The organism is Microbulbifer maximicatervae (SeqCode) (assembly GCF_056232625.1).
Map to the genome: position 1 here is coordinate 2,597,167 of NZ_CP174324.1, position 57,671 is coordinate 2,654,837.

Here is a 57,671-nt window from a genome sequence, read left to right on the forward strand (position 1 = left end):
ACAACGGACTTTCACCTCATTAGTCCGTACCCATACGGCAGTACCAAGACAGCATACTGTGTGCCCTCGGCCCCGGACAGCTTACGCTTTGCTACGGGTTACTCAGGCGTTAAATGCTAAGGAAACTATGAATATTACATTACGCTCAACCGGGTTATTTGGAATTCTATTTTTTGGAATTCTATTCTCTATTACATTCTTGTCGCCTGAGAGCATAGAAGAATCAGCAAAAGGATTTGTAAAATACCAAATAGAGAAGGAGGTTCGAGAAAAACAGCATCTTGTAAGCGAATCTACAGTTGCAAATCAAGCGCTGAGCATTGCCAATAGACTTGGACTGGAATCGGAAAAAATTAAAGAAGACTTAGATAACAATCTACCGCAAAAAATAGCAAGTGTAATTGCCTCTATGTGTGGTTATGACTGTGAAAGACAAAAGGCTTTGGCTCAGTCTATCACAGCAGGCTACCTCGATCGCCTTAAGAGCATTAAAGTTGCGCAACATACACTCGGCGATCTTATTAAGGGAAAGTACCTTGAGATAGTGGGAAATTTAAAACTTGACCTTCGTATATTCCTTGGGTCAAATTTTCTAATGTTTCTTATCCTCTTGGCCGTATCTTTCGCCAAACCAAAAGCAATAGCTCACTTGTTCTTACCTGCAGTGCTTTTGTTCGTTGCTACCATCATATCTTCCGCCATATACACATATGGTCAAGATTGGTTTTATACCATCTTATACAATGACTATATGGGTTTTGGATACCTGGCCTATATCTCAGTCATTTTTGGCTTGCTGGTTGACATCGCGCTTAATAAGGCACGAGTGACAACTGAGCTAATAAATGGTATAGCAAATGCCTTGGGTTCGGCGCTTTCGGTACTTCCGTGCTAAAAATGTATTGAAATCGGGCAGCCGGCAGTTTCTAGCTTCTGGCTACCCACTATCTATCGTTTGGTTCTATAGTGTGCGATTCTCTATCCACAAAACATTCCGACTCGCAGACAATTATCTGTTTTGGGATAAACAGGCATCCCCCCGAGTAAACCATGCATCCATGCGTTTATCCAAGCTATAACAGACTAAACGTTTGAAATAGCTTTCAGGATTTATGATTTAGGTAGAACTAGAGATTATATACCTAATCTACTTGAAGGCTTATAAAAGCCTGAAAAGCTTTTATATTACCGAGTGTTTAGGGGCCGCTCATGTACAAAGAATAGTAGTCAAGTCGCTGATAATTACACTTAACACCATCGTCACAAGTTAGATTTAACTTACTGATTTTTAATGGTTTTTTAGTGCTTTTATGATAGATTGATCCCTGAATAGTTTAAAGCGGTAGTAAAATATGAAAAGTAAATTTTTGCTTTGTGGTTTAGCTGTTTTAGCTTTGCCTTTTGTTTTTCATCAGAAAGTAATTGAATTTACCTTTGTAAACCCATATGCAGAGTGGGCTGAAGTAATTGATTCTGATGGCCTTCAAGTTGGTCACCCTCTAGATCAGAAGCACCTTGATATTGCGAAAGAGATAGGCATTAAGTACCCTGAAAAAATAAGACTGGTTTATGTGGATGAAGTGCCATTTCCACGTGAGAATTCACTTCTAAAGTTTATTGGTGAGACGGCCGGACTTATAGGCGACGGAGTTGTGAATAATGCACAAGTATTTGGTTATTCTATATACATAAGAAAGGGATTCCAGATGGATACTCCGAAGTTGGCACATGAGCTTGTTCATGTTTTACAAGTAGAGCGAGCTAGCTTTAAGGACGTCCTCTCTGGTCATTTGTTAGGTGTGTTAGAGCATGGGTATGAGGATTCCCCTATTGAAGCCGAAGCATTTAAAGCAAATGTTAAATACAGAGAATACTAGTAAGAAATTATAGCAAATGAATCCAGTGGATGCTTTGAGTCCACTATATTTTGGGCGGGAATTTCTAGCGTAGCCATAACTACGCTGCCGCCCAATGAGCCGCTTAGCAATGCATTTTACATATCAACAAGGAAGATAGTTATGGATGATTTAATTGGGGAGATAGGCAAGGGATTTCTCCGAGGTATAGGATATATCTTAGCGGAAATATTCTTCAGCACCATCTGCTACTGGATTGGCTGGCCCATCTGTAAACTAATCACTCTCGGCCGCTACCCTTCACCAAAACAAACTGTCTATCTAGATAGTTATAACGGCAATAGTCACGGTTTTTGGTGTAGTGCCACCGGCCTTGTTGCAATAGTTATAGCGGGCTTATTTGCTGCCAGACAGTTTTAATATGTACAGAATATATAACAAACAATAGCTCGTACACTCTGTAGAAACACTGAGTTGGACTGCCTACGTACTATTTCTCCCTGCTTTGGTCGCTGATATACTGGGCGTTAGCGGGCAAGGAAAAATCGAGAATGACCGAACCGTTATTCAGAAACACGCATAATCAAGATCAAGAAATGCTTAAGGAATCCGCTCAAGCATCGAACACTATTGGTGATTTCATCAATCTTGTGAAATCCGGCCCTAAAGCCATTTACGCAGCAAAGCTAAGGTTTAGAGATCCGGATTTATCTGAAAAGCTTGGAGAAGATCGGTTTCTATACCTCTGGTTGTCAGATGTATATTTCCATGTCGAAGAAAACTTCCTTTCAGGAGTATTCTTCGATGTCCCAGAAGAGCTTAGAAAGTGGCATCAAGTAGGTGAGCGACTTGGTTTCGATCCAGAGGATTTATTTGATTGGATGGTGATTGAAAACGGGCATGCAATAGGCGCTTACACCTTGCGGGTAACAAGAGAACAGCTTGGTTCGGAAAAAGAAAAACAGGAATATGACTCATATATTGGAATTTCATCATATGAGCCAATTTAGAAGGCAAGTGCCTAACTAGCGAATGCTGTTCGTTGCTATCGCGATCAGACAGGTTACGTCACACGCCAGCCACAGCAAATTCTAACTTCATTCGACCACCCAGCAGTGAATCGTTAAACAACTAACGATTTTCGCACACCTCCAAGCCATATTCGCTCAACGATTTCTAAGGACCTGATTTTTTTAGCTGGTGATCAATTTACACTGATATGGCAGAGTTGAGTTTGGTGTGTTTAAAGCTTCGTGCTGGCGCTGCAACATCCTTAGTGGGTACTCTCGGCACAGCAGCGAGAGGCGACCTTATACCCTTGATGGAGGCACTATGCGATGCTCCAGACTAAAGATTTCAGTCCAGTAAGCGCTTCCATCTAGTATCCTTCTTTCAAGGACAGCTGGTTGGTACGGATTCCCGTGATCTTCCTGCCCTAGATATTTGAAAGCTGACCAGTCTACAGTGGCCAGCTGCCGGTCTTTACTTTTGCCAAGTGTGTTGGTTTTTGTGCACTTTAGGTTTAAAAGTTTGGTGCCGTCAGCTCAAAATCATTTAAAAATCATAAGTACTTCAGTTGTTTTCATGTCGAACTGATTAAATTGCCCGCTGTTCATTTATTCGTTGATGTAAAAACAAGGGCAAGCTGTGAAGCATTTTTGTAGTTCTATCATACTCCTGATCTCTCTTCTTGCGGTGAGTAGCCACGGTTGTAGCCAAGAAGCACTTCCCCTGCTGGAAGGCCCCTACCTTGGGCAAACACCACCGGGACTAACACCCAAAATATTCGCGCCGGGCTATGTCGCAACCCGGCATCGTGACTATAGCGGCTCTTTCACACCAGATATGACCGAGTTTTACTTTAGCCGAATGGATGTCGACACTGAAAAGTGGTTGCTCATTCGTTTCAAGCAGATAGGTAACCAGTGGCACGAATCCGTTGTTGGCCCAAGGGTCGGCCGCCCTCTACTTGCCCCGGATGGCAAAACCATGCACTTGGGGAACAAGTACATGGTGCGTACCGAATCAGGCTGGTCAGATATTAAAAGTATGGGGACGATGTTCGACCGCAAAGATTGGGGCATCATGCGTCTGACGTCATCAGCTGATGGCACCATAGTGTTTGACGACTACAAAAGCAATGACGTGCTACGTATATCAACCGTTAGCAACGGCAAGCGGCGGCCACCTGTACTGCTGGGGCCGCATATCAACTCTGGCAAGTGGACAGCGCACCCCTTCATTGCCGCCGATGGCTCTTACCTTATCTGGGACAGCGAAAAAGACGACGGTTACGGCGATAAAGATCTCTACATCAGTTTCCGCCAACAAGATGGTTCCTGGGGTAAGGCAATAAACTTGGGAGATACCATAAACACCGCCGGCAATGAGGCCAGCGCGTATGTGTCACCAGACGGTAAGTATCTGTTCTTCAATCACAACCCCATTAAGAGAGAAGACGGTGTCGATCCTGAGGGTGATATCTATTGGGTAGATGCGCAAATCATCGAAAAACACAGACCCAAATTCTAATCCGCGCAATACAAAGATACAGCCAGCCTAAATCGGGTAGCCGATAGTTTCAAACTACCGGCTCCAACACTACTCTCTTATGAGTCAGCGGCCACACTGATAGCTTTATAGTAGCTCGCTATATAAGAATATGAACTTTCATAATACAACCTCCGCATTCACGATCATGTAGTTTTGGTGTCCCTGACGACCTCACCTACAGGTCAAGCCTTATATCGTTTTCTGTTCGTCAACTCGTTACTTTTGTAGGGCGTCTTTCCCCCAGAATCTCGCCGTCTTTTGGTTGCCATTCTTTAGTAGTTGGCATTTAATGGAAGTCATAAACGGCGGTCGTGCTAAAGGGGCTTTCATTCCCGTAATCCAAGCTCAGCCAGAGGAAATTCCACTTCTCTGCGGCCACTGCTGGCGGGTATTATTCCGTTCTGCGCAGTATCCGATTTTGAAGAGAAGATATTGCTTACTAGTTACCGTTGTATTGCTGATTACTGGTGTTAGATAGGCTTCTTTGGGGTGATGCCGAATGTGATGATCAAGAACCAAAGTGGAATATAGGTAGACTCGGCAGTTGTTCAGCTTCCAAGCAATAGACTTAGGTTTGGTGCTGTAGCACCAGATGAGTCCCGGACAATTTACCGGTCATTGAGCAAAATAATGGAAGCAACAAATACACAATTGCTTTGAACTCTGGTGTGGATTTGTCTAGGGAATTTGGTTACTTCACTGCGAGTGAGTTTTTTATCAACTTCGTAATTGTTGTTGGGGTGGCAAACGATGTGTCCTGTTCAAGCTGAGCGGCATTACAATCAAATGAACCAGGCATTCGTTGCTACGGTCCTTACGGTGGCAGGTGCGATAAAGCTCTGGAGCCGCTGCACTTGTCCATTATATAGACACTATGCTTCATCATAATTGGAACTAATTTTTATGCTCTTTAAGGGATCGTGTAAATGTAACCGTTGGCATATTGAAGTTCAGTTAGCAAAGCCGCTTGAAGCTTTGAATCCGCGCATTTGCGATTGCAGTTATTGCCAAGCCAATCCTTCCCCAATTATAAGTGACCCAACTATGTCTGCGGTTTTCATTGGCGATGGAATTTCAACTAATCAAAATGGAGATCAGCTTGCAGTTTTCTACCATTGCAAAGGTTGTAATCAACTGCTAGCCGTAGGCTGCAATATAAATAGCCAGCTTCGTGGAGCAGTAAATCTCAACTTAATGAAAGGTGTAGATCAACTTGGCGACCCTATTCAAGTTCAGCCGAGGCTATTGAGCGCTGATCAAAAACTAGAACGCTGGGGTAAGTTGTGGGGTTTCCTTAGTGGGCTATAAAAACATAACACGTCTAAGTTTTCAGACACTTCGTCCCGCAGCTCAAGACGTTAAGCGCTAAGGTGATCACTTGCTAGTAACCGTTGCTAGATTCTCATTTCCATATGAAGCGCAGATTGCAAAAGCACGACTTGAATCTGAAGGAATACACGCTTTCATTGCAGATGAGCACACAGTCAATATGCAGTGGCTATATTCTAATGCTATGGGTGGAGTAAGGCTTCAAGTGTCGGAAAGAGACCTTGATGAAGCCAATGAAATACTAAATCAAGACCGTTCCAATCTTGTAGACCAAGAATTAGGGCATGATGAAGAAAGAGTATGCGAGTCCTGCTCATCACGAAATGTCGAGCCGTTTACCAAGGGGAAAAAGCCCGCATTTTTGGTTTTCCTACTTTTAGGGATGCCTTTATTTTTCTATCAACATGGAGTTAAGTGCAAGGACTGCGGCCACTTCCAAAAGCTTGATAATTAGCGATCATAAAATATTGCCCCTTTAATGTTGAACATGGCGCCAATACCCCCACCCATACTCTTTGTTAAAAGCCTATTGATTTGAATATGAGTTTTAGACTAAACAAATAAGGTATATCCATTCACCAAGCTGCTGGATTAAACCTTAATTGCCTCATTTACAATCACCGCGAACAAGACAACGCCATTTTAAACACCCCAATCATCTTATATGGCCAATCATCTGAAAAAATAGGGTTCAAATGGATGTGATTTCCAGCCCTAACCGCAATGTCCAAAGTGAGTCGTAAAGTATGGCAAGGATACCGAGGGCTATGGAATTGAAAACCTATGACTGTCAGTTCTCGTTTACGGTAGATAGGCTTATTCGTGACGCGGACATCTGAAATCTAAGATGTCTTGAGTAAAAGGCAATTACTCTGGTATCAACGATTTAATAGCGCTCTATGATAAATGTGCTCATCGTAAATGACCGGTGAGTATCGCTAGGATTAATACCCCCCAATGTATTTAATTTAACGGACGTATTAAGACTGTTAAGCGTAAAAGCTAACCCCACACCCATGAGGCAAAACTGAGATCCACTTTGATTAATGGAATAGATAATGCAACCACCACAGTATCATTACACTGACTTGTTTAACCCCCTCGCATAGACTCTACTTATATAGGTATCGAGTTAAATAAGCAAGCTCAATATAGCTTTATCAGTCTTTTCAGCTTAACTCATAAGATGAATTGAAAACGTTGAAGTAGACCTAGTCATCACAGACTAATTCATAAGCTTAGTACAAAATAGCAAAATCAACTGATTTTCTACGCTAAGGATATTGTTATGTTGCATATCAAATTATATGGCTTTGGCTTAAGTTAGAATATCTTACATATAGAGAAAATCATTATGTGTTTTTCAGCCACGGCATCGTTCGGATCAGCAGCTCTGCTTATTGTCGGCGGTGCTTTGTGTACAACACATGCGATTAAAAATGACAAAACTTATTTATTACTCGCAATTACTCCTCTCCTTTTTGCGCTACAGCAAGCGATTGAAGGAGTAGTATGGATTGGATACAACGAAAATTATATTTCACTAACGACAAAAGCTTCTATTTTATATTTGTTTTTTGCCTTATTTTTCTGGCTCACTTGGATACCAATCGTTGCCTTTAGCCTTGAGACAAAAAAATGGAAAAGAATTTTCTTTATTATGTTAATAATCGTAGGTTTTACTTTTGGCTTATATCTTTGGATACCTATCCTGTTAGAAACAGGACCAAGACACTTGATAAAAACAAGCGTATGCGGTCATAGCTTATGCTATATCACATCCGATTACAGTTTATTCGCCATTACAACTGGACATATTATTTATTCTTTACTTGGATTTTTATTTTTATTGTCGAGCAATCGAATTTTTATAAAATTTTGGGCACTTGTTATGCTTCTAGGTGTTATCGTTTATTTCACTCAACGCGAAACATGGGTATCAACCTGGTGCTTCTTTGCTGCGATATCCACATTATGGATTTATTTTTTATTAAAAAATGATTATAAAGAAAAGATAAATAAATAGACTTTATAGTGGTAGCAACAAAGATAATTAGGACCTCAACATTAAGGACAATATTAAAAACAGTTATTTTATGAGCCAAGGTTCCTTAGAGAGTTACTCTTATCCAAGCTCAAACGAACCAACAATAAAAGACATGCTCAAACGTGACAGTAACTAGAGGCCTATGATCAGCTATAAGCCACCTAAACATCACTACTATTTTTGTATTTGGTATGGATTTTGATTTACCTAAATATCTGGTACCTACCCTGAATTAGTCCATCAACACTCAGCTGAAATTTGCCCTAGTTATGAAATAGACAGACCTAACTTCGTTTACCATAGTACCTTTAATCGGTTGTATCGAAATGGTTTCGTGTTTGAGGCCAGAACTAGCGGTGTAAACATTTATGGTATCGTCAAATAAAACTCAAAACATCTTTGGGAAAGTTGGCCTCAATTGGTAGAGACAGATTTGCCAGCTATATAATTTCAAAAGCTAAACAACAACTCCACCGGAAAAATCCAGCATTACCCTTTCCCATAAATTCCACCAAACAGTTTGTTCCATGATCCGGTCGGTGAACCTTATCCACAAACACTACTGTGAAAACCACTACTTCAATGAATTTTACGAGAGTACCGAGTACTTTTGTACGACCAATTCAAAATAAGCTCAAGTACACATTAGCTAGGAAGACATAAAAACATCCCTGTAACATATCTTCTACATCAACGAATATTCTAGATTTATCGTAAAATTCAAGCGATTTCCAGAGAAATAAGTAGTACAAATGATTGAAATACATATGTTTTAAAGGGGTAATTGAGCTATTTGCCCGCATAAGGCTTTGAATAGCATTAAAATATATGTATAAAATACAAGCAGGGCGTTATCCTTCAACAATATAAGAAGCAAAGAGTAAATAATAATGAAAAGAAGGAGCTTTCTTAACCTTTCATTTGGGCTGGCAGCATTACTGCAATCGAAGCTCACTGCAGCATTAGCTGAATCGCAAAGTTCGTTTAACTTTTTCAATTCACCGAATTTCGTAAATGTAAATGGAATTAAGTTGGCGTACTATGAGAAGGGAGAAGGGGTTCCTGTAGTATTTTGTCATGGATTTCCAGAGCTGGCTTTTACCTGGAGGCATCAAATTGAGACTCTCTCGATAAATGGATATAGATCAATTGCACCAGATTTGCGCGGATATGGCCTTACTCAAAGTCCTAACAATATTGAGGATTATACCGCACCTAAAATCTGTGATGATTTAGTTGGTCTCTTAGATCATTTAGATTTAGATAAGGCTATTTTTTGTGGTCATGATTGGGGTGGTTTTATTGTACAGTCAATGTCATTTTTGTATCCGGAGCGTTGTTTAGGAGTTATTAATATTGGTGCACCACATGCATTTCGTCCAGAATACGCAGACGAACTCCCTTCTGAAACTGTACCAGTAATAGATAAGGTGGCCTTCAATCAATTCTTGCAAACACCTTTAACTCCTGAAAAACTTCTAAATGAGAATGTTGAAAAATTGTTTACAACATTTATGCGAAGTAAATTCTTTCATGCTTCATATTTAAAGAGCTTTTCAACTAGCTCGGCTGAAAGAAAAATGGATTTACCTAAGATTCTCAAAAAAGAAACCCTCCCAGGCAAACTGTTTCTAAGCAATGAAGAGCTTGAATTCTATGTTCGCACCTTCCAAAAAAGTGGGTTCAATGGGAGTATCAACTGGTATAGAGCTATGGAGCTTTCATGGCACGAACTCAGCAAGAAAGGTGAATCCTATGAGGTTGAGTTCCCATATCTTTACCTGTGGCCAAATGAAGACCCAATTAATCAGCTAGGTCTCAGTGTTAACATGGAGTCATTCATACACAAATTAGAAAGTGTGGAACTTAAGGATTGCGGCCATTTCCCTTCGGAAGAAAACCCCGAAAAGTTAAGTGCTGAGATTTTAGTGTGGCTACAAAAAACCTTTCCATGATAAATATAACATTGCGCTGCAAGCTTACAGCTAGACTTTATGTACGGTTGCTGCGTTTCCATTATCGCGTATATAACATCAGATTCTCCCTCGGCTAAACATTACGGTAGTTGAAAATAGTGTATAGATTGATCGCATTAAGTAACTTATTTCTTGTAAATTTTGCATGGTCAGACTGGCCGTTTTTAGCTGAGGAAATTATCTCTATAGAGTTACATAAAAAACTAAATTCAGGGCAATATAATTTATTCGAATGTGACTCATCTAACTCCACCGGAAAATTAATTGTAAAAGCTAACAGCCACAGAAAACACTATTCATTCTGTATCGAAAGAAAACGTAAGGAAAGAAAGGCAACTCTATCCATAACAAAGGAGAGCTATGAAATCTGTTTATGGCAAGAAACTGGCCACTGTTTCCCTGATGGTATGTGTGAGAGCATTGCAATACTCAGTGACTGCGCCGTAGTTAGTCTATCTAAAGTCAATGAGCTTATAGCAAAAATCGACTAACAACTGACCATTGTTACTTGTTAATCTTTTAGTTTCATTTTATGGTCAACCTCCTTTTTTTGGGTATTTGGATCGGTCTTATATGGTTGTGTATCAATTTAACCATCCGCTAGAGGTGGTCCTTTGGCATTATACTGATATCGAAGCGCTAATTTATCAAAGTTATTAGCTTACAAATACCTTTATGATTTTCTAATCTAAACACCGATGGCTCCGGTTTGATATCCGACCAAGGCGAATGGTTTTAGTTGCATCTAGTTTGGCTGAGGTGCCCTGGGAATTCGGTGAGTCTTCTTACTTAGAATGGGCTGTAAGTAGTAATAAACTAACCACCCTTGTCTACACACAGATAAACTCTACTTCAAATATCCCTATAGATTCAATTAGTACACTTTTCAGGTAAAGAGGTCTTAGTTTTTTAATGAGCCGATAATACCACCCTCATCTACAGTACCACTTAGGAAATATTCTTCCGGCCTCACATAAATATCAACGAAGTTGCTGTTGTTATCCTTGCCGATATTGATCTTTCGAGGCTCTTTAAGATAGCCTACATACTCTGGTTCGTGGTCCACATAGATACACGATTTATGTCTATAGACAGCTTATTACGTTCGTACTTGTTAGAACTCTCTACAACTCGGTGTTGTAACAAGCTGCGGCAACCAAGGCCACAAGTAGCCACCGATAATGGACCTTTATTTATTAACAGAAAGGATTTCCAATATTAGAGGCAGACAAATATAACAATTGTAGTCTAGGGGGAAATTACCTGGACTCTTTCTGTAATATAAACTCTAAACTATTACTGTTGAATTAGGATGATTAGTATGCAGACATCAGAAGTAGCGTTACTATCTATAATATTGGTATTTCCTTTAGCAGATTTACTCTTAGAGAAATATAGATTTAAAAGTAAAAGTCAAGAATATGTAAAGACGGCAGTGATATTGTGGGCCATCACAGGCTTCTTGTGCTATTCCTTTTTTGGAGGCAAATTAAGCATTCAAGCTCCAGACGGTCTCCCTGTCTCTACTTGGAAGCTTTATTTTGCCATTTCTATTTTCATCGCATTCCTTGCATATTTTGTATATTTAATCTCCTCCATAAACAACAACGAACATATTAGACAACAGGTTCTAGGTCAACTACAAAATGGCAGCAATGCTCTTGTCGATCTACTGCCAAAATCACGGAAAGAGCTTTTACTATTCACTTTCCTGGTTTCGGTTACTGCCGGGGTATGTGAGGAGCTGATATTCCGCTGGTATTTGTACAGCTTTCTTGAGCAGCAAACCAATTGGATAGTTGCCATTTTAGGCAGCAGTGTGATTTTTGGGCTATGGCATTGCTATCTTGGCTGGAGACATGTTCTCAGAACTGCTATCATTGGCGTCGTCTTTTGCGGTGTATATCTGTACTTTGAGAGTATTGTGGTTGCAATCATTGCCCACATAATAATAGATGTTTATTCAGGAACGATCGCGTTCTATGTAAGAAATACCTCAAACCGTGTACCAACCAAGAGTTAAAAAACTACTGACTCCAAATTTCTATATATTCATAGGCGTCATTTTATATGTAAGTGTATTTACTAGTAACCGTCAACATATTGACACTTAGTTTAATACAAATTAAGTGCAACTTTGTTATCGATTTAAACTTCAATGCTTGCAACGGGAAGACAAACTGGAACGAATAGAATCAAACCCTCTAAAAGTCATGAACACTTGTGAGAATTAATGTATATTTAATATAAAATGAAGATTGTGAATTCTTAAGGAAGAAAATGAATATAAACATCAGTGTTTTGGGAACATTTTTTATGGTATGGATTCCCCTAGCCACCGCTCTTTCAATTTATCTATGCACGAGAAAGACAAGCACACCTATTATCGGCTCTATTTTAGGTTTTCTAACCTCATTTATCCCACCGCTTTCTTTGATATATCTAGCGGTGCTTGTATTGAAGAGTGACATAAATAAATCATCATAGCACCTAAAATTACACGCACGCTGCGTAGCCTGACATTTCTGATATGCCTGCGTGTAGATCGCGCGCTAGCAGTACTGAGACTTTACAGCAGCTGTGGTGAGATTGCCTCTACTTTTGTTGTGGTGTCGCATACTTTAAGTGTTGAAAATAGGATCAGTGTATTTCTATGAAACAGATATTGATTTCATTCTTAATATTACTGGCTATTTACATATTAGGATTCTTTACTCGGGCCCTTGTCTACTCCCAGCTTGGAATAAATCTAAACAAGTATCTATATGCACCCTGGATCAGGCATCTAGAATTAGATAACCCTATAAAAAAGTGTAGAGTTCTGGTGTTCTCATCTTGAGGGCTACAATTATATGGAGCCCAGCATTTAGCTCGCTACTATGGTATATTGCTGGTAATCCTATACAGGCCAACACCTACCAGTTATAATTTTATGAAACTCGAATTTATTTTACCGAACATGAGGAGTTTATTTTTCATACTGTCCGTTTTATTTATTTCCGGGTGTGCCTCAACCCCAAACATATATGAAAGAAACGCGAAAGCTAACGAACTTGAAGCTCAAGCAGAGGAAGCTAGGGCCCGCAATAAATATTCTATGGCTACACAACTAGACAGAAAGGCCGAGAACCTAAGAGAAAAAGATATTATCAACAAAGAGGATATCGTTGCAGATATTTTCTCCGGGCTTTTTCGGCGATTGCTGGGAGGAGGTTCCAAGAATGACAAAAATGCTTGGTAGTAAAGCAACGCACTAGTGCATATCTTTGTTAGCAAGCGCTAGGCAGTTCACTTGATAAAGTACCTACCTGTATTAATTTTTGCCATTTCGCCTGCTATAGCGTATACAGCTCAAGATCTCTATGCCGAGATTCTAAACACAAGAGTAAGCGGAAATTTAATTAGCCCCTTCAAAGAATTTTCGCTGCAAATTTCCCTCACGCCAGATGATAATTCCGTTAGTTATATCGACCTCAGTATTGATAATCGACCCGTGAAGATATCCCTCCCTGAAAAATTCAATGTAAGAAATGTATTGTTATCTTCTCTCGAGATCACTCATAGTCCGATACATGCACCAAATGCAGGGGCTGATGGTATAATCGGAGTTGGGCCGGCTTATCTTAAAATCAAATATCGTTACTATTCAGCTGAGCACTGTGAATCTGGAACAGGCGAGATTTCAATATCCACGAGAATGGATACCTTAGTATACGAGGTTGATGGCGAGTGTTTAGATAATTCACTCGCCTAAAAAACATCCAACACTACTGCACAGCTAAAAGTATACTTCACTCTGGACTGGCTACCGGTTAGTGTAGTGATAACTATGAACCCGAAAGCTGCCCTAATCGTTTACAGGCCAAACTACCGGAAGACCTGTGCTCCCTATACTCTCTATAGAAAACCTGCAATGCCGCTACGGTGAGCAGGTAGTTATCGAATCGGTTTCCTTTGCTTTACAAGCGGGAGAAATTGCCTGTTTGTTGGGCCCTAGCGGCTGCGGTAAGACAACTCTGCTACATGCCATTGCCGGCTTCCAGCCAATCGCTGAGGGGAATATTCAGCTATCTGGAGAAGTGATTTCCTCTCGTGAGAAACAGATTCCCGCAGAACAACGTAAAATTGGGGTGGTATTTCAGGACTACGCCCTCTTCTCACACCTTACCGTTGAACAGAATATTGCCATCGGTATCTAGTTAATGCCAAAAGCAAGCAAAATCCGAGATGTTTGAATGCATTGAGATTTTCTATCTTAGTGTTCGTAGATAATCTACATTAAGCTACGCAAGTCCAGCAAAGTATGAGCGCAAATGCGTATAGTCAAAGTGTCTACTTTTTGTGGGCGAGACCACCTTATGCGAGGGCCATCTCTGCACCAAGTATACACCTTTGCTTTCGGCAATATTCACCATGAAAAATAATGCTTAATTAGAAAATTTTTTCAATCATTCAAATGTAAATCGTTAATAGCGCAGTAAAGCTTTAGGGAGACTGTAAAGCCACATCAAATTCCAGTACTCAACTACCCCTCTCATTTTGAACTAGCACCGTGCTGATCATATCTGCGAGGAAGTGGGACGCTTGTGCAAGCGTTATAGACCAGCTTTCTAAACGCCTACCATATTTAGCAACAGAAAAATATCTGAGCAATTTGTTATTTGACTTATGGGGCATGAATTTTCCACTCTTAATATGTGGAAACATGGAAGTTTGAGGAGAAAGTCTTTAGAATCCGCGAGCTCGCGTCATTTGTAACTTATTGCCGCAATGCTATGGCCATTTTAAAAACTGTCACCAAAGTACAAGTTTTGCATATACCCTCCCCAACACGGGGAGTTTAAAAGTACAACAAAATAATGATGGGGGCTAAAGCGCGTCAAGTTAGTCACAAGATAAATGTTATAACATTAAACAAAATATATTATTAGGGTTTAAAATGAAACTAAAAATCACATCAATTTTTTTAGCAATTATTATGCTGGGCGGATGTACTAGAGCTCTGGTAGCCACATACGAGCCAGGTGTTAACCTAGAACACAACGGTATCTCTGGCACAAGATTAGCTGTTTATCAATTTGAGGATTCACGCTCTTGGATTGATGAAAATGATGAAAAATCAAAGAGCTTTATAGGCAAGCAAGGCGCTTGGAAATTTGGCCTAAAGTATGAAGGCGTTTCGTACCAGCCAGTTGCTCAGATACTGCAAGATGTTTTTATTAAAGATTTTAAAATGGTGGGTGTTGACGCCTTTAAAGGTGAGGAGTCAACCTCTCCCTCCTATTCTTTAAAAGGTAAAATATTAAATTTTGAGTTTGAAAATGAAACTGGACTAGTGACAGTAACAAGCAGAAGACATGTTTCAATAGTTTTGACTCTGTCTGACAAAGAAGGCCGAGTTATATTGGCAAACGAGTTATTCAATGAAGTCAGCAGAGAAAATGAAGGAATGGGAGTTTTACACTCTACGAATGTCGATAAACTAATGAAAGAAGCTCTTAAAGAAGTAGTAGTTAGCGTGATCAATCGTACAAATACTGAATTGGCTCACGTCGGACTGGAAGCTATGAGTGTCAGTCTTAATGGCGTAGATATAACCCCATTTTTAGACTCTATGTACTATGCCGGAATAAACCTAAATCAATAGGGTCATTCAAATCTCTAAGTGCCGAATGGTCGGCACTTAGAGTATTATTAATTGGAACTGTCTCTCTTTATCCTCGCTGAAATCGATAAGAAAACAATGTAAAAATCAGTGTGTTCAAAACTTCCCCCTCATCTTAAGCCAAGGTAATTACCTATCAAAATAAGTGCGGGTACGAACATTTATTTCCTAACTGCTCAAATGGCAGGCGCTAACAGCTTATCAGATTACTCGATTTCCGCCTGTAATAGCTTCGCTAAATCAGACCACATTTATGGTGTATTGCCTTAGATAAAGAGCTATCAAAGTTATATTCAATATATGTATAATGGCTGTTAGTTCTGGTTAACCCTAGATATATTTACGAAAACTTTATTTGATTATATCTTGCTCCACCACACTATTAAATTTAGTTTCTGGCGACTCTACGCTTTGTGTTATCTGTTTATGGATCCCATCTTCAGCTTTGCCTCTGAAAATTGCTTGAAGTGTCGAGAATGCAAACTATTGGAAAACCCGTGCATCCCATACTCTCTATAGAAAACCTGCAATGCCGCTACGGTGAGCAGGTAGTTATCGAATCGGTTTCCTTTGCTTTACAAGCGGGAGAAATTGCCTGTTTGTTGGGCCCTAGCGGCTGCGGTAAGACAACTCTGCTACATGCCATTGCCGGCTTCCAGCCAATCGCTGAGGGGAATATTCAGCTATCTGGAGAAGTAATCTCATCTCCTGAATTACAGATTCCCGCAGAGCAACGGAATATTGGGGTGGTATTTCAGGACTACGCCCTCTTCCCACACCTTACCGTTGAACAGAATATTGCCTTCGGTATCCAGTCAATACCGAAAAGCGAGCGGCTATCCCGCACCCAGTCTTTGCTAAAGTTAGTGCGTCTGGAAGGCTTCGGGCAACAGTACCCACACCAGCTGTCTGGTGGTCAGCAGCAGCGTGTCGCTCTGGCTCGGGCACTGGCACCGCGCCCCAAGCTGTTACTCCTGGATGAACCCTTCTCCAACCTGGATACCGAGTTGCGCCGCAGTCTCGCCGCCGAAGTCCGCCATATACTGCGCGAAGAGAAGATCCCTGCAATTATTGTTACCCACGACCGCCATGAGGCTTTTATTGCCGGAGATAAGCTGGGAGTACTCAGCCAAGGCCAATTACAGCAGTGGGACAGCCCTCAAGACACTTATCAAACACCTAGAAACTTGGCAGTTGCAAGGATTGTTAGTGAAGGGAATATCATTTCCGGTACTGTTGTGGGCAATGGCCTGATCAGTACCCCTCTGGGGGAAGTGAAGGTGCCAACAGCTGCATACGAAAGTGGAGATCAGCTCGAACTGTTTGTGCGCAGTGAGGATATTGCCGCAGGCGAACATCCCAGTGCTGTGATGGCTCAGGTTGTGGAAAAGAATTTTCTCGGCAACCAGGTGAACTATCGCTTTCAGCTAGCCGCAGGGGAAACTGTCGAGGCCGCTTTGAATGCAGATATTCAAGCGGCTCCCGGTGATAAGCTTCCCCTGCACCTTTCCTCTGCTCTGGTGTTTGACCAAGCCCGATAAAAGCTATCAGGACAGGGCGGGCGCTTCTGAGTCCGCCACGGCTGTGCGCTCCTCACCTCTGCGCCAACCAATGGAACGGCTTAGTAAAATCACCGGTATCAATCCCACCAGGACAATCAATAAAGCCCCCAGGGCCGAGCGTTCCAGCATCTCGTCGGAAGCGAACTGGTAAACATAAGTCGCCAGGGTGTCAAAGCCAAAGGGGCGCAGTAACAAAGTCGCCGGCAGTTCTTTCATACAATCCACAAAGACCACCAAGCCACCCGTTAGTAGACCTGTACGCACCAAAGGTAGATGTACAGCCCACAGGGTTTGCCAGCTATTGCGTCCCAGGGAGCGGGCAGCGCGATCCATTGAAGGGGTTACTTTCTCCAGGCTGGATTCTATGGCCCCTGTGGACACTGCCAGGAAGCGCACCGTGTAGGCAAAAATAATGGCGAAAATACTGCCGCTTAACAGCAGCCCTATGGAGATATCAAAGTGTTCACGTAAAAAACCATCCACCGCATTATCAAAAGCGGCCAGGGGAATCAGGACACCAATCGCCAGTACTGCCCCGGGCATTGCATAACCCAGCTTGGAAAAGCCGACCAAGACCCGTACGGATCTTTTGGGTTGCAGTCGCTTACCGTAAGCCAACAGCAGGCCCAGCAGTACAGAGACCAGTGCCGCTGCGATTGACAGTAACAAGCTATTGCTGGCGATCTGTATAAAATCTTCGCTCCAATAACTGGAGAAGTTGCTGAGTGCGTAACCTCCCAGAACCAGCAGGGGAATAATAAAACCGGCCACCAACAGTAACCCGCAGAACAATAGGGCTACACCGGATCGCCAGCCGCGCAATACATAGCGTTCACGCTGGGAATTTGGCGATTGTACAAAGTGCTTCTGTCTCGCCCGCCCCATTCGCTCCAGCGTAATTAACAGAACAACAAAAATCAGAGTGCTACAGGCAATTTGCGCCGCGCCTCCTAAATTGCCGTGGCTCAACCAGGTATCGTAAATTCCGACACTCAAGGTGCGTACGGCAAAGAAGTCCACTGTGCCGAAATCATTCAGGGTTTCCATCAATACCAGTGATAAACCCACCGCAATTGCTGGGCGTGCCATTGGCAGGGATACGCGCAAGAAGCTCTGCCAAGGCGTACAGCCCAATGACCGGCTCGCGGCACGTATACTGCCGCACTGCTCGATAAAGGCTGCTCGCGCGAGCATATAGACATAGGGGAAGAGCACCAGTGACAGCATGGCTATCGCCCCACCCATGCTACGGATCTCTGGGAACCAATAATCCCTGGATGTCTGCCAACCAAACCAGGTGCGCAGGGACTTTTGCACAGGGCCCGCATATTCCAGCAAGTCCGTGTAAACGTAGGCAATCACATAGGCGGGAACAGCAAACGGCAATAACAGCCCCCACTCAAACAAACGACGCCCGGGGAACTGGCACATGCTCACCAGCCAAGCACTGCCCACGCCTGTTATCAGCGTTACCAAACCGACACCGCCAGCCAGAATCAAAGTGGAGGACACATAGTGAAACAACACCGTGTCCACCAAGTGCGGCCAGATATTTTCTTCAGGGAAAAATGCCAACCAAAAAATGGATAGCACTGGCAGAGCTACCAGAAGGGAGATAGTAGCTACCAATAGCAGCCAGCGGGAAGCTGATAAGTTTGCTCGGTTTAGCATGATTAAGGAATCAAAAGCTCATTATAAAAGAACGGCCCTGGTCTCTCGACAGGGCCGTTCGAATAAGGCTGAGATAGTGCTGCCAATTTACTCGGCAGCAATTCCCATTCAGTTAACCATTCTAAAAGTCAAAGCGTACTTCATCAACCATACGGGAAGCCGCTGGAACGTAGGAACCGATCTCCGTGAGACTCAGATCGTCTTCTTTAAACTCACCCATATACTCCTTAATCAATTCAGAGCGGGCAGTGCCAGGGCGTACCGGGAACTCAAAGTTTTTCTCAGCGTAAGAGTATTGAGCATCGGCGCCGCTGAGGAATTCCAGCAGCTTAACGGCATTTTCACGGTTAGGGGCGTGCTTGGTCAGCGCCGCACCGGAAATAAACATATGGGTACCGCGATCTTTCTGGTTAGGGAAGACCAGGTTTACAGACTTGGCCCAATCCACCTGCTCCGGCTGCTCCTTATTGGTAATCATTTTACCGAAGTAGTAGCTGTTACCCAGGGAAAGGTCGCAGACACCTTCGCTAATAGCTTTAACCTGAGCGCGGTCATTACCCTGGGGCTTACGCGCCAGATTCGCTTTCACACCTTGCAGCCACTCTTTGGTTTCTGCTTCACCGTGATGGGCGATCATGGAGGCGATCAGGGACAGGGTATAGGGGTGCTTGCCGCTACGAGTACAGATTCGGCCCTTCCACTTAGGGTCTACCAACTCTTCGTAGCGAGTAATTTCACCGGGCTTAACGCGGTCTTTGGAGGCGTAGATCAAACGCGCCCGGGTGGTCAGGCCGAACCAGTTGCCGGCCTTATCGCGAAATTGTGATGGGATATTGTCTTCCAGAATTTCACTGCTTACCGGTTGGGTCAGCTGCTTATTAAGCAGATCCATCAGGCTGCTGGTATTGGAAGTCAGGACCAGGTCAGCGGGGCTGTTGCGCCCTTCCCTTTGCAAACGCTCGTTCAAGCCTTTGCTGGCGTAGACCACTTTGGCCTCAATACCGGTTTTTTCGGTGAACTCCTTTAAGATCGGCTCTATAAGGAAAGGCTGTCGGTAAGAGTAGATATTCACCTGCTCGGCCGCACTGGCACCCACAGCACCCAACAAGCCGGCTACAGCCAGCACTTTTTGAAATAGAGCTCTGGTAGACATTATCGTAGATCACCCTTGGATTAAACGAGAAACATTCTCATTTGATTTAATGGCAATGTCAATAAAAATACATATGACCTAAGGCGATAAGGCAAAGTCGTCAATTTCCTCCTATGCTTAGGCTTGATACCGCCACCCATAGAGGTCCTATGTACCGCTTTGGCCCTTTAATAGCACTGATCTTTGTCCTCTGCAGCTGTGGGGGCCCGAAGGACTCCAAGTCACCTGCAACCCCTCCTGCAGATGAGTCGGCTACCAGCGCCATGAAGGAGCCCATTGCCCCACCGGGCAATGGAGCGGAAGCGGAAAAGAAAGCTGCAGCTATATGCACCCCGGAATGGTTTGCCTGGGTTCAACAGCAAGTGCTTGCCCAGCAAAATGGCGATATGGCGAAACTATACCCATCCGGCATGCCAACTACCGGTAGTGAGGAGTGGTTCACAGCCATCACCCGGCTCAGCGGAGCCAATACCAACGGTCTCAAACCCGGAGGAATGGAGTGGTGCGAGGCTATCCAGAAGCATCTTGCCGAGGGCAGTCCACAAAACCCGTTATAAGTGTCTGGAGACCAAACGCAGACGCATCAGTTTTTATTTTACAGTTTGGAAATACCGATCGCTCGGTTAAGGGAAGATTTGATTCATAGGATACTGCGATTTAGCAAATAGACAGCGAGGTAATAGCACCATGCAGCCTATCAGCAAGTTGTTGCTGGCCTTTATCGCCGCAACAGCACTACCCTATGCACTCGCCAAAGAAAAGCCCCCACCCGGAGCTATGGCCCTTTCCACCGTATTGACCAAATTGGAACAGCAGGGCTACACCCCAATTGTTGAGGTCGATCTGGACAAGGGTAAGTGGAAGATTGAAGCCTATAAGGGTGACCAGAAGTACGACTTGCACGTAGACCCCAACTCTGCGGAAGTTTTGTCGGAAAAACCGGACAACGATTAAGGATTAGCGTCCTCATTCCGAGCTATCCTGCCAGGGCCGGCTGCCAAAGCCGGCCCTAACCTATTCTGCTTGAACATTGCGATGTAATCCGCGCCATAAATTGCGATGGCAAAACAAACTTGGCCATACCCCAGATAAAATTTGTTATCCGATCATCAAAGGAATTTACCGGATTGGTCAATCACTCCGATTCAATTTCGTTTAGTCTTTCTGAGATCAACGCCACAGGATAATAAAATGACAACACAAACCCTGACCCGGCAGGATGCAGACAAAGCGGTACTGCAAAACTATCTGGACAAACAGCGCAGCGCCTACCTGGCCGACCCGGCTCCCAGCTATCAGCAACGTGTGCAGGATCTTAAAACCCTTGCCCAACTCCTGCGTGAACAGCAGGAACCCATTATCCAGGCGATCAGTAACGACTACGGCAATCGAGCCCGGGAAGAGATACTGCTCTACGATATCTACCCAGCGCTCTCCGGCATTAAAGAGACTATCAAGCGTTTAAAGAAGTGGATGAAACCCAGAGGGCGCCATACGGATTTTAAATCCTATCCTCTCTCTAAAAATCGTGTGGTCCCACAACCTCTGGGGGTAATTGGCGTCATAGTGCCGTGGAACTTCCCAATAAACTTAAGCTTTTCACCACTGACCAATATTTTCGCCGCAGGCAATCAGGCGATGGTCAAGATGTCCACCAATTCTAAGCACCTTGCAGAATTACTCAGTAAAGTCTGTGAACAATACTTCCCGGAAGAAAAGCTGGTTTTTATTCCCGATGCCGATGAAATAGGCCCAGTATTTTCCAGCCTTAAATTCGATCACTTAATCTTTACTGGCTCCAGTAATACCGGTCGTGCAGTAATGCGCTCCGCCGCAGAAAACCTGACTCCAGTCACACTGGAGCTTGGAGGTAAATCACCGGCAATTGTTGGCCCGGATTACCCGGTTAAGAAAGCCGCCGAGCAACTAATTTACTGGAAGCTGGTAAACGCCGGGCAGATCTGTGTCAACGTGGATTATCTTTTCTTGCCGGAGGAGCATCTCGAAGAGTTTATCGAGCACGCAAAACATTATGTTCAGAAGCGCTACCCCAACTTAGATGGCCAGGATTACACTTCTATTATCGACGATACATCTTACCAGCGAATCTGGGCAACCCTGGATGACGCCAAGGCTAAGGGTGCTAATGCCATAGATTTAAGTGCTGGTAAATTGGATAGGGACAATAAACTGCGAAAATTCCCTCCGCATATCCTGACCAACGTAGACGGCGAGATGCTGGCAATGCAGCGTGAGATTTTTGGCCCGCTATTGCCGATTATCACTTACTCCAAGCCAGAGGAAGTTATTGATTATATTAATGCTCGCCCCAGACCCCTGGCGATTTACCCTTACACTCACGACAAAACCTTACAAGATTTATATATCAACAAAGTAATGTCTGGGGGCGTATCGGTAAATAATTGTGTACTGCACGTTGGCCAGCACGATATTCCATTTGGCGGCGTTGGTGAAAGCGGTATGGGTCACTACCATGGCTACGAGGGATTTTTGACCTTCTCTAAACTTCGCCCCATCTTCTATCAGGGCCCAATCGATCTATTAAAATTACTGCGGCCTCCCTATGGTAAACTCTCAACTCGAGTTATCGACTTTATGCTAAAACTTACCCGCTAATATTTTTATGGCCCGGCTACACCCTGTAGCTGGGCCATCCACTGCTATAATCGCGCTCAGGAAATACCTAAATCACTACAGCCCGCTGGCACTGCGATAACCCCTAGTCCAAACTAATACTATGGCTTGTTAGCAGTATGGAGCCGTAGATGATTTTTCTTACCGCCATAGCTTTAGTTGGCAATCTCACTAACCCAATCCCCCCCGGCCTCGATCCCAATAAACCCGCCCCCATCTACGACAGCCCCGACCTTTACGGAGCAGAACCCTCGGTCATTGCCTTGGACTTATCCACTATTAAAGCGAAACTGCATGGTCTTGGGTTTAATCCCATCACGCATATCGAATTTGTGGGCGGAAGATGGAAAATCCAGGCGGTCTACGGAGGAGAATTGAGGGCTCTGGAAGTGAATCCGGACAATGGAATAATTATTGCTGACCGGCCAGCCAATTAATCGCTGTTTAAATGTTAAAACTAAACCTCTAGGTCCAAACTGGTCACAAAAATTTACAGTGATATGCAAACATTGGTTTTTTAACTAAGGGATCTATTCAGTGAATAGAGTCCCGGTATTGCAATGGTGTCATTCCTTTCCAGCCCCGATAGGCCCGAATAAATGAATTTGGTTCTTTGAATCCCAACATAAAAGAAATCTCACCCAGGTGAAGGCTGGATTTGGCGAGGTAGTGATCAGCCAAACTTGATCTAACTCCCTGCAATACTGTCTGGAAGGATTGATTTTCCTCCCCCAGTTTCCGCTGCAAAGTCCTTTTACTGATAGCCAAGCGTTCAGACACTGCTTCGACAGAACTCTCACCGGCCGGTAGTAACTCCATCAATATTGAACCTACCCGCTCTCCCATTGTGGCTTCGCTATCCAGATCCTTGAGCTGTTGACTCAATTTACCTTCAAAGAAATCCCACATAGGGGCATTGGCAGTCAGAAATGGTTTTTGTGCATCTTGCGCTGAAAAACAAATTCTCACCCGGTCTGACTGCTTAATTGAACAACCAAAAAACTCCCGATAAGGCGTTTGATCTTCAGGCAGCTGCGGTAGTGCCAATTCCAATGGTTGAATTTCCTCCCGGGTTCCCAACCGAGCCAGGCGGATATAGAAAATCAATTCGCTCAGGCCCAAAGCTTCAGGAATATTTCCATCACTTCCATAGCACTCTAAATTGAGCTTGGTGTACTCATCAGTAATATCCAAGTGCAATTCCATGGGGCCGATCAATGGTTTGTATTGCTGTATCCGCCGTAAGGCTTGATTCAGATTTGTACTGCACAGGCTCGCAAATATGGGAGGGTCAAATGACTCAGCCGAAAGGTGCTCCGCCAGTAAAAGTGGTAGTGGCCGATCCTTAGAGGCCCGATCAATACCACACCAAAAACGGAAATATTCCACCGGAGTGAGTGTCACAGCCTCCCGCTGTAACAGGTCCGCAGGTAACCCGGCATAGGCAAGAGCCAGCGCTGTATCGATATTCATATCGTGTAATATCAACTTCCAGCTGGGAGGTACCAGGAATTTCGCTGCACGTTTGATCATTACCGGACCTGCCTGCAATTAAGACTTTTCCATCGTCTGACGGGAAAACTTCAGTACCATTTTACGGGGCAGTAAAGGCATTATCCAATTCAGAAACAACTTGAGCCGTGTCTCATTAAAAGCAACCAGATCTCCCCGCTCCATTGCCTGATAGCCACATCTGGCAACAGACTCAGCCGAGCGGGCATTTTTCCAAATATCGACACCCTGAAGATCACCAGCCGCCACAAACCCTGTTGCAACAGCACCAGGGCACAAAGCCGTTACTGTTACACCTGTGCCTTTCAACTCTTCCGCCAGTGCCTGGCTAAATGAAGTTACATAGGCTTTAGTTGCGTAGTAAACCGCCTGTAAAGGGCCGGGAATAAAAGAGGCTGTAGATGAAACATTAAGAATATGTCCACTATTGCGGCCAACCATCCCCTTTAAATACAGGTGGGTGAGATTGGTAAGGGAAACCATATTCACCTGCATCATACCCTGCTCAGCTTCCAAATCCCTTTGATGGAAAAGACCATGACCACCAAAACCTGCATTGTTGATTAAGGCGCCAATCTCCACACCCTCACTTTGGGTTCGCTCAAAAATTCTCTGCGCGGACATGGGGTCAGAAAGGTCTTCGGCAATAACCATTGCCTGGATACCAAACTCCTTCTCCAGCTGCTGTTTGAGTGCTGAAAGCTTCCCTTCAGACCGAGCAACCAGAACCAAGTTGCCACCCTTAGATGCATGTATCCTGGCTAGTTCAAGGCCGATGCCACCAGAGGCCCCAGTAATAAGTGCCGTTTCCATCTATCTGTCTCCCAAGCGTTAATCTTGAAATCAGTATATGATCAGAAGGCGCCAACTAAGAATCCGATGATGCCAAGTAACTATCCAATCGTGACATCATTGATTAGTAGAGTGTCGGTCTTAGAGTCAAATCATTTAAAAGAAAAGGGTTTTACCCCTACTTCCTCTTACCAATAATTAAAGTATTGTCCTCGACGGAGTAGCTGGGAACATCTAGGTCAGCAATGTACCAGGATTGACTCCTACCATTGAGGTCAAAGATCATATACTTCTCCCAACTCTCCCACTCACTCTCAACACACTGTAGCGCCCCAGCTAAGTCCTGCCCCTCAATAGAAACACCCTCTGACAAATACGTAAATTCAGAACATGGGATTATCGAGCGATAGTAATCACGCTCGGCTAGCCTAGGTACACCATCCTCAGAGTTCACTTGAAGCATAAACACTTTTATTTCATGATCTAGTCGGTCCTGAGCTTTAGGTGGCTGCTTTCCATGTTTTTTAGGTTCAACTAAAACATCAAGTTGCTCTAGAACTTCATCTCTTGGCTTAACAATAATTAAACGATACCACGACCAATCTAGGGAGATCATGGTATCTTCTCTAATATCATCAAGATCTATATATAAAAAATATTCCCTATCTGCTACTGAGTTTGGAAACAAGGATAAGAAAAATGGAGAACCACCTAGAGCAATACCTGTAATCACAAGAAAACCCATGCAGCCCCACAAAATCTTTTTTCGAAGCCCATCCATTGCCAACATCCGTAAGTCCTGCTTTTTAAAAAACTAGAAAGCTAGGTTTGTAGTTCAGTAAAGAATCCAAAAAAATTGCAAGCTAAAGACCTCCCCCCATTAGCAGCCACCAACGCGTGTAGATATAAGAAATCTAGGGGATGCGGCACGACCACCTGAAAAGGATTGGCCTTAGGGCGCTGCTAAAGCGTAAGCTTTGCGCGAATACTCTTGCATTTGCTGGCGGGCACTGACACTCAACCCGGAACCGGGATCCCCCGCTAGGTTGTCGAGAGGTAAAAAGGCATTCAGGCGAGCGGTCACTAAAAAGCGGCGCGCTTGCTGGAGGGGTACTTGTTCAGCCTCGGCGTACCTTTCCGCAAGTTCATCATGTTCACCGGCCAGGACTTCTTGAATATATTTAAGCCCTTGCCGGGCTTCTGCTATCAAATTAGTTTCCAGAACTGACACGGAGCTTCCTCTTTGCTGGCTTATCCCAGGCGCTGCTTGGTGTTATCTATGAACATCAGGTCGACCAGCTCGCCATCAATCATGCCTACCTGTGCCGGTTCGATTTCCTTAACGTAAGCCTCAATAGATTTTCGGGCGATGCTTAAAGCCTCGGCGCTGGGTGGTTCAAACTGAACGTAGATTTCTTTTACCTTGTTAATATACTCCTCGCGGCTTAACTCGGAGTCAAAGTAGGTGCCGAGTATGGAGTGAACCAAGGCATTTACTTCTTCTGCGCTGAATTCCGGTTGGGCGCTGCTGCTAGAAAATGGATCAATAAGTACCAGTGCGCCCAGCTCTTCGGGAATTTCTATAAGCTCCCCGGTTTCAATTCGAATCAGCATGGTATTACCTCCAGCTGTTTGGCTAGCTCTCTTTCAAAGACTTTAAACTGTGAGTAGCAGGGAAAATCTTTTGTACTCATTGCCCACCCCATGCCGCCATCCACTTCGATTCGCGATATATGTTTGAGGCGGTGCTTCACGTGCTTGTGTATATCAATGGCCTTAGCAGTGTATACGCGCTTTTTAAACTCTGCGCCGCGTCGCCGCCTTGTGTCTAGGTCATCCGTTAGCAAATAGAATCCAAAGATAGATATCTTGTCGAGATCGGCAGGATCATTTTGATGGTCGACTGGGCTATAAGCCGCCCCAGGCCGAACGGGTTCACTTTTGCCGCTTTACCTGCGTCGGTGCTGTTGTTTCTATCAGAGAAATTGAGACCGACGACATATCCATCCACGCCAAAGACAATGTGGTAGCTCACTTCGACGTTAAAGAAGGTACCACCATAGCTCACTGCATCGGTTTTTGATTTGATTAAGCTGCGGGTGCCCGGTCATAGCCTTCTTCCTTGAAATGCTATCGAAAATCCTTATCGATTTGGGCGAAGAATATATTGGGTGTAATGAGCTATCAACTTCGGCGGTTCACCAGTGGCCCCTGTCGCCACTTTCAACTATCCACTTAATAGCGGGGGATAGAACAGCGAGACCGATTACGATAACGGTCTGCCAGAGCCCGGAGGCATACCAAGCATACGTTGCCTCCCCAAAGTACTCGAAATCGGGAATGCTAGTCTGCCCCATTCCATATTCGTTAAGCGCTGGTATTAGAGCCCAAAAATTTACAGCCAGTATCAGGCTGCACCATCGAGAAAAAGATCGGCAAAAGTATTTGTAAAAAAGGAATAAAACAGCGTTGCCTATTACGGCTTGAATACCCACTTGAGCAACGGTATCCATGGGCAATCCTGTTTCTTTACTAATTTTCCAGACCCCGGCAAATATCAATACGAGCGGAATAATAAAAAGCCATACGAGGAAATCATTAGAGTTATTGTTGGACATCTCATAAATCTCCTTTGTTGTTCCATCATATAATCTCCCAGTTTTCTGAATTGCAAAGCCCTTAAGGTTAAATTTGAGTGGCGACTCACAAAATATCTGCCTTTTAGTGACTCTTTACTCCTCTGCCAACTCTTGCTTTCTATATTTGGCCTGTATTCAGCACACCTGCGACTTACTGTAATCGGTGGCCCTGACCGTCTCCACAATACTGAGTCCTTTCTCCTCGCGGAAATAGCGCACCAGTTCGTGTCGCTCTCTATCTGCTGGCCTGCCTTGATACTTCCCGTCTTTCTTTGCTGCCAATACCCTGGCGCTGTCGGTGCTGTCTCGATTCATAATCTTTGCGCGCCATGGCGGCCTTTAAATCAATCAGCATATTGTTTATAGCTTCCAACATGCCTTCGACTACCTGGTCACCATTAGACACCCGGCCGCGATCCCGCGCCAGGTAGGAGGTGGGCACATCAAAACTGACTATTCGCAACTTTTTTGCTTCTATCTGGCTTTTCAATTTAGTCCAGTCATTATTGCTTAAACCGGTTATCCGGTCGATTTGCTCCACCAGCAGCGCGTCATTGGGTTAGCTATCGGAAAACAGGCGGTTTAGTTCGGTCCTTTGCAGAGTGGCGCCGCTTTGATTCTCGATATAGTAAGAGGCTATGCGCTGGCCGTAGGGTTCGACAAAGGCGTCGAGGCTATCGCGGGCGCGGTTGGCGTTTTGCTCTTCGATGGGGGCTCGCAGGTATGCGCGAATAAATATAATTATCCCTAATAGTCCCGTTTGAGTTGCCCGATTACATGCTGTCTCTTTTGAGTGGTCGCAAGCTGTTTTTGTGGTTTAGGTTTGGGTGTCTCTTTTGGGGGTGCTTAAAAGGAATAGGGTAGCGTCAACTTTATTTGACGGTGGTAAAATCCACGGAAGGACGCTTGGCAGGAAATCGAAAAGAGATGCCATGCCTAAAAACAAACTAATGGGATCCACAAAGAGAATATATGAAAAAACTAATTGCACTTTCTACGCTTTTGTTTTCTGCCTTTTCGGTTGCTGGAGATAACTCGACCCAGCTCTGCATTGATAACGATATCTGTGTGCCTGCTAAGCAGAAGCAAAATATTGTCGATAACTGTAAATCCCTAATGGAGCTTTCCAAAGAGGAAGTTGCCCTTACGAAGAACCACTTCAATTATGTGGTTCGAAAAATGACCGGGGCAGCAATTAATGGCCAGTGGGTATCCGGGGAGTATTATTCAGTAGACCTCAAGTCTATATCTCTGAGCGATGGCGATGTGGCTCTAATGTGTGTCTACGACTCTAATGACAATCTGGTCCGCATTGGTAAACCAGTGTTTGAAACTGACGGTAACATGAAAATTTACAAGACTGCGCTGGCTACTCTGCAAAAATAACCGCGCAAAATACTAGCCCGTGTCCTCTGAATGATGGCCGGGCGCCCTCATTGACCCAAGCTTCACACTTCCCGCCCTTTCACATTGCTCTGTAGAGTCGCTTAGCCTGCCTCTATTACCTCTTGATATAAAACCTTTTACGAGCTAATGAAGCTTTTTTGTCGAAAGTGTGACTCCGCCTGAGCTGAACGAGTTCATTCGGGAAAGGCTCGATATCTCAGTCAACTCTAACGACTAATTACTCGATGCTATGAAGAGGCAGGAAGACAAAAAAATTATTAGGTATGAAGATAAGTCACATAATAATAAGAAAGATGGTTGAAAATGGCTAACAATGCTAAAAACCAGCTAGAGCTATTTATTGCCGACATTCTCGACGTGGTGCCCTAGGGTAACGTGCTGACAATGGAGCAACCTATATTAACCTATATTCTCCCTACCCAAGCGCCGGGACACACGCAAGTGGGTATGCGGTAACTGGATAGAGGTAACGCCGAGCGCTGACAGCCGCGCGACCATACGCGACAAAGACGTTCTAATGTGTTGCATTGGCCAAGTATGAACCGAGGCCGTGAAGTTTCCCTTCGTGTGCAGATTGTGGCCTTATGACTTTTTCCGGACAACACATAGAGATACTGGAGGCAAATCCTACACAGCTGTACAAGACTGGCACGCCTTCGCGGCACTACCTTTAAAACCAACATCACCGAGCGTCGAGACGAATTCGACCTGATGGATGACACCGAGATCACAGAGCGGGACACTCGCGGGCGTATGATCAATATAATTACTCAAAACTCATTTTTACCTCAGAAAACATCACATCCTTCATCAAGGATTTATAAATTGTGTCCCTTTATTAAAGCGGTAGCGGTTGCCCTAGCAATAAGCTTCCCCTCTTGAAGAAGCTCTCCTTCCAGAAAGCAGACAGTTCCACCTCTAGATACAACTCTGCCAACACCCTCAACTGGCCCCACTTTAGCTGGGCGAACAAATTGAGTCTTTAGCTCTAGTGTCGGAGCAAACTGACCAACATTCAGCGAAAATACAAGTGCAGGACCCATTACGTCGTCGAGCATTGCACATAGAAACCCACCCTGTATTGTTCCCGCAGGGTTTAAGAATGACTCCCTGGCAAAAAATCGGGCTTTCATCTCCATTTTTTCACGTGAATATCTTATTAACTCAAATCCCAGAGTTTTCGCACACTCAGGTACTGTCAGATCTCCTGACTCTACCATTTCGTAGATGTCCATATTTCCTCGCAGAGCTTATCTAATTCATCTAAAGCACACTTCACACCCCCATAAAGACATGTGAAAAAGGCAATAATATTTATAAAATTAATCAGTTACACTGGAATAACTTAAGCCCTCCATCTCAAATCCCCAACTGACAAGAAAGTTTGATTCCGATATAAAAACTCTAAGAATAGAAACGCAAATCCATAAGCGTTGTAAAACTTATCTACCAGCCCAAATTATTGCCCCAACTAAAGCATTACAACCTTCCACTTAACCAAGTAAGATAAGATCGCACTGCGAACTTTAGAATATGCAAATAAGTTAAAAGCAGAAGGTATCAAAAAAAGTTTAGAAACAAGAAGAACACGCCAAAATTTATCATTACCTCTTATTGAGCAGAAGAGTAAAACAAATAAGCTATACGAAACTGATAAGTTAAGCTAAAAACACCACTTAGCAGCTGGTTAACACCAACCATAACACCTAAAACTGACTGGAGGGGAGGTCTTACAGCAGGCTGGCGAGACAATACACAAGCAATCCCTACCAGATTTTTATCTAGCTATTAACCACCTACAATTAATTAAAAATCAAGAAATTAATCTTACTCAAACAACCCCAGCTAAGACTCCTTAACCCGAGCCTTCAATTCACCAGCGGACGCTAAGGCATCCGTATACAAGCGCGCGCCCATTCTGAAATTTGTTTTCTTTAATTTATTTAAAATAGGGGCGACCTCAGTAATAAGCCCACGGCTTTTTGCCATAAGAATAATACCTACCATACCTGCAATTTTGATATTCAGCCTCTCTGCCTCCCGCCTACCCGACCTTTTATCCATAATAAGTAGATTCGCATTTTTCTCCAAAGCCAAGCATATAGCCTCTGTTTCACCTGGATCTAGAGGACTTGAAAAACCAGCGCTTAAAGTGTCAACTCCTTGAGCTCCTTCAACCACAATCCAATTTAAATTCTTAACTTCAGTACAGCCTGGACTGCCATCCCCCAGAGCTGTCAATTCATTATAAACAGCCATGGGTACATACACTCTATTAAAGAGCGATTTCAGTAAATGGATAGCTCCTATTTCAGATAAATATATAATTGCGGTAGTATCACTGACAACAATCTTCCCTGAATCTGCCATTTAGAAGTCCTTTAAATTATCAAGATCCTTTCTTAAGTCTTCCTCATCATAATTAACAAACTGGCCATATTTTTTTAACAACCCATGAAACTCTATCTCTGAAGAACCTAGCATTTTCCCTCCCTGAACACCATTTATCCTCTCCATCTTGTACAAAGACACAGCTAGAATTTCCAACAACTCCTTTTCACTAAGCCCCAAGCATTTGAAAACATCATCATTTATATCCAACCTCATGTAACTCTCCCCAAAATAATCTATTAAACCAAACACCTAAAATTAATAGCGACTAAACCCAAATATAAATTAAACCCTATCTGAATCAGCACTCAACAGACCTTCAGCCAAAGACCAGAATATAACAAGTTGTTAAACTCGCTAAACTTAAAAGCTAATATAAAAACAACTAAATATTTCCTAAAGCTATAAGTGTTCAGCGCAATAAATCAAAAAATAGCTTCTTTCTAAATCTCCATGAGAAACTTAACTTGTAAAAAAGTATATAGAGGTACAGACGCAACTAACTTCAGCACAGAAAAATGCGCCCTATAAGTATCACCATTTCACTGCAGAATCGCACTTACTCAATCGGATGTAACCATTTAACTTTTTACTGAGAAAGAGATACAACTTTATCCTAATCACCCACTTTTCCAAGAAATAGCATTTTAATCTTGGAGGAAACATCGAATTACTGCTTAGAAATACAAGCTCAAAGCTATCCAACAAACTTAAAAAAGTCGATACCCCATAAGTACACCTAAGAACCACATAATCTTTCTGCGGGGATCTCAAAGTGGCCCACAGGATTAGCCGGGTATCCCATAGTAAACCACTTTCCACAAGGCAAAAAAAAGCCCCGCAATTGCGGGGCTTTTTAGATAGGCTTTAAGGCCGGCTTACATCATGCCGCCCATACCGCCCATGCCACCCATACCGCTCATGTCAGGAGCAGCGGGCTTGTCTTCCGGAATTTCTGCAACCATGGCTTCGGTGGTGATCATCAGGCCAGCGATAGAAGCTGCCGCTTGCAGAGCAGAGCGGGTTACTTTAGCTGGGTCCAGGATACCCATTTCCAGCATATCGCCGTACTCACCAGTAGCAGCGTTGTAACCGAAGTTGCCTTCGCCTTGCTTGATCTTGTCAACAACTACGGAAGCTTCGTCACCAGCGTTGGAAACGATTTGACGCAGAGGCATTTCCATAGCGCGCAGGGCTGCTGCGATGCCGTGGTTCTGGTCTTCGTTGTCGCCAGTTACAGAGATAACCTGGGTAGCGCGAACCAGAGCGGTACCACCGCCAGGTACTACGCCTTCCTCTACTGCGGCGCGGGTAGCGTGCAGCGCGTCTTCAACGCGGGCTTTCTTCTCTTTCATTTCCACTTCAGTAGCCGCGCCTACTTTGATTACCGCAACACCGCCAGCCAGCTTGGCTACGCGCTCTTGCAGCTTCTCTTTGTCGTAGTCGGAAGAGGACTCTTCGATCTGTGCACGGATCTGGCTAACGCGAGCTTCGATGTCTTTAACATTGCCAGCGCCGTCAACGATTACAGTGTTTTCTTTGGACAGGGTTACGCGCTTAGCAGTACCCAGGTGCTCCAGAGTGGTACCTTCCAGCTCCAGGCCAACTTCTTCAGAAATCACGGTGCCGCCAGTCAGGATAGCGATGTCCTGCAGCATGGCTTTACGACGGTCGCCGAAACCAGGTGCTTTAACAGCAGCAACTTTAACGATGCCGCGCATGCTGTTAACAACCAGAGTTGCCAGTGCTTCGCCTTCTACGTCTTCAGCGATGATCAGCAGCGGCTTGGAAGCTTTAGCTACTTGCTCCAGCAGGGGCAGCAGGTCGCGGATGTTGGAGATTTTCTTGTCTACCAGCAGGATGAACGGATTGTCCAGCTCGGCAGTCATGTTCTCTTGGTTGGTGATGAAGTAAGGAGACAGGTAGCCGCGGTCGAACTGCATGCCTTCTACTACGTCCAGCTCGTTTTCCAGGCCGGAACCTTCTTCAACAGTGATAACGCCTTCTTTGCCAACTTTTTCCATGGCTTCAGCGATGATGGTACCAACGCTCTCGTCGCTGTTAGCGGAGATAGTACCTACCTGAGCGATAGACTTGGTATCAGCACAAGGAGTGGATAGGCCAGCAATGTGGTCAACAGCTGCGGTTACCGCTTTGTCGATACCGCGCTTCAGGTCCATTGGGTTGAAGCCAGCGGCTACGGATTTCAGGCCTTCAGTTACGATAGCCTGGGCCAGAACGGTAGCGGTGGTGGTGCCGTCACCAGCGGTGTCAGAAGCTTTGGAAGCAACTTCTTTAACCATCTGTGCGCCCATGTTTTCGAACTTGTCGCTCAGCTCGATTTCTTTCGCTACGGAAACACCGTCTTTGGTTACGGTAGGAGCGCCGAAGGACTTGTCCAGAACTACGTTGCGGCCTTTAGGACCCAGGGTAGTTTTTACAGCGTCTGCCAGGATGTTTACGCCTTTCAGCATTTTCTGACGAGCGTCGTCACCAAAAATTACGTCTTTAGCTGCCATGATTCTTATTCCTCAAATTCTTTTTGCGAGTAAAGTTAAAGGCTGGCCTTAGCCTTCCAACACGCCGTAGATGTCACCTTCGCTCATGATGATCAGCTCTTCGCCTTCCACCTTGAGGGTATTGCTGTCGGCATAGCGACCGAAAACAACAGTGTCACCTACCTTCACAGACAGTGCGCGAACGTCGCCATTGTCCAGCTGCTTGCCCTCACCCACGGCTACCACTTCACCTTGGTTCGGCTTTTCTTTGGCAGCGCCTGGCAGCACGATACCGCCAGCTGACATCGCTTCTTCTTCCTTACGGCGTACTACGACGCGGTCGTGTAAAGGACGAATTTTCATGGATAAGTTCTCCATTGAGTCGTTTTAATGGTTTCCAACATGGGCGGCACTGGCCCTTTGGGCCGGTAACCTCACCCCTCTCTGATCCCCAGAGGCGGGGCTTAATTCTCAGTTGAACCCTATCTATGGGCGGGAATAAGGATTTCAACACCATCAGGTGAAAAAACTGCAAAGCAAATTCTCATCACTGACATTTTGTATATTTTTTAACCCAATCAGGACTTGGGGCGCTTATCTTCAACGGAGTGTTGATTCTCTCCGGGGCGCTTCTCATCTTTTGAATACTCCCCCTCGATAATGTCGTCACCACGCTTGTGATTTGGCGACTGGTTAAAATTCTGCGGGGGAACCACCTTGACGTGGCGAAGGATAAAACCGAGCAACAGGTTCCTGAGCCCCGGTATTAGGCAGATAAAGCCGAAGAAATCAGTGATAAAGCCCGGGGTGAGCAACAGCACACCACCTACCGCGAGGAATATCCCTTCAACCATCTCTTTGGCGGGAATATTTCCAGCCTGCATCTTCTCCTGGGCCCGCATCAGGGTAGAGATCCCCTGGCGGCGAAGCAGTGTCACTCCTACCACTGCGGTCAAAATGACCAGGCCGATCGTTGGCAGGGCGCCAATTTCACTCCCTACGGCAATCAACACCCACATTTCGAGTACAGGTAGGGCTATAAATAGAAGTAATAATGGGCGCATTGCGGAAATTCCTAGTTAACCAGCTTCGCTGAGAGCCGGGACGATCACGGTTTTTTCAATATGCTGTAGTAAATGGAGTGGGGAGGCAAATTATTCAAGGGCGCCTTATTCCACCCCACAGTAACTGGAGAGAGGAAGGATTGAATGGCAAGCGAGCAACAGGATGCTATAGAAGTGCCAGCCATCGGACGCAGTCGCCACTTAGTGGACGATATATTGGCGAAAGCGGACATTCAAATTAACGGGGAAAGACCCTGGGACCTGCAACTCCACCGGGAAGCAGCCCTTGATGAGGTCATCGCCCGGCACAGCTTGGGCCTGGGTGAGTCCTATATGCGCGGCGATTGGGATGTCCAAGACCTGGATCAATTCTTCCACCGGTTACTCAGTGCTGAGATTCATCACAGTATCAAGAACTGGCGCTACTTTTGGCGCGCCACACGCAGCTATCTGATGAATCTACAGAGCAAAAACCGCTCGTTTAATGTGGGAGAGCAACACTACGATCTGGGCAACGAATTCTATAGTGCCATGCTCGACAATCGGCTTACGTACAGCTGCGGCTATTGGAAAGAGGCTAAAACCCTCGACCAAGCCCAGGAAGCCAAGCTGGACCTGATTTGCCGCAAGCTGGAATTGAAACCCGGGATGCGCTTGCTGGATATTGGCTGTGGCTGGGGCAGCCTGGTTAGCTATGCCGCGCAAAAGTATCAAGTGGAGTGTGTTGGGATTACGATTTCCCGAGAGCAAAAAGCCTATGTGACAGAGCGCTATGGTGAACTGCCAATTACTGTTCGCCTTCAGGACTATAGAGAACTCAAAGAACCCTTCGACCGCATCGCCAGCGTAGGGATGTTTGAGCATGTCGGCCGCAAGAACTACCGAACATTTATGGAAACAGCAGCGCGCTGTCTGAACAAAGATGGGTTGATGATGCTGCATACGATCGGCAACAACCAGCGCACCGCATCTACGGACTTGTGGACAGAAAAATATATATTCCCAGGTGGTGAGCTACCTTCCGTAGGACAGCTGGGCGACGCGACCGATCGCTTGCTAGTGTGCGAAGACCTGCACAACTTTGGATACTACTACGACAAAACCCTAATGGCCTGGCATGAAAACTTTGAGAAAAACTGGCCGCGCTTTGCCGATCGCTACGGCCAGCGCTTCTACAGGATGTGGCGCTACTATCTACTATCTTACGCCGGTGCATTCCGGGGGCGCACACTTCAGCTATGGCAGCTAATGTATTCGAAGTTCCGCGCCGATGGTGTTACGCGTTTGAGTTAAAGCACTATTTGCTGTAGATCCAGAAACTAATTACAGAATCAAAAAAGGGTGAACTCAGTTCACCCTTTTTATGCTGGGGTAGAGGGAAGCTTACAAGCGCGCTCCGCCATCAATATCCATCACTCGACCGGTGACGTAGTCGTTCTCCAGGATAAACGCTACTGTCGAGGCGATCTCATCCTGCTCACCCAACCTGCGCAGGGGCACTTGTTTTACCAGACTCTCAAGAATCTCAGGGCGCATTTGCGCAACCATATCGGTGCCGATAAAACCCGGGGCAATCCCGGCAACACGCACGCCGTAGCGCGCCAGTTCGCGTGCCCAGGATACCGTCATCGCTGCAACACCCGCTTTACTGGCGGAGTAGTTGGTCTGCCCCATATTGCCCGCACGGGACAAACTGGAGATATTGACCATCACCCCGCCCTTGCCGCTTTCCGCCATAATGCCCGCTGCAGCACGGCCACAAAGGAATACACCGGTAAGGTTCACATCGATCACAGACTGCCACTGTGCCAGAGACATGCGATCTGTCACTTTGCCGTCTTTACACTTGAGCAACATGCCATCGCGCATAATGCCGGCGTTATTAATCAGAACCTGGAGTCCGCCAAAGTCTGCTGCGATTTTCGCAAAACCGGAGTCCACCGCTTCTTCATCGGCAACATTGATCAAGTAACTGCGAGCTTCTGCACCGAGCTTTTCACAAGCTGCAACGCTGTCTTTCAGGCCTTCCTCATTAACATCGATCAGGGCCAGGCGGGCGCCCCGCGCAGCCAGATACTCGGCCATGGCTCGGCCCAACCCCTGGCCCGCACCGGTAATCGCAACAATACTGTCAGCGATTTGCATATTGAACTCCTCGTCGTCGCTCGTTTTTTAGATTTATCGTTTATGACTGCCTTCGAACCTGCCCTATGCAGGCTCGAGGGGGAATTACCATTCGTAACCTACACCAACGGTCACTTTGGTATCTTCTTTTTCACTTTCCAGGGAGGGCGTATTGTCGTACTGCCACTCGTAACCGATCTCCATCAGCACGCCTTCAACCAGCGGTGTGCGCACCCCCAGCTTGGCGTTAGCTTCGTAGTCGTTACTGTGATCAAAGGATTGTAAGGTTTCCTGGTCGAAATAAATTTCCGGCCCAAGGGAAAACTTGTAGCGGTAGTTAAGTGCAATTCGACCGGCGACATAGCGCTCATCCTGGTCTTCACTCAACTCTTCGTCGATAAAACTCTCATGCAGGCTACTCACACCACCTTCGAGGGAAAAAGTGGTTTTACTGGTATCGTAAAACAGATAACCCATACCGAGACCGAGCGTAGTGCCCAGGTCTAAGTTCTGAGCCTCTTCCCTTTCCAACTCACTGTTAGCCGCGGCAAACCACTTCTCAGCAAATATCCAGCGAAGATCATAATTGAGCTGGTATTTTTCCAGGTCACCGTCTTCTTCACTTTCCTGGTTCTGGTAAACCGCCCCCACCAGGTGGTTAAAATCTCCATGGCGGATATCCAAATTAATATTGGCATCGAGGTCTTCACGCTCACGGTTACCGCTCTCAAATACGCCCCCGGCGGTAACATTACCGCTGAATAACACCGGACTGGTGGTAAATGTGCTGTAGGGTTCTGCCCGCTCAATACCGGGGAAGTCGATCAGCCAACCGCGCCCTTCAGCACAGTACACTTCCCAACGCTCCTGGCGGTGGCCAGCCAAGGTACAGGGTTCATCCCTGCCGGCAATTTTGATATCGGTATCGACATCCATCGACACAACTTTGGATTTGTCGACTTTAACTTCACCAAAAGTCTCTGACTTCCAAGTGACCTGATCCTTCTCTACCAGCACCAACTCGCCCTGAATACGATCGCCATTTTCCAGAGTCAGCACACCGGCATGGGCCTGGAAGGGCACAAGAAACAAGAGAGTTCGAGCAAAGAGCTTGGGGAGTCGTGTCGATAAAACCACTAAGAAACCTTGGACTTTTTAGGTGTATGAACGGTGCAAACAGCCTCAACAATCGCACCATGATGCCATAACTAGAATCATGTGGCACGCCGTCACAGCGGAGGCTTTCGCGCCCTGGGGACTGTGACCTTGCGAGCTGGTAAAGTATCCATAAATGGCGAATAAAAATCTCATTTTCAGGAGATTACAAAGTAAAAAATTGCGCCCAGTTGGCGTAATTCGCCGATATTTAGAGCTTTTTATGGAAAAACAGAACTCCCTGGAAAGAATATGCCAAGCCTTGGCGGCGATCCCCAAAGGGCGGGTTGTCACCTACGGGGACTTGGCTGAGATGGCCGGCTACCCACGCGCTGCGAGACTTGCAGGTCAGACCCTGCGTAAATTACCCCGGGGTACCAAGCTACCCTGGCACCGGGTGATCAACGCCCAGGGGCGCATCTCCCTGCCGGAACCCGGCGCCAGCCGCCAGCGTGAAAGACTGGAAAGAGAGGGGGTCATACTGCTGAAAGGGCGAGTGGATATGGGCAAATACCGCTGGAAACCTTAGCCCCAATCGCAGACAGAAAACTACGCTATCTCATCAGCCCCCCAGGGCGCGACCCAAAATAGCAGGATCATTCCAGGCACCGCCAGAACGGCACACAGGAGAAAGAAATGTGTCCACCCCATTCCCTCCACCAAATAGCCGGTGGAGGCATTGGCGAAGGTGCGCGGGAGCGAGGTCAAGGCAGTAAACAAGGCAAATTGAGTCGCGGTGTGCAACTTGCTGGTAGTTCGGGCGATAAATGCAATAAACACCGCTGTCCCCAAGCCCACCCCGAGATACTCAAAGGCAATTACTATCGCCAATAGCCAGAGGCTAGGATTGAAATCTGGTGTGCCCACCAGCTCGCCATTCACTTCAGACAAAATCATAAACCCGAAAATTGAAACCAGCTGTACTACCCCGAAAATCCATAGGCACTTATTAATCCCGATCTTCACAATTAATAAGCCGCCAAAGAAACCGCCAATTACCGCAGGCCACAAACCGGCATTCTTTGCCACTATGCCGATATCCGTATTGGAATATCCCATATCCAGGTAATAGGGCGTCGCCAGTGCCGTAGCCATGCTATCGCCAAGCTTGTACAAAAACATAAAGGCCAGTACGAGCACCGCCTGTTTTACGCCATTGCGATTAAAGAATTCGACGAAGGGTAAAACAATGGCCTCGCGCAAAGATTTAGGACGACCTGCTGGATGGTCTGGCTCAGCCACCATCAAGGTCATAAAGACGGCGATCAACATAAAGGCCGCAGTAATCATAAACACCTGGTCCCAGGCCAGGTGATCCGACAGGATCAAGCTGAGGGATCCCGGAATCAAGCCGGAAATACGATAGGCGTTAGCGTGAAAGGAATTGCCCAGGCCCAACTCCTGGTCCGGCAGAATCTCTCGTCGGAAAGCATCCAGGACTATATCCTGGCTGGCGCTAAAAAAAGCCACGGCAAAGCAAATTGCGGCAATTGACCAGATATCAAACTGGGGACTGAACATCCCCAGGACGCCAATGGAAACAATCAGTAACAGCTGCATTACCAGCATCCAGCCCCGCCGGCGGCCTAGCATCGGGAATGCGTAGCGCTCCATCAATGGAGACCAGATAAATTTCCACGTATAGGGCAATCCGAGCAATGCAAAAATACCGATAGTGGCCAGATCCACGCCTTCGGTACGCAGCCAAGCGGGCACCAACTGTATCAATACAAAAAGAGGCATCCCCGAAGAGAAACCGGTGCCAATACAAATCAGCATACGCCGATTAAACACCGCCTCCCGGATGGTTTCGTGGGCCATAGTTTGTCGCTTTTATTCGCTGAGCATCATCTACCAGTGATACCCGACCCAACAGGCAACAGACACACTATCAAACATAAGGGCGAGTCTATGGAGGGGTGGGGTTCACCTTTACAACCACCATAGACACAAGCCGGGCAGAATGCCCGGCGAAGAGTTTTGATATGACATAGGGATTTAGAAAAGAGCTGAATTCAGGATGTACTCTTAGAGAGGAAATAGCATCCCTGTAAACCTTAGGTAGTGCCCGCTCCCGGCTGCACTTCTTCTCCCGGCCAGTCGCGCTGCTCGCGGCGCCAAAAATAAATGGACAGCGCAATGGCTGGAATTCCCATAAGCGCCGCATAAATAAAGAAGTAGGCGTAGCCCTGAGCATCCACCACTATGCCGGAAAAACCACTGATAAATTTCCCCGGCAAGGTCATCAGGGAGCTGAACAAAGCATATTGAGTGGCGGTATAAGCTTTATTGGCAAGACTGGAGAGAAACGCGATCAGTATCGCATTGGCAATTCCTCCACTGATGTTGTCCGCACTAATTACCAGCGCCAACCAGGCTTTATCGGGACCGATCACAGCGAGCTGGGCAAATAACAGGTTGGTACAGGCGACCATAACCGAACCCAGTATCAGCGGACGCACAACACCGTATCGCACCACTAACAGCCCACCTAGAAAGGAACCGATAATGGTACAGAAGAAGCCAAACAGCTTACTGATTTCAGCGATTTCCGTTTTGGTAAAGCCCAGATCCAAATAGAAAGGATTGGCCATCACCCCCATCGCAATATCACTTAAACGGAAGATGCCGATAAATAACAACAGAATGATTGCAAAGCGGCCATTGCGCTGAAAAAACTCGATAAAGGGGCAGGCCACGGCGCGAATAAACCACTGCTTCATGCGACCATGCTCCCCCTTGCCCAACAGGCGCTGGGCCCACTCGCTTTGCAGCTCATCGGCTTCTTTGTTTACCTTGCTGTGATCGGGCTCGGCAATAATCAGAGTGGTAATCAGGCCCACGCCCATCAACCCGGCCATCGCAAGATAAGCACCGGACCAGCTAAAGATATCCGCAATAAACAGGGCGCCTGCTCCGGCTATCAGCATTGCCACCCGATAGCCAAATACATAATTGGCAGCCATAGCGCCCTGATAGTCGTCATCCATGGCCTCAATTCGATAGGCATCAATCGCCACATCTTGAGAGGCCGAACAGAAAGCGACCCACAGGGCCAGCAGGGCCACGTGCATCAGGGAGAGCTGGGGATTTACACTGGCCATACCTATCAGGCCAATCGCTATCCCGATTTGGGATACCAGCATCCAGCCCCGACGCTTGCCCAATTTGTCCGTGAAAAAAGGCAGACGCAGCTGATCGACAATAGGGGCCCAGAGAACCTTGATCGAAAAGGTAATCCCCACCCAGGCAAAAAACCCGATGGCGGTACGGCTGACACCGTAGTCCCGCAGCCAGGCAGTCAAAGTAGAGAAAACCAGCAGTAATGGGAGGCCGGCGGAAAAGCCGAGGAAAAACATGGTGAGTACACGGGGCTTCAAATAAGCGGCCAGCGCTTGCCCCCATGTCATTTGTTTTTGTAAGTTGGTCAAGCGCGGGCCTCCAGAGCCTCAGCCGCTGCAACAGGTGTTCCTGCACAGCGGAGTATTAAATTAGTTTATTTACTCAGTGGCCCCACAAAACTTCCAGCTCCGCTTCGGCCAACTTATTGGCATTGATATTGAAGCCAACTTTAGCAGGAGAAGTGTTTTCATCCAGCGGCAGGGATTCCACTTTCAAGGCATAGACACGAAAACGATATCGATGATCCCCGTGCCCCTTGGGCGGGCAGGCACCACCGTAACCGGAATTACCATAATCATTGCGCCCCTGCACTGCTTCTGGAATCAGGCCGTTTTTCAGGTCACCGGCCCCTTCCGGAAGATTGGTAGTATCCACTGGGATATTAAATACCACCCAGTGCCACCAACCGCTGCCGGTAGGCGCGTCGGGATCGTAAGCGGTAATAGCAAAACTCTTTGTGCCCTCCGGCGCCCCACTCCAGCTCAATTGGGGAGACAGATTCTCACCGCCGCAGCTGCCATAAACATGAGCCATGGGCATTTTCTTTCCAGCTTGCAGGGAGCTGGATGACAGTGTCAGCTTCTCTGCAATCGCGTTGGTTCCAGTCAGCGACAGCGCAGCAGCACAAAGCAGCCCGGCCAAACCCCGGCCGCCCTTTTTCAATAAATGGCTCATATCCCAGTTCCCCTTTTAGTTTTCTTCACTGGACAGCAGTGGGCCCACTTTGTCCAGATCCATATTTCCGCCGGTCAGAACAACCACGACATTCTTATTGCGAAAGCGCGCGCTGTGCTCAATGATCGCAGCGAGACCCACCGCAGCCGACGGTTCTACCAGCTGTTTGGTTCGCGTCCACAATAGCCGCATCGCATTGACGATACCAGCTTCGCTGACTGTCACAATATCCCGCACCGTGCGCTCAATAACGGCGTAATTTTTGCCGCCCAATGTTGTGCGCAGACCATCGGCGATCGTATCGGGTTGTTGTGTGGTGATATGAACGCCACCGCGCAGTGAACGCTGGGCATCATCCGCTCCGGCGGGTTCCGCACCAATTACCAGGATATCGGGGGCAAGCGCAGCCATAGCCAATCCCACGCCGGACAAAAGTCCACCGCCTCCCACTGGCGCCACAATAACGTCTGGAGCAAAGCCCTGTTCGCGGCTCTGCTTGAGCACCTCCATGGCTACGGTGCCCTGCCCAGCAATAATGCGCTTATCGTCATAGGGCGGGACTTCGTGCGCACCGGTTTCCTCAAGTACCTTTGCCAAAGTGGATTCGCGATCAGCCAGGCTGGGGCCCGAAGTCACCACTTTGGCACCGTACCCCTCAACCGCCATGCGTTTTGTCTTGGGAGCCGTTTCGGGCATCACCACCGTGCAGGCCAATCCCCGCTGGGCTGCTGCCCAGGCGAGCGCCGCACCGTGATTACCGGACGAATGGGTGGCAACTTCCTCGACCCCGTCCGGGAGCAGCGAAAGCGCATTAGCCGCGCCCCGCGCTTTAAAGGCACCCACTTTCTGCAAGTGCTCACACTTAAACCACAAATTGGCGCCCGTCAGCTCGTTCAGCTGCCGAGAGCTGAGCAGAGGGGTCTCGTGTACCATGCCTGCAATATTTTGTGCGGCACTAAATACATCCTCACTGGCAGGTATCTCGTTGCGATCCAGGGGCATAACACTGTGTATCCTTTTCGACTACATGGGAATAATCCAGCTTATCCACCGCCGATAACATCCAGTGTTCTACGGAGCAGGCACAGTGGAAAACCGTGCCTGTCGATAAGGAATTATTTGCTGAGCATACGCAGGAATTTCATTTTCCTGTCGTTGAAGGGTGCATATCGTATATCGATATCGAGGATATTTCTGCGCCGCATTACGGCCTTGTAATGACTGAAAGTGCGGAAGCCATGCTCTCCATGGTAGGACCCCATACCGCTGGCACCGACGCCTCCAAAAGGCAGGTCCTGGGCCAGCATAAACATCATGCAGTCATTCACGCAGGCGTTGCCGGAGCTGCAACGGGATAGAATCCGATCCGCCAATGCTTCATCCTGGGTAAATACATACAAGGCCAGGGGCTTCTCTCGCTCATTGACAAACTCCTCCGCTTTGGAGAAATCATCCAGTTCAATAATGGGGAGTATCGGGCCAAAGATCTCCTCCTGCATAACTCCCGCAGAGAGATTGACGTTGCGCATTATGGTGGGCGCCATATAGCAGTCGTCCACATCGACTTCACCGCCAAATACCACCTCTCCATCCCCCAGGTAATCCGACAGGCGAAGGGTGTGCTGGCTGTTAATAATGCGCCCATAGTCGGCAGATTCTCGCGGATGCTCCCCATACATTTCCCAGAGCACCCGCTGCAACATGGGGGTGAGCCGATCGGCTGTACGCCGACTACAGAGAACATAATCCGGGGCGATACAAGTCTGCCCCGCATTGGTAAATTTACCCCAGGCAATTCGCCGTGCAGCCACTTCCAAGTTGGTATCATCGGCAACAATACAAGGGCTCTTTCCGCCGAGTTCCAGGGTTACCGGAGTCAGGTATTTAGCCGCCGCACTCATTATGATTTTGCCGACCCGGCCACCGCCGGTGTACATAATATGGTCCCAACGCTGCTCCAGCAGCGCCGTGGTTTCTGCCACACCTCCTTCGACACACGCAAAGGCATCGTTGTCGAGATAACGCGGTAACAATTCTGCGATTAACCGGGAGGTTGCTGGCGATAACTCAGAGGGCTTTACCACCGCACAATTGCCAGCGGCAATCGCCGGTACCAGCGGCGATAACAATAATTGCAGCGGATAATTCCAGGCACCGATAATCAGCACAACACCCAACGGCTCCGGTTGCACATAGCTCTTGGCCGGCTGGGTCATCATCGGCGATTGGACCTTGCGCGGGCGCACCCACTTCTTCAGGGACTTCAGGGTGTGATCGATATCGTTGTAGAGAAATGAAATTTCAGTGAGGTAGCTTTCCTGGGGAGCTTTGCGCAAATCATCGCGAAGGGCTTGGACAAAATGTGCCTCGTTCTCGGAGATCATCTTGCGCAGCTGAGACAGTTGCTTGCGCCGCCAACTCAATTCAGTGGTGCTGCCGCTGCGAAAATAGGTTCGCAAGCCCGTCACTAATGTGGCTGCGTTCCAATCGTTTGCCCTAGCCAGATCTGACAACATTTGCGGTTCCAATACCGAAACTTCCAAACCCTACTTCCTCCAATGAGTATAAGCCGTCGCAGGCAATGACTAGCTTCGCTTTATTGATATGGCAAAGCACCGAAGTCCGGCCGCTGGGGCGCGCAATTTCGTAGGAAGGGGGGGATAAGTCAAGATAGGAAGGAAAGAAAATTTTGAAAATGGCGACAAATTCAACAATCGCCCCAGAAGACAAAAGTAGCTCTGGGGCGGTGGTACAGGCATTACGGAGTTATTCAGAGGCTCCTTAAATAAACAGAACCAGAAGGGCCAAACCAGTGATCCACAGAAGCAAGGTTCTGGATAGCAGCGCTTGAAGCCCCTCAATCTCCGCACCACTTTGGCGCTGCATCTGAGACAGATCGGAACCACCACTGCACTCACTGGCGTCAATACCGCCGAGAGCTCCTTCCAGGTAAGCCTCGAGAACCTGATCGGTATGGCTCTCACGACACATCAACACCCGGCGCCAGGCGCGGTAACAACCGGCAAAGTTACCCACAATGGCAAAGCTCAGCCCCATCACACGGACCGGCAGCCATTCCAGCAACCACAACCAACGCGCCGCCGTCGCCTCATCGGAGGAGCCCCGAGTATTTTCTGCGTATAAAGCACTCAAGCGGAAGAGTACTGCCCCGGGAATACCCAGCAAAATAAACCAGAACAGCACAGCGAAGAGTCTCTCAAAGGCGCAGTAGGCAGCGCCGCGAAATACCTGTTCATGCAGACAAGTGTCATCGGAGGGCGCTTCGTGTAACTCGCGCAAAATGGGCGCCGCCGCTTTGGTGGCACCTTCCAGGTCTCCGCTATACCAGTGGCGCAGGTAATTTGCGACGATATCGTTGAAGTTGCCGCGACCGAGACAATAGAGCAGCAGTGGCACCCCCAACAGCAAGTAGCCCAGACCACCCGCAGCGCCCTCTGCCAGCGTCATCACAATTGCAGAGATCAATACTGGAACCAGGATAGTGACACCAAGCAGCAGGCCGCTATTGCCATTAATGCTGGGCAACGCCTGTAAGTACTGACTCCAGCGACTGAACCAACCATCGCGATGTAACGGAGCCCCTGAGCCCCAGATTTGCACCAGGGCAACGGTGATCAGAACAATTAACAGAGTCATAAATAATCCGAGACTGTTTCAGTTATCAAAATCGTGCTGCGGCTCCTGTTACAGAAACCCTTCCCACTTTTAAGGTCCGCTACTGGGTATCAGACGATTTCTTTCAGCTTGTTGAGGTAGCGCTCCCAGTCAAACCCCGGACCCGGGTCCAATTTCCTTCCGGGAGCAATATCCGAATGACTGGCAATTCTATCGATATCGATAGCGGGATAAGCTTGCATAATCGCAGCACTCACCTCGGCAAGTGCGTGATATTGGGAGTCGGTGTAAATATCGGTATCCAAACCTTCCAGCTCAATACCAATGGAAAAATCATTGCAATTAGTGCGACCTTTAAACTCGGACTTGCCCGCGTGCCAGGCACGCCGATCAAGGGGCACGTATTGAGTTACCAGGCCATCGCGGTCGATCAAAATATGCGCAGACACCTGTAACGCAGCAATATCGGCAAAATAGGGGTGCGCATCGATATCCAACTGCCCCAGGAAAAAGGCATCGATGTAGGGGCCGCCATACTGTCCGGGCGGCAAGCTGATACTGTGAATCACCAATAGATCCACCGCACAGTCTTCCGGGCGGCTATTGCAATGAGGACTCGGAACCCGGCGCGCGCCCGCCAACCAGCCAGACTCCACTTGATATTTCAATCTGCGATCTCCGCTGCAACCTATTGATAGCCCCGGTATCGCCCGGGGCTTCAGCAGTTACCATTCTATGGAAGCGTTGATCGATATGCCAATCTGATCGGAGCAGTATCGCGACATAACTTGCGGAAAACCACTGGCCACTGAGTATCCCTGCTAAATACTCAACGTCCGCTCGTTAAATTCCTGAAAATTAGCGCTGCTCACTGCGCTTCTTGCGCACATTGCCAATTACGGACTGCAGCGCCCGCTCAAACAACATGCCGTCATCCAGCGGCAGCAGTTGTGCCGAACGCAGCGCATGGGCCAGCTCTAGTCGGGCGAATTCAGCGACTTTGGCGCCATTGCGATTAACGAAGATAAATTGGTCGATATCGCGAATTACCGCCGCCAGACGACAACGGAACTGCTCGTCCTCAGAGCGCTTCAGCTCGAACCAACTGCCCTGTGCCAGGCGGAAGGTCATCTGCCAGTGGGGATCATCTTCATCAAGGGGGGCCAGTCCATCCTGCTCCGGTGCAGCCACCTCTGCGTCGGCAACTGCCTGCTCAAGCTCTTCCATCTGCGGCACCGCCACTTCCTGGGGTTCGGCTTGGACAGCTTCAACAGTAACTTCAGCTGGTTCATCTGGAAGTTGATCTTCGGCAGTGTCTGAAATCACTTCCTGGGTAACTACGGCTTCTGCAATAACCGCTTCAGTCACTGCAACTTCATCAACCGTAGCTTCAGTAACATCAGCGGACCCAGCATCAGCAGCAGTTTCCTGCTCCACAACAGGGACAACAGGCGCAGGCTCAGCAGATTTCGCTGCGCGCACTTCGCGGGCAACCTGCTCTGCCACTTCACGTTCACGCTGCTCCGCCAATTGCTGGGCCAGGGCAAAGCGCTCGCGATAAACTTCTTTGAGGCCGGTGAAAAGGGTACGCGCTTCGAAAGCGTTATAAGAAAGCGCCTCAATTCCCTCGCGCAATCTCTCCTGCAAAACAGGCAGTAAGCTCAATAACTGTTTGCGGGAATCCGGCATTGGCGCCTGCACACTCCACACGAGATCTCTCGCTGTGCGCACGTCGCGGTTCCAGGCGTCGCTCTCTGTCCCCTCTTTGACACAGGTCAGGAACAGCACGTTGTTCCAAACTTTGTTCAACCAATCCTGTACCACCTGTGGCAGATCTCGCTCTGCAACCAAGGCATCCATTACTGCGGCAACCCGTGCGCGAGCGGCTTGGGTTTTAGCCCGACCATCCGCCTCATCCACAACGCGGCGCTCCAACATCTCGGCGCGCTTGCGCTCGCGGACGATAAATTCGCGTAGGGATTCCAGCAAAACGGCAAAGATGTTGATGTCCCGATCAAACTCATTAAGCACGCGCTCAACAATTTCGGATATCTCTTTGTACAGGGGATCGGATTCGTAGTTATCCCCGGCCTGCCATCCGGTAGCGGCATCGGCCAACTCGTTCAGCAATTTGCGCGCAGGGTGGCCGCCTTTACTGAAAAATGACTTGTCTGCAATGGCTACTTTCAACAGCGGCAGTTGCAGGCGGCCCAGAAGTGATTTGATTTGGGTGGCAAGGCTGCGGTCCTCCAGGATAAAGGAAAACAACATCTCTACCAGCTTGATCACATCGCTATCGACTTTTGCCAGCGAAGCGGCCTGATTGGAATCCACCAAGCGCTGCTGTAGCAATTCGCCCACATTCAAAAGCTGTACCGCACTTCCACCTTGATAGTGGCTGCCACTTTGCAGTGCACCCAAGTGGGAAAGCAGATCCCCTGCAGGCATTGGAGTAACACCGGTTGCAGCGGACACTAACCCAGGGGGAAAGTGTCCCGTAGTTGCTACGCCACCTTGCGTCGAGGGGTTGCCGGCCACCACGCCACTAGCCCCCCCAGTGGGTGCACTGGGAACACTGGGGGAATTGGAGGTACTGTTGTAAGCGGGCGCCTGCCTGGCTGCACGCTGCTGCTCCTGTAGCGATGGCAGCACGCCCTGCTCTATGAGCAGTTGATTACAGAATTCATAGAAGTCGCGCAGCTGCAACATGACCATCTGCTCGAACTTCTTCAGTAGAGTAAGGCGGGCACGAATATGGAGATTCAGTTCTTGAATCGAGTCTACAAAGGCATCACAAATGACATCAGGGCCCAAGGGGTTGTTCTTGTCATAGACCTTGACCGCATAGAGCGTATCGAGTCTCATACACAATGCAGTGAGGGGCTCGGCAAAATCGCGCTTAGCCGTGGCCACCATGGTATCAGCAGCGACCAACTGCTCTAGGTCATCATTGTGAACTAGCGATAAATTATCGGAAGCGAAATTGCTTTCAGTCTTTTCTTCCTGGTGAACTTGGAAAGCGCGGGAGACATTCTGGATAAATTGCTCAGCAATATTGCGGCGCTCAACTCGCAACAAGCGCAGCGCCTGGAAAAGCCCATCCTGCTCCTCCTGACCGTGGGCTCGCTCAGCCATGGCAAACAGGGAATCATCCACTTTGCCAAACAGCGCTTTTATTCGCTCCAGTAACTGATCCGTCGCTTTGTCCTTCAGCATTGTTACTGCGGCGGGCAGAACAGCGGGCTTACCTGATGCAGAAATATTGCGCGCTCCACTTTTCTCTGAGAGGGAAACTACCTTGCTGGATTCACTCATTTCCAAGAGGTCCTTCGAATACCGTCCGACTTAAAACGCTGTGGCCAATAGCAAAATTGGTGAGTGGAAAAGTGGTTTTCCAAGCGAAAACGGGAACTTGCTCCCCCGTTAATCGAATCTCCAAACCGCCGATCTCCGGGCGCGATCATCTGTGAAAAATCTGCCGAAGCTCTTGATTTCACTCAAGTTTTGATCGCGAAAGAGCAACGATTCCCAGCCCTGTCCGAGGACAGTTCAGATTGCGATCAAACCTAGCTCTTCGGCATTCTACTAGCGTTACGGGGCTGTTTTACACAGTTCCGCGACATATTTGAGACACCTATCACAGCTATTCGTAGAGCCAACTGCTACTTGCCAGTGACTGAGTTGAGCAGTCAAAACCCCGAGTGTTTTGGTAAACTGCGCCGGCGTTAATTTCGAGGTTTCCCAATGCGACCACAAGACACGGCTATTCCCAATATCACTGCCGACCTGCAACGCTCAGTTCAGGTGGCCCTGGAAGAAGATATTGGTAGTGGCGATATCACCGCCCAGCTGATCCCAGAGGACCGCAATGCGCGGGCCCGGGTAATCACCCGCGAAGATTGCACTCTGAGTGGTCGCGCCTGGGTAGAGGCTGTATTCCACGCCCTGGACCCGGAGCTCGTCCTCACCTGGCACTTCGAGGACGGCGACCGCATCAGCGCCAATGCCGTTATTTTTGAGCTGGAAGGCAATGCCCGCGCCATCCTCACCGGCGAGCGCGCCGCACTGAATTTCCTGCAAACCTTATCCGGCACTGCCACAACCGCTGCGGAGTTCGCCGCGCGAGCTGAAGGCACTGAGGTGAAGATTCTCGACACCCGCAAGACCATTCCCGGTCTGCGCAGCGCACAGAAGTACGCCGTACTTTGCGGTGGCTGCCACAATCACCGCATCGGTCTTTACGACGCCTTTCTGATCAAAGAGAACCATATCTTCGCCGCCGGAGGCATTGAACACGCCGTCGCCCAAGCGCGAGTGATCAAGCCGGAAGCCTTGATTGAAGTCGAAGTGGAAAATATTGAAGAGCTGGAGCAGGCGCTCGCCGTCGGTGTGGACGTGATTATGCTCGACGAATTCAATGATGAAGACACTAGAACGGCCCTGAAACTGGCCAAAGGCAAAGCCAAAATTGAGCTTTCCGGCAGTGTCGACCGGGATCGCATCGCCCAGTTAGCCGAACTGGAAGTGGACTATATCTCTTCTGGTAGCCTGACCAAGCACCTGCGCGCTATCGACCTATCCCTGCGAATCGATCTCTAGCGCCCACAGGACCCATCATCACTGCGCTTAGTGATGGTGATGATGGTGTCCCTGCTCTTCCGTGTCTTCTGCGGGAGCTTCCATCCCGCTCATCTGCCCGTGGTTGGCGTGGTCTCCGTGTCCACCGTGGCCCATAGCCCCCCAAATGGTCCAGATACCAAACAGCAAAATCGCTGCGGCGAAACCATAGCGAACCCCCGGCTTTTGCACTATGCCACGCACCTGTGCCGCCGCAGCACCAGTAGCCAGCATGGCGGGCACGGTGCCCAAACCAAAAGCAAACATCGCCAGGGCAGACCGCTCAGCACTGCCCTGGGCCAGGGCGAAAGTCAGCGCGCTATAAACCAAACCACAGGGCAACCAGCCCCACAGGGAGCCCAGTGCCAATGCCTGCCCCGCAGAGCGAACCGGTAATAATTTGGCCGATAGTGGCTGCACATAGCGCCAAAGGTAGCGGCCCCCTTTTTCAATCCAAGCCAATCCCTGCCAGATACCGCCGATGTACAGCGCCATCAGGATCAACATGATCCCTGCAGCAAATCGCAGCGGAGTTAGTGCCGGCAGTATCGCCGCACCGAGGGCACCGGCGAGCGCTCCCATCAGCGCATAGCTACCCAGGCGACCCAATTGGTAAGAGCCCAGCTGCACCCAAGCAGTCTTTTTCCCCGGTACCGCCATACCCAGCGCTCCGGAGATTCCCCCACACATACCGATGCAGTGACTGCTACCCAAAAAACCGATAGCTAGTGCCGCCGCTAAAAAACCCCAGTCCCCCACTTACTTCTCCTGCTTCCTTTCCGCGTCAGATATGTCCTGCTGAACATCATCGTCATCAAACAAAATGCGACGACCTTCCGTTTCCAGGTCATCGTACTGTCCGTTATTCACGGCCCAGAAAAAGAGCTTCACCGCAAAGCCAACCAAAATCACCGCAATGGGAATCAGGAAATACAGACTTTCCATCAGTTACACCTCCTCTCTTTCTGTGAGCACGGGATTAAGCCGCGGCGCTCACAGGGTTTTCGTCGACTTCCTGTCCACGGGACAGACGCAACGCATTTAGCACTACGATCAGAGAACTCAGGGACATACCGATTGCCGCAGCCCAGGGCGGCACCAGACCGCAAAATGCCAGTGGCAGGGCAATCACGTTGTAGCCCAGAGCCCATGCCAGATTTTGCCGCACAATTCGGCGGCACTTGTGCGCCAGCTCTATAGCTTTGGGCAGCACTTCGAGATCTCCGTTCAGCAAAATGGCATCGGCGCGGGACTGGGCCAGATCTGCCGCAGACATCATCGCCACAGAGGCATCGGCACCAGAGAGGACTGGCACATCATTGATGCCATCCCCCACCATTAACACCTTCTCACCATCGCTTTGCAGCTGCTTCATATGGCTGAGCTTGTCCTCTGGCGAGGCTCCGGCGCGGTAGTTGCTGATACCCGCTCGCCCCGCCAGTCGCTCAACTTCCGCAGACTGGTCACCACTGAGCAGTTCCACTGAAAGACCTTGCTCAGTCAAACCCTCAACAGCGGTGGTTGCCGAATCCCGTAACTTATCCCCCAACGCGATCCAGGCAATAGGGCCCAGTGAGTCGCCGAGCAGCAACCACTGCCCCTCCCCTTCGGGCGTGGAAACATCCTCACTGGAAACAAAGCTTGCCTTACCCAGCCGGTAGCTGTCCCCCTCAATCCGCCCTTCCAGGCCGGCTCCGGTATGGACTTTCAGGTCACTGGCGATGAGATTGCCACGCCAGGCGCGGAAGGCCCTGGCCAGGGGGTGATTGGTCTGGGATTCCAGGGCAGCGGCAACGTCCTTAACCCGCTGCTCAGTCCAGTTGGCCCGCAGCAAATCAATATGCAGGATTCTCGGTTCACCGCGTGTCAGGGTACCGGTCTTGTCGAACAGCACCCGGCCGATACGCGGCAGCGTTTCCAGTAGGCTGCCTCCAGCCACAAGAAGCCCCAACTGCTGTAAACGCAGGGTGGCGGAGGCCAGGGCAGCAGGGGTTGCCAGCGACAGTGCGCAGGGGCAAGTCACCACCAGCACAGACAGGGATACCCAAAAAGCGCGACTGGGATCGATTTGCCACCAGACAACAAACGCCGCTAGTGCCGCGAATAAAACGACACCGACAAAAATACCCGCAACCCGGTCTGCCAGGGCCACTTGGTTGGGTTTATCTAATTGCGCCCGCTCTACCAGGCGCTCAATAGCGGACAGGCGAGTCGACTGCCCCGCTGCCGTAATTCGAATAGTCAGGGTGGAATCGCCGTTGACACTACCAGCATAAACCGGACTGCCTGCAGACTTCTGTTGCAGTGCCGATTCACCGCTGAGCAGGGATTCATCCACACCACTTACGCCCTCCAGCACCTCCCCATCGGCGGGGATAGTGTCTCCTGGACGCAATAAGACTTTATCCCCAGTGGCCAATGCGGCCACTGGTACATGGACAATATCGTCCCCTTGGTATTTGGCCGCCGTCATCGGCAGCAACTGAGCCAGACCACCGCTGGCTAAGCCCGCCCGATGGCGGGCGCGCATTTCCACCGTCCGCCCCAACAACAGGAAGAAGGTGAACATGGAGATAGATTCGAAGTACACCTCACCGGTGCCGAATACCGTGGCGTAAAAGCTGGCGACATAGGCCATACCAATCGCCAGGGATACCGGTACATCCATACTCAGGTGGCGAGCGCGCAGGCTGCGCAAAGCGGCACTGAAAAATGGGCGCGCGGCGTAGAAAACTACTGGCGTTGCCACCAGCAGAGAAACCCAGCGGAAGTAGCGCTCAAACTCGCCGACGCCCTCTTCCGCTGCAGCACCAAAATACAGGGCGATGGCAAACATCATCACCTGCATGGTGCCGAGTCCGGCGACACCCAGGCGGCGCAGGGCGGCGCGGTGCTCGCTCTGGATCACGCTTTCCTGGTTGGCCGCAGTGGCCGGGGCCGGCCGGTAGCCAATCCGTTCCAGTTCGCCAAACAGCTCACTGGGTTTGATCTTGTCGGGATTAAAACCGATCTGGGCACGCTGGGTACTGGCGTTGACAGAGACCTTCTCAATCCCGTCCAACTGCCCCAGGTGCTTTTCTATCAACCACACACAGGCCGCACAGGTAATACCGCTAATCAACAGCGAGGCAATCTTGTTGCCGTTATCCCAATCGTGGACAAACTGCTGCTGCACTTCCGGCAAATCGTATGCCGCCCAGCGGTCCTGGGGTTGAGCTTCCTCCGGCCTGTCGCTCTCCTTCTCCCGGAAGCGATAAAAGCCATCCAGACCACCGGAAACGATAGCGCTGGCTACCGCCTCACAACCTGGACAACACATATCCCGGGCGGCCCCGTCGATAACCACCGAGTGGTTGCTGCCGGGAGGGACTGGGAGTCCGCAGTGATAACAGGAGGAGGAAGACGAAGTCATTGAGTTACTGCGTTCAGTGGCGCGGCATTGCCGAGATCGAAGTTGATTTCACCTTTCAGGCGCCAGTTGGCGTCCTGATACGCATCGGGATCGAGCTCCGGCATCAAGCGCAGATACCAGCGATTCCCAACGCCTTCAGGCAAGGTGCCCTGGTAGCGGCCCACGGAGAGCTGGGAGAGCTCGATATGCTTGTCGAGGTCAGACTCCACCGGGTGGCTCAATGTGAGCAGTAGGGCCTTGGGGTAGTCGAGGTCGCCATTCAGCTCCACGACAACCGATTTTTCAGACGGCTGAAACTGGACCAAAGCGGCCAGACCCAGCTCTTTCGCGCGCAAGTCCTGCTCGGCGCTGAAGTGATACATGCGGCTGTCTTTGTAGTAAGTATCACTGACTTTATCGTCAGCGAAGCGCACCGCTATCGAGACTGTAATTGTGGAGACAACCACCACTGTAATCAGTGGGGCCAGTACCATCCACGCCCAAGGTTCCCGGTACCAGGGTTTTGGGGTTGATTCATTCATCGCGTTACCAAAAAGTTACCGTTTGTGCACAAAAGTCGAGCCCGCCTGGGCGGGCCCGTACTTTGCAACGGGATTGGCGTCCCGTCTACTGCTTTGGACCAATAAACACCGTTCGGTGCTTATCAACCAGCTCAGGATTGTCGACTGCTTGGACAACAATCTCGATATCGTGCTTGGTATCTTTCAGCTGGTCTCTGGGAACGCTTACCCGAATGGGGACGGAGAACATCTCTCCAGGCACCAGGTAAATCGTCTTCGGCTTGCGAATGGAGTAATCGTATTCAGGCTTACCTTCCACCTTGATGGTGAATTCGTGGGGAGCCTGATCCATATTGTTGATTTTTACCGTGTAGACGTTTTGCACCTGTCCCTGGGACTCACGGAACATACGAGCACCGCGGTCGCGAGTGATTTCTGCCTCGATTGGGCTTCGAGTCATCACTTGCTGTGCAAACAGGCCGGTCATCGCAACCAGTATCAACGCGTAGCCAAATAGGCGCGGGCGCAGGAAGCGGGTCTTTCCACCCTGCAATTCGTCCTCAGAGGTGAAGCGAATCAAGCCCTGCTCATAGCCCATCTTGTCCATCACGCTGTTACACGCATCGACACAGAGGCCACAGTTGATACATTCGTACTGCATGCCGTCGCGGATATCGATATCCACCGGACACACCTGAACACACCAGTAGCAGTCGATACAGTCGCCCATACCTTCCGCCTTGTAATCCACGTTCTTCTTGCGCGGACCACGGGTCTCACCCCGCTTGGCATCGTAGTAAACCGCCAGCGTATCCTCGTCGTACATCACCGACTGGAAACGGGCATAGGGGCACATGTATTTACACACCTGCTCACGCAGGAAGCCGGCGTTCATATAGGTGGCAAAAGTGAAGAAAGCGACCCAGAAAACACCCTGCGGGTGCGCGTTAAACGTCGCCAGATCCACGACCAGCTCGCGCACACCGTAGAAATAACCCACAAAAGCCAGTGCAGTTGCCAGCGAGATCAACAGCCAGATGGTATGTGTGCCACCCTTGCGCAGAACCTTTTCCAGGTTCCAGGGGGCCTTGTCGAGCTTCATTCGCTTGTTGCGATCGCCTTCACAAACCCTTTCTGCCCAGATAAACATCATGGTCCAGACGGTCTGCGGACAGGTGAAGCCACACCACACCCTGCCCAGCAAAGTGGTGACCGCAAACAGCGCGAAGGCGGCAATGATCAGCAGCCAACCTAAAAGGAAGCCGTCCTGGGGGCCGAAAGTAGTCCAGAAAATATGGAATTGGCGGGTGGGGAGATCAAAGAAGACCGACTGGCGCCCGTCGATATTGATCCAGGGTAGAAAGAAGAAAGCCAGCAGCAAAGGCAGGCCAGTATATTTGCGAACACGGGTGAAAACACCCTTGATATGTCGGATGTAGACTTTGTCTTCCGACTCATACAGCATGCGATAGCGAACTTCGCCATCACCTTCCTGTTCCTCACGGGTTGGAATTAAATCACTCACACAAACCTCACTCTCGCACGGGCACATCTTGTACGTGGGCCAGGTAGCCCCTTATTTTGAGGCTTTTTTCTCCGTCCCTGCGGCGCCCGGAGTCCCTTGATAAAACAAGGCCCAGCAAATGCCGGGCCTCAATAGTTAATTACTGCTTTTCTTCTTCCTGCTGCGACAGGCTGTAGACATAGGCCGCTACGAGGCGGATTTTGTCTTCACGCAGTTTATCTTTTTGCGCGGGCATCATATTTGTACGACCACCGCGAATAGTGTGTTGGATCTGTTCGCGATTGCTACCGTACAGCCAGATGTCGTCGGTCAGGTTCGGCGCACCCAGCATTTGGTTGCCTTTGGCATCCATACCGTGACAAGCCATACACACGGTGTTGAATACCTTCTGACCTTCGGCGGCCATGGCGGTGTCATGCTCCAGGCCGTTCAGGGAGAGAACATACTCTGTCGCATTTCTAACACCTTCTTCACCGATCACCGGACCCTGAGGAGGCATCATGCCCTGACGACCGTTGTACAGGGTTTCCAGGATTTTCTCCGGAGTGCCGCCGTACAGCCAGGCGTTATCAGTCAGGTTCGGGAAGCCGAAGTTACCACCGGCATCTGCACCGTGACATACCGCACAGTTGTTAGCGAAGATCCGGGAACCCATCTTGAGAGCTTCAGGGCTCTGAGCAATCTGCTCGATCGGCATATTTTCGTACTTACCGAAGGTCTCGTGGAATCTCTCCTGAGCCTTAGCCTGGGAAGCTTCCAATGCACCGACAGAAGTCCAGTTGCCGACACCTTTGAAGTTACCCAGACCCGGGTAAACCACCAGATATCCCGCAGAGAACACCAGGGTGGCGACGAACAACATGAACCACCACTTGGGCAGCGGGTTGTCGTATTCCTCGATGCCATCGTAAACGTGGCCCGTGGTTTTGTTTTCCGGTTCAGCCTGGTCATCCACTGCCACCTTTCGGTTGGCGAACAGCACCCAGGTAATCAACGCCAGATTGGCGAGGGTGAGCACAATTACCCACACACTCCAGAATGTACTCATTACTTATCCTGCCCCTGTTTTCGATTGGCTCCGGGTTTATCCCCGGAATTGGATTCGTCCTGCTGAGCGGCCGACTTGTCCTTGTCGGCTTGTCGCTCTTCATCGGCAAATGGCAAATTGGCATCTTCTTCGAAGCGCTTCTTGCGCTTCGGAGAGAAGGCCCACCAGCAGATAGCCAGAAAAGCCACAGAGCCCAGAACCAGACCGATTTCCCGCAAAGTTTCAATAGTCACGAGTTTCCTTCCTCGCTATTAGCGTTTTTGGGTAACCAGGGTACCCAGCTGTTGCAAGTAAGCGACCAGCGCGTCAATTTCCTTGACCTTGCCACCTTTGAAAGGCTCAGCGGCGTTGGCGATGTCGTCATCGGTGTAGGGCACACCGACGAAGCGCAGCGCTTCCATCTTACGTGCGGTGTATTCGCCAGTTACCACATTGTCGAACAACCAGGGGTAAGCAGGCATGATTGACTCAGGCACAACGCTACGCGGGTTGTACAAGTGCGCGCGCTGCCATTCATCAGAGTAGCGTCCACCTACGCGCGCCAGGTCTGGACCGGTACGCTTGGAGCCCCACAGGAAGGGGTGCTCGTAAATGGATTCCTGAGCCATGGAGTAGTGGCCGTAACGCTCAACTTCCGCACGCAGAGGACGAATCATCTGAGTGTGGCAAACGTGGCAGCCTTCGCGAATGTAGATATCGCGACCTTCCAGCTCCATTGCTGTCAGCGGCTTCTGCCCCGGCAGCGGCGTGTAGTTATCCTTGGTAAAGAACTGCGGAACGATCTCAACCAGGGCGCCGAAACTGATG

59 protein-coding genes (1 of these 59 running past the window's edge) are annotated in these 57,671 nt (G+C 48.3%); 24 read left to right on the forward strand and 35 right to left on the reverse strand.

Annotation, left to right across the window (positions count from 1 at the left end):
* Positions 1 to 127 precede the first annotated feature (127 nt).
* The 10 genes from ACJJI6_RS11290 to ACJJI6_RS11335 all read left to right on the forward strand — a co-directional run bounded on the left by ACJJI6_RS11290 (position 128) and on the right by ACJJI6_RS11335 (position 10,252).
* The gene (locus ACJJI6_RS11290) at positions 128 to 895 is read left to right on the forward strand and encodes a hypothetical protein (RefSeq protein WP_444894848.1); all 768 of its coding nucleotides are present in this window, start codon (positions 128 to 130) and stop codon (positions 893 to 895) included.
* Positions 896 to 1,352: 457 nt separating this feature from the next.
* Positions 1,353 to 1,877, forward strand: a complete 525-nt coding sequence (locus ACJJI6_RS11295) for a hypothetical protein (protein WP_475713422.1) — start codon at positions 1,353 to 1,355, stop codon at positions 1,875 to 1,877.
* 141 nt (positions 1,878 to 2,018) lie between these two features.
* The gene (locus tag ACJJI6_RS11300; protein WP_475713423.1) at positions 2,019 to 2,276 is read left to right on the forward strand and encodes a hypothetical protein; all 258 of its coding nucleotides are present in this window, start codon (positions 2,019 to 2,021) and stop codon (positions 2,274 to 2,276) included.
* Between the two features lie 131 nt (positions 2,277 to 2,407).
* Positions 2,408 to 2,866 carry a DUF2314 domain-containing protein gene (locus ACJJI6_RS11305; protein WP_475713424.1) on the forward strand — a complete coding sequence of 153 codons (459 nt, stop codon included), beginning with the start codon at positions 2,408 to 2,410 and terminating at the stop codon, positions 2,864 to 2,866.
* Between the two features lie 637 nt (positions 2,867 to 3,503).
* The gene (locus ACJJI6_RS11310) at positions 3,504 to 4,388 is read left to right on the forward strand and encodes a TolB-like translocation protein (protein ID WP_444894852.1); all 885 of its coding nucleotides are present in this window, start codon (positions 3,504 to 3,506) and stop codon (positions 4,386 to 4,388) included.
* 1,065 nt (positions 4,389 to 5,453) lie between these two features.
* Positions 5,454 to 5,717, forward strand: coding sequence for a hypothetical protein (locus ACJJI6_RS11315; protein ID WP_444894853.1), 264 nt, complete (start codon positions 5,454 to 5,456; stop codon positions 5,715 to 5,717).
* Positions 5,718 to 5,787: 70 nt separating this feature from the next.
* Positions 5,788 to 6,192 carry a putative signal transducing protein gene (locus ACJJI6_RS11320; protein ID WP_444894854.1) on the forward strand — a complete coding sequence of 135 codons (405 nt, stop codon included), beginning with the start codon at positions 5,788 to 5,790 and terminating at the stop codon, positions 6,190 to 6,192.
* Between the two features lie 900 nt (positions 6,193 to 7,092).
* Positions 7,093 to 7,764 carry a DUF6629 family protein gene (locus ACJJI6_RS11325; RefSeq protein ID WP_475713425.1) on the forward strand — a complete coding sequence of 224 codons (672 nt, stop codon included), beginning with the start codon at positions 7,093 to 7,095 and terminating at the stop codon, positions 7,762 to 7,764.
* Between the two features lie 911 nt (positions 7,765 to 8,675).
* A complete protein-coding gene (locus tag ACJJI6_RS11330) occupies positions 8,676 to 9,740 on the forward strand; it encodes an alpha/beta fold hydrolase (RefSeq protein WP_475713426.1) in 1,065 nt (354 codons plus the stop codon).
* A gap of 128 nt (positions 9,741 to 9,868) precedes the next feature.
* Positions 9,869 to 10,252, forward strand: a complete 384-nt coding sequence (locus ACJJI6_RS11335; RefSeq protein ID WP_444894857.1) for a hypothetical protein — start codon at positions 9,869 to 9,871, stop codon at positions 10,250 to 10,252.
* Between the two features lie 410 nt (positions 10,253 to 10,662).
* On the opposite strand, the gene ACJJI6_RS11340 is transcribed toward ACJJI6_RS11335, so the two are convergent.
* A complete protein-coding gene (locus tag ACJJI6_RS11340) occupies positions 10,663 to 10,827 on the reverse strand; it encodes a hypothetical protein (protein WP_444894858.1) in 165 nt (54 codons plus the stop codon).
* Positions 10,828 to 11,082: 255 nt separating this feature from the next.
* Between ACJJI6_RS11340 and ACJJI6_RS11345 the strand changes: the two genes are divergently transcribed.
* The 6 genes from ACJJI6_RS11345 (at position 11,083) to ACJJI6_RS11370 (ending at position 16,967) form a co-directional block, all read left to right on the forward strand.
* On the forward strand, positions 11,083 to 11,784 hold the full coding sequence (locus ACJJI6_RS11345) for a CPBP family intramembrane glutamic endopeptidase (protein ID WP_444894859.1): 702 nt from the start codon (positions 11,083 to 11,085) through the stop codon (positions 11,782 to 11,784).
* A 909-nt stretch (positions 11,785 to 12,693) separates the two neighbouring features.
* Positions 12,694 to 13,002, forward strand: coding sequence for an outer membrane protein assembly factor BamD (locus ACJJI6_RS11350; protein WP_444894860.1), 309 nt, complete (start codon positions 12,694 to 12,696; stop codon positions 13,000 to 13,002).
* A gap of 51 nt (positions 13,003 to 13,053) precedes the next feature.
* A complete protein-coding gene (locus ACJJI6_RS11355; RefSeq protein WP_444894861.1) occupies positions 13,054 to 13,515 on the forward strand; it encodes a hypothetical protein in 462 nt (153 codons plus the stop codon).
* A 127-nt stretch (positions 13,516 to 13,642) separates the two neighbouring features.
* Complete coding sequence (locus ACJJI6_RS11360) at positions 13,643 to 13,960, forward strand: ATP-binding cassette domain-containing protein (RefSeq protein ID WP_444894862.1); 318 nt, start codon at positions 13,643 to 13,645, stop codon at positions 13,958 to 13,960.
* Between the two features lie 740 nt (positions 13,961 to 14,700).
* On the forward strand, positions 14,701 to 15,408 hold the full coding sequence (locus tag ACJJI6_RS11365) for a hypothetical protein (RefSeq protein WP_444894863.1): 708 nt from the start codon (positions 14,701 to 14,703) through the stop codon (positions 15,406 to 15,408).
* A 494-nt stretch (positions 15,409 to 15,902) separates the two neighbouring features.
* Complete coding sequence (locus ACJJI6_RS11370; RefSeq protein ID WP_475710452.1) at positions 15,903 to 16,967, forward strand: ABC transporter ATP-binding protein; 1,065 nt, start codon at positions 15,903 to 15,905, stop codon at positions 16,965 to 16,967.
* Between the two features lie 6 nt (positions 16,968 to 16,973).
* Here the strand turns inward: ACJJI6_RS11370 and ACJJI6_RS11375 are convergent, their stop codons facing one another.
* Complete coding sequence (locus ACJJI6_RS11375; RefSeq protein ID WP_475708548.1) at positions 16,974 to 18,659, reverse strand: ABC transporter permease; 1,686 nt, start codon at positions 18,657 to 18,659, stop codon at positions 16,974 to 16,976.
* Between the two features lie 121 nt (positions 18,660 to 18,780).
* Positions 18,781 to 19,812, reverse strand: a complete 1,032-nt coding sequence (locus tag ACJJI6_RS11380) for a Fe(3+) ABC transporter substrate-binding protein (RefSeq protein ID WP_282931603.1) — start codon at positions 19,810 to 19,812, stop codon at positions 18,781 to 18,783.
* A 149-nt stretch (positions 19,813 to 19,961) separates the two neighbouring features.
* Between ACJJI6_RS11380 and ACJJI6_RS11385 the strand changes: the two genes are divergently transcribed.
* The 4 genes from ACJJI6_RS11385 (at position 19,962) to ACJJI6_RS11400 (ending at position 22,904) form a co-directional block, all read left to right on the forward strand.
* A complete protein-coding gene (locus ACJJI6_RS11385; protein ID WP_444926965.1) occupies positions 19,962 to 20,369 on the forward strand; it encodes a hypothetical protein in 408 nt (135 codons plus the stop codon).
* A gap of 130 nt (positions 20,370 to 20,499) precedes the next feature.
* Positions 20,500 to 20,766, forward strand: coding sequence for a PepSY domain-containing protein (locus tag ACJJI6_RS11390; RefSeq protein ID WP_282931601.1), 267 nt, complete (start codon positions 20,500 to 20,502; stop codon positions 20,764 to 20,766).
* A gap of 237 nt (positions 20,767 to 21,003) precedes the next feature.
* Positions 21,004 to 22,449 (forward strand): coniferyl aldehyde dehydrogenase, encoded by a 1,446-nt coding sequence (locus tag ACJJI6_RS11395; RefSeq protein ID WP_475710455.1) that lies wholly within the window; start codon positions 21,004 to 21,006, stop codon positions 22,447 to 22,449.
* Between the two features lie 149 nt (positions 22,450 to 22,598).
* Entirely contained in the window at positions 22,599 to 22,904 is a 306-nt protein-coding gene (locus ACJJI6_RS11400; RefSeq protein WP_413664728.1) for a hypothetical protein, read from the forward strand.
* A gap of 97 nt (positions 22,905 to 23,001) precedes the next feature.
* On the opposite strand, the gene ACJJI6_RS11405 is transcribed toward ACJJI6_RS11400, so the two are convergent.
* From ACJJI6_RS11405 to ACJJI6_RS11440, 8 genes are all read right to left on the reverse strand, one after another.
* The gene (locus ACJJI6_RS11405) at positions 23,002 to 24,000 is read right to left on the reverse strand and encodes an AraC family transcriptional regulator (protein ID WP_475710457.1); all 999 of its coding nucleotides are present in this window, start codon (positions 23,998 to 24,000) and stop codon (positions 23,002 to 23,004) included.
* 18 nt (positions 24,001 to 24,018) lie between these two features.
* Entirely contained in the window at positions 24,019 to 24,792 is a 774-nt protein-coding gene (locus ACJJI6_RS11410) for an SDR family NAD(P)-dependent oxidoreductase (RefSeq protein ID WP_475710459.1), read from the reverse strand.
* Positions 24,793 to 24,949: 157 nt separating this feature from the next.
* Positions 24,950 to 25,561: a hypothetical protein gene (locus ACJJI6_RS11415; RefSeq protein ID WP_475710461.1), complete on the reverse strand. Its 612-nt coding sequence runs from the start codon at positions 25,559 to 25,561 to the stop codon at positions 24,950 to 24,952.
* Between the two features lie 162 nt (positions 25,562 to 25,723).
* Positions 25,724 to 26,002: a hypothetical protein gene (locus ACJJI6_RS11420; protein ID WP_475710463.1), complete on the reverse strand. Its 279-nt coding sequence runs from the start codon at positions 26,000 to 26,002 to the stop codon at positions 25,724 to 25,726.
* A gap of 20 nt (positions 26,003 to 26,022) precedes the next feature.
* Positions 26,023 to 26,385 (reverse strand): hypothetical protein, encoded by a 363-nt coding sequence (locus ACJJI6_RS11425; RefSeq protein WP_475710465.1) that lies wholly within the window; start codon positions 26,383 to 26,385, stop codon positions 26,023 to 26,025.
* A 226-nt stretch (positions 26,386 to 26,611) separates the two neighbouring features.
* The gene (locus tag ACJJI6_RS11430; protein ID WP_475710467.1) at positions 26,612 to 26,839 is read right to left on the reverse strand and encodes a hypothetical protein; all 228 of its coding nucleotides are present in this window, start codon (positions 26,837 to 26,839) and stop codon (positions 26,612 to 26,614) included.
* Positions 26,840 to 26,969: 130 nt separating this feature from the next.
* Positions 26,970 to 27,389 (reverse strand): hypothetical protein, encoded by a 420-nt coding sequence (locus tag ACJJI6_RS11435; RefSeq protein WP_475710469.1) that lies wholly within the window; start codon positions 27,387 to 27,389, stop codon positions 26,970 to 26,972.
* Positions 27,390 to 27,645: 256 nt separating this feature from the next.
* Positions 27,646 to 27,951: a recombinase family protein gene (locus ACJJI6_RS11440; RefSeq protein ID WP_475710471.1), complete on the reverse strand. Its 306-nt coding sequence runs from the start codon at positions 27,949 to 27,951 to the stop codon at positions 27,646 to 27,648.
* A gap of 431 nt (positions 27,952 to 28,382) precedes the next feature.
* On the opposite strand from ACJJI6_RS11440, the gene ACJJI6_RS11445 reads away from it, so the two are divergent.
* Entirely contained in the window at positions 28,383 to 28,796 is a 414-nt protein-coding gene (locus ACJJI6_RS11445) for a hypothetical protein (protein ID WP_475710473.1), read from the forward strand.
* Between the two features lie 839 nt (positions 28,797 to 29,635).
* On the opposite strand, the gene ACJJI6_RS11450 is transcribed toward ACJJI6_RS11445, so the two are convergent.
* The 6 genes from ACJJI6_RS11450 to ACJJI6_RS11475 all read right to left on the reverse strand — a co-directional run bounded on the left by ACJJI6_RS11450 (position 29,636) and on the right by ACJJI6_RS11475 (position 34,770).
* The gene (locus ACJJI6_RS11450; protein ID WP_475710475.1) at positions 29,636 to 30,052 is read right to left on the reverse strand and encodes a PaaI family thioesterase; all 417 of its coding nucleotides are present in this window, start codon (positions 30,050 to 30,052) and stop codon (positions 29,636 to 29,638) included.
* 610 nt (positions 30,053 to 30,662) lie between these two features.
* Positions 30,663 to 31,187 (reverse strand): PIN domain-containing protein, encoded by a 525-nt coding sequence (locus ACJJI6_RS11455; protein ID WP_475710477.1) that lies wholly within the window; start codon positions 31,185 to 31,187, stop codon positions 30,663 to 30,665.
* A complete protein-coding gene (locus ACJJI6_RS11460) occupies positions 31,188 to 31,424 on the reverse strand; it encodes a UPF0175 family protein (protein ID WP_475710479.1) in 237 nt (78 codons plus the stop codon).
* 662 nt (positions 31,425 to 32,086) lie between these two features.
* Positions 32,087 to 33,727, reverse strand: a complete 1,641-nt coding sequence (groL, locus tag ACJJI6_RS11465; RefSeq protein WP_108732154.1) for a chaperonin GroEL — start codon at positions 33,725 to 33,727, stop codon at positions 32,087 to 32,089.
* Between the two features lie 48 nt (positions 33,728 to 33,775).
* Positions 33,776 to 34,069, reverse strand: a complete 294-nt coding sequence (locus tag ACJJI6_RS11470; RefSeq protein ID WP_020412315.1) for a co-chaperone GroES — start codon at positions 34,067 to 34,069, stop codon at positions 33,776 to 33,778.
* A 215-nt stretch (positions 34,070 to 34,284) separates the two neighbouring features.
* Entirely contained in the window at positions 34,285 to 34,770 is a 486-nt protein-coding gene (locus ACJJI6_RS11475; protein ID WP_444906126.1) for an FxsA family protein, read from the reverse strand.
* A gap of 144 nt (positions 34,771 to 34,914) precedes the next feature.
* On the opposite strand from ACJJI6_RS11475, the gene cfa reads away from it, so the two are divergent.
* Positions 34,915 to 36,063: a cyclopropane fatty acyl phospholipid synthase gene (gene cfa / locus ACJJI6_RS11480; protein ID WP_475710481.1), complete on the forward strand. Its 1,149-nt coding sequence runs from the start codon at positions 34,915 to 34,917 to the stop codon at positions 36,061 to 36,063.
* A 90-nt stretch (positions 36,064 to 36,153) separates the two neighbouring features.
* Here cfa and ACJJI6_RS11485 read toward each other — a convergent pair whose 3' ends face one another.
* The gene (locus tag ACJJI6_RS11485; protein ID WP_475710483.1) at positions 36,154 to 36,915 is read right to left on the reverse strand and encodes an SDR family oxidoreductase; all 762 of its coding nucleotides are present in this window, start codon (positions 36,913 to 36,915) and stop codon (positions 36,154 to 36,156) included.
* Positions 36,916 to 36,999: 84 nt separating this feature from the next.
* Positions 37,000 to 38,031, reverse strand: a complete 1,032-nt coding sequence (locus ACJJI6_RS11490) for a DUF481 domain-containing protein (RefSeq protein WP_475710485.1) — start codon at positions 38,029 to 38,031, stop codon at positions 37,000 to 37,002.
* Between the two features lie 241 nt (positions 38,032 to 38,272).
* Between ACJJI6_RS11490 and ACJJI6_RS11495 the strand changes: the two genes are divergently transcribed.
* Positions 38,273 to 38,578, forward strand: a complete 306-nt coding sequence (locus ACJJI6_RS11495) for an MGMT family protein (protein WP_413664717.1) — start codon at positions 38,273 to 38,275, stop codon at positions 38,576 to 38,578.
* A gap of 20 nt (positions 38,579 to 38,598) precedes the next feature.
* Here ACJJI6_RS11495 and ACJJI6_RS11500 read toward each other — a convergent pair whose 3' ends face one another.
* From ACJJI6_RS11500 to ACJJI6_RS11535, 8 genes are all read right to left on the reverse strand, one after another.
* Positions 38,599 to 39,870 carry an AmpG family muropeptide MFS transporter gene (locus ACJJI6_RS11500; RefSeq protein ID WP_475710487.1) on the reverse strand — a complete coding sequence of 424 codons (1,272 nt, stop codon included), beginning with the start codon at positions 39,868 to 39,870 and terminating at the stop codon, positions 38,599 to 38,601.
* A gap of 236 nt (positions 39,871 to 40,106) precedes the next feature.
* Positions 40,107 to 41,480, reverse strand: coding sequence for an AmpG family muropeptide MFS transporter (locus ACJJI6_RS11505; protein ID WP_413664715.1), 1,374 nt, complete (start codon positions 41,478 to 41,480; stop codon positions 40,107 to 40,109).
* A 73-nt stretch (positions 41,481 to 41,553) separates the two neighbouring features.
* Positions 41,554 to 42,126, reverse strand: a complete 573-nt coding sequence (locus tag ACJJI6_RS11510) for a YbhB/YbcL family Raf kinase inhibitor-like protein (protein ID WP_413664714.1) — start codon at positions 42,124 to 42,126, stop codon at positions 41,554 to 41,556.
* 15 nt (positions 42,127 to 42,141) lie between these two features.
* Positions 42,142 to 43,128, reverse strand: coding sequence for a threonine ammonia-lyase (locus ACJJI6_RS11515; RefSeq protein ID WP_444894885.1), 987 nt, complete (start codon positions 43,126 to 43,128; stop codon positions 42,142 to 42,144).
* 113 nt (positions 43,129 to 43,241) lie between these two features.
* A complete protein-coding gene (locus tag ACJJI6_RS11520) occupies positions 43,242 to 44,669 on the reverse strand; it encodes an aldehyde dehydrogenase family protein (RefSeq protein ID WP_475710490.1) in 1,428 nt (475 codons plus the stop codon).
* 238 nt (positions 44,670 to 44,907) lie between these two features.
* Positions 44,908 to 45,783, reverse strand: a complete 876-nt coding sequence (gene ampE / locus ACJJI6_RS11525; protein WP_444894887.1) for a regulatory signaling modulator protein AmpE — start codon at positions 45,781 to 45,783, stop codon at positions 44,908 to 44,910.
* Between the two features lie 89 nt (positions 45,784 to 45,872).
* Positions 45,873 to 46,430: a 1,6-anhydro-N-acetylmuramyl-L-alanine amidase AmpD gene (gene ampD, locus ACJJI6_RS11530; protein ID WP_413664710.1), complete on the reverse strand. Its 558-nt coding sequence runs from the start codon at positions 46,428 to 46,430 to the stop codon at positions 45,873 to 45,875.
* 190 nt (positions 46,431 to 46,620) lie between these two features.
* Entirely contained in the window at positions 46,621 to 49,077 is a 2,457-nt protein-coding gene (locus ACJJI6_RS11535) for a DUF1631 domain-containing protein (protein WP_475710493.1), read from the reverse strand.
* Between the two features lie 429 nt (positions 49,078 to 49,506).
* Between ACJJI6_RS11535 and nadC the strand changes: the two genes are divergently transcribed.
* Complete coding sequence (gene nadC, locus ACJJI6_RS11540) at positions 49,507 to 50,361, forward strand: carboxylating nicotinate-nucleotide diphosphorylase (RefSeq protein WP_282931576.1); 855 nt, start codon at positions 49,507 to 49,509, stop codon at positions 50,359 to 50,361.
* Positions 50,362 to 50,388: 27 nt separating this feature from the next.
* On the opposite strand, the gene ACJJI6_RS11545 is transcribed toward nadC, so the two are convergent.
* From ACJJI6_RS11545 to ccoO, 8 genes are all read right to left on the reverse strand, one after another.
* Entirely contained in the window at positions 50,389 to 51,138 is a 750-nt protein-coding gene (locus tag ACJJI6_RS11545) for a sulfite exporter TauE/SafE family protein (RefSeq protein WP_444932469.1), read from the reverse strand.
* Positions 51,139 to 51,324 (reverse strand): cbb3-type cytochrome oxidase assembly protein CcoS, encoded by a 186-nt coding sequence (ccoS, locus tag ACJJI6_RS11550; protein ID WP_445354913.1) that lies wholly within the window; start codon positions 51,322 to 51,324, stop codon positions 51,139 to 51,141. It abuts the gene before it with no gap.
* Between the two features lie 34 nt (positions 51,325 to 51,358).
* Positions 51,359 to 53,791, reverse strand: coding sequence for a heavy metal translocating P-type ATPase (locus tag ACJJI6_RS11555; RefSeq protein WP_475710495.1), 2,433 nt, complete (start codon positions 53,789 to 53,791; stop codon positions 51,359 to 51,361).
* Positions 53,788 to 54,312, reverse strand: a complete 525-nt coding sequence (locus tag ACJJI6_RS11560; protein WP_475710497.1) for a FixH family protein — start codon at positions 54,310 to 54,312, stop codon at positions 53,788 to 53,790. The genes ACJJI6_RS11555 and ACJJI6_RS11560 overlap by 4 nt, the downstream gene beginning before the upstream one ends.
* Before the next feature lie 85 nt (positions 54,313 to 54,397).
* Entirely contained in the window at positions 54,398 to 55,816 is a 1,419-nt protein-coding gene (gene ccoG / locus ACJJI6_RS11565; protein WP_413664704.1) for a cytochrome c oxidase accessory protein CcoG, read from the reverse strand.
* A gap of 139 nt (positions 55,817 to 55,955) precedes the next feature.
* Positions 55,956 to 56,864, reverse strand: a complete 909-nt coding sequence (gene ccoP, locus ACJJI6_RS11570) for a cytochrome-c oxidase, cbb3-type subunit III (protein ID WP_444912289.1) — start codon at positions 56,862 to 56,864, stop codon at positions 55,956 to 55,958.
* The gene (locus ACJJI6_RS11575; protein WP_413664702.1) at positions 56,864 to 57,097 is read right to left on the reverse strand and encodes a cbb3-type cytochrome oxidase subunit 3; all 234 of its coding nucleotides are present in this window, start codon (positions 57,095 to 57,097) and stop codon (positions 56,864 to 56,866) included. The genes ccoP and ACJJI6_RS11575 overlap by 1 nt, the downstream gene beginning before the upstream one ends.
* A gap of 18 nt (positions 57,098 to 57,115) precedes the next feature.
* A protein-coding gene (gene ccoO, locus ACJJI6_RS11580) for a cytochrome-c oxidase, cbb3-type subunit II (RefSeq protein ID WP_413664701.1) crosses the window boundary here: on the reverse strand, positions 57,116 to 57,671 show its 3' portion. 62 nt of this gene lie beyond the right edge of the window; the window shows 556 of its 618 coding nt (coding positions 63-618); its start codon lies beyond the right edge, outside the window — the gene reads right to left on this strand; the stop codon is at positions 57,116 to 57,118.

Excerpts from the sequence above, each read along its gene's own strand:
- ACJJI6_RS11510 (WP_413664714.1), bottom strand. The coding sequence starts at position 42,126 with ATGAGCCATTTATTGAAAAAGGGCGGCCGGGGTTTGGCCGGGCTGCTT.
- ACJJI6_RS11450 (WP_475710475.1), bottom strand. The coding sequence starts at position 30,052 with ATGGACATCTACGAAATGGTAGAGTCAGGAGATCTGACAGTACCTGAG.
- ACJJI6_RS11405 (WP_475710457.1), bottom strand. The coding sequence starts at position 24,000 with ATGATCAAACGTGCAGCGAAATTCCTGGTACCTCCCAGCTGGAAGTTG.
- ACJJI6_RS11515 (WP_444894885.1), bottom strand. The coding sequence starts at position 43,128 with ATGCCCCTGGATCGCAACGAGATACCTGCCAGTGAGGATGTATTTAGT.
- ACJJI6_RS11555 (WP_475710495.1), bottom strand. The coding sequence starts at position 53,791 with ATGACTTCGTCTTCCTCCTCCTGTTATCACTGCGGACTCCCAGTCCCT.
- groL (WP_108732154.1), bottom strand. The coding sequence starts at position 33,727 with ATGGCAGCTAAAGACGTAATTTTTGGTGACGACGCTCGTCAGAAAATG.
- ccoS (WP_445354913.1), bottom strand. The coding sequence starts at position 51,324 with ATGGAAAGTCTGTATTTCCTGATTCCCATTGCGGTGATTTTGGTTGGC.
- ACJJI6_RS11390 (WP_282931601.1), top strand. The coding sequence starts at position 20,500 with ATGCAGCCTATCAGCAAGTTGTTGCTGGCCTTTATCGCCGCAACAGCA.
- ACJJI6_RS11500 (WP_475710487.1), bottom strand. The coding sequence starts at position 39,870 with ATGGCCCACGAAACCATCCGGGAGGCGGTGTTTAATCGGCGTATGCTG.
- ACJJI6_RS11535 (WP_475710493.1), bottom strand. The coding sequence starts at position 49,077 with ATGAGTGAATCCAGCAAGGTAGTTTCCCTCTCAGAGAAAAGTGGAGCG.
- ACJJI6_RS11295 (WP_475713422.1), top strand. The coding sequence starts at position 1,353 with ATGAAAAGTAAATTTTTGCTTTGTGGTTTAGCTGTTTTAGCTTTGCCT.
- ACJJI6_RS11365 (WP_444894863.1), top strand. The coding sequence starts at position 14,701 with ATGAAACTAAAAATCACATCAATTTTTTTAGCAATTATTATGCTGGGC.
- ACJJI6_RS11485 (WP_475710483.1), bottom strand. The coding sequence starts at position 36,915 with ATGCAAATCGCTGACAGTATTGTTGCGATTACCGGTGCGGGCCAGGGG.
- ACJJI6_RS11400 (WP_413664728.1), top strand. The coding sequence starts at position 22,599 with ATGATTTTTCTTACCGCCATAGCTTTAGTTGGCAATCTCACTAACCCA.
- ampE (WP_444894887.1), bottom strand. The coding sequence starts at position 45,783 with ATGACTCTGTTAATTGTTCTGATCACCGTTGCCCTGGTGCAAATCTGG.
- ACJJI6_RS11380 (WP_282931603.1), bottom strand. The coding sequence starts at position 19,812 with ATGTCTACCAGAGCTCTATTTCAAAAAGTGCTGGCTGTAGCCGGCTTG.
- ACJJI6_RS11435 (WP_475710469.1), bottom strand. The coding sequence starts at position 27,389 with ATGTCCAACAATAACTCTAATGATTTCCTCGTATGGCTTTTTATTATT.
- ACJJI6_RS11375 (WP_475708548.1), bottom strand. The coding sequence starts at position 18,659 with ATGCTAAACCGAGCAAACTTATCAGCTTCCCGCTGGCTGCTATTGGTA.
- ACJJI6_RS11425 (WP_475710465.1), bottom strand. The coding sequence starts at position 26,385 with ATGCTGATTCGAATTGAAACCGGGGAGCTTATAGAAATTCCCGAAGAG.
- ACJJI6_RS11350 (WP_444894860.1), top strand. The coding sequence starts at position 12,694 with ATGAAACTCGAATTTATTTTACCGAACATGAGGAGTTTATTTTTCATA.
- ACJJI6_RS11330 (WP_475713426.1), top strand. The coding sequence starts at position 8,676 with ATGAAAAGAAGGAGCTTTCTTAACCTTTCATTTGGGCTGGCAGCATTA.
- ACJJI6_RS11315 (WP_444894853.1), top strand. The coding sequence starts at position 5,454 with ATGTCTGCGGTTTTCATTGGCGATGGAATTTCAACTAATCAAAATGGA.
- ACJJI6_RS11460 (WP_475710479.1), bottom strand. The coding sequence starts at position 31,424 with ATGAGGTTGGATATAAATGATGATGTTTTCAAATGCTTGGGGCTTAGT.
- ACJJI6_RS11455 (WP_475710477.1), bottom strand. The coding sequence starts at position 31,187 with ATGGCAGATTCAGGGAAGATTGTTGTCAGTGATACTACCGCAATTATA.
- nadC (WP_282931576.1), top strand. The coding sequence starts at position 49,507 with ATGCGACCACAAGACACGGCTATTCCCAATATCACTGCCGACCTGCAA.
- ccoP (WP_444912289.1), bottom strand. The coding sequence starts at position 56,864 with ATGAGTACATTCTGGAGTGTGTGGGTAATTGTGCTCACCCTCGCCAAT.
- ACJJI6_RS11305 (WP_475713424.1), top strand. The coding sequence starts at position 2,408 with ATGACCGAACCGTTATTCAGAAACACGCATAATCAAGATCAAGAAATG.
- cfa (WP_475710481.1), top strand. The coding sequence starts at position 34,915 with ATGGCAAGCGAGCAACAGGATGCTATAGAAGTGCCAGCCATCGGACGC.
- ACJJI6_RS11410 (WP_475710459.1), bottom strand. The coding sequence starts at position 24,792 with ATGGAAACGGCACTTATTACTGGGGCCTCTGGTGGCATCGGCCTTGAA.
- ACJJI6_RS11385 (WP_444926965.1), top strand. The coding sequence starts at position 19,962 with ATGTACCGCTTTGGCCCTTTAATAGCACTGATCTTTGTCCTCTGCAGC.
- ACJJI6_RS11415 (WP_475710461.1), bottom strand. The coding sequence starts at position 25,561 with ATGTTGGCAATGGATGGGCTTCGAAAAAAGATTTTGTGGGGCTGCATG.
- ACJJI6_RS11345 (WP_444894859.1), top strand. The coding sequence starts at position 11,083 with ATGCAGACATCAGAAGTAGCGTTACTATCTATAATATTGGTATTTCCT.
- ACJJI6_RS11475 (WP_444906126.1), bottom strand. The coding sequence starts at position 34,770 with ATGCGCCCATTATTACTTCTATTTATAGCCCTACCTGTACTCGAAATG.
- ACJJI6_RS11300 (WP_475713423.1), top strand. The coding sequence starts at position 2,019 with ATGGATGATTTAATTGGGGAGATAGGCAAGGGATTTCTCCGAGGTATA.
- ACJJI6_RS11325 (WP_475713425.1), top strand. The coding sequence starts at position 7,093 with ATGTGTTTTTCAGCCACGGCATCGTTCGGATCAGCAGCTCTGCTTATT.
- ACJJI6_RS11370 (WP_475710452.1), top strand. The coding sequence starts at position 15,903 with ATGCAAACTATTGGAAAACCCGTGCATCCCATACTCTCTATAGAAAAC.
- ACJJI6_RS11495 (WP_413664717.1), top strand. The coding sequence starts at position 38,273 with ATGGAAAAACAGAACTCCCTGGAAAGAATATGCCAAGCCTTGGCGGCG.
- ACJJI6_RS11395 (WP_475710455.1), top strand. The coding sequence starts at position 21,004 with ATGACAACACAAACCCTGACCCGGCAGGATGCAGACAAAGCGGTACTG.
- ACJJI6_RS11290 (WP_444894848.1), top strand. The coding sequence starts at position 128 with ATGAATATTACATTACGCTCAACCGGGTTATTTGGAATTCTATTTTTT.
- ACJJI6_RS11470 (WP_020412315.1), bottom strand. The coding sequence starts at position 34,069 with ATGAAAATTCGTCCTTTACACGACCGCGTCGTAGTACGCCGTAAGGAA.
- ACJJI6_RS11560 (WP_475710497.1), bottom strand. The coding sequence starts at position 54,312 with ATGAATGAATCAACCCCAAAACCCTGGTACCGGGAACCTTGGGCGTGG.
- ACJJI6_RS11445 (WP_475710473.1), top strand. The coding sequence starts at position 28,383 with ATGAAAAAACTAATTGCACTTTCTACGCTTTTGTTTTCTGCCTTTTCG.